Here is a 56,335-nt window from a genome sequence, read left to right as displayed (position 1 = left end):
CCAAAGGCGAGGAGGCTTCCGATTTCGCGGGCCCGGGTCCTCGTTTCTTTATCTACGGTTCAGAGCGATTCGAGATAAATGAACGTCTGGATATTACCCTAACCCAACTAATATAAAAAGCCAGATCCATTGAGGATCAGGCGAAGGACATGTGTGTTTAGTTACAGCTCATACACGAGCAAGAGGAATCTATCAAACTATCTCTCTTTTTCTCTATTTTCTTTTTCTTCTCTTTCCCTATCAACACATCCACTCTTACGAGCACTTGCTATACCCGCAGTTGCCGCAAGTCTTGCAGCCCTCGATGTTGATCAGCGCCGCAGCCCCGCAGGACGGACACAGGTCCACCGACGCCTTCGGCGCATCATGGCTGTGCGAGTGTGTGCCGCCATGGTCCGCCGTCTCCGGTGCCAGCGTAGCCGCCACAGGAGCAGGCTCTGGGTGATCATCGTCGATGCCGCTCTGCACATGCGCTTCCAGCGCCTTGGCGACCGCGTCGGCGATCGATTCCACGCGGTTGACGCCAAAGCCGATCGCGCCGGACCCGCCGATGCCCTTCAGGTGCTTGATCAGCAGCTCTACTTTGTGGCCATGGTCGCCGTAGCGGAGGAACAAGGAGCAGACGCGGCCCAGCGCTTCCGCCATGGCGAACACATCGGAGCCTGCCTTGCCGACGTTCAGGAAGATCTCGCTCGGAATGCCGTCGAGGTCGTTGATCGTAATGTACGCCATGCCGAACGGCGTATTGATTTTATAGGTTGCGCCGCGCAGCACCTGCGGCCGGCGCTTGTACTGCTTATCCACTACGGAGCTCTGGCTGCTTGCCACGGCAGCGGCTACCTGGGCACCCGCCTGCTCTGCGGCAGCCTCGGGGGCAGCTGTTTCCTCAGCCGGAGCGGCCTTCGCTTCGCTTTTGTCTTCCTTCTTCTCCGTTTGCAGCACCTGCACGTCGCGGCTGCCGTCACGGTAGATCGTCACGCCCTTGCAGCCAAGGTCGAACGCCAGCTCATACAGCCGCTTCGTTTCTTCGACCGTGAAGTCGGCCGGGCAGTTCGCGGTCTTCGAGATGGAACTGTCCACCCAGCGCTGAATGGCGGCCTGAGCGCGGATATGGTCTTCCGCCGTCAGATCCATCGCCGTCACGAAGTAATCCGGCAGTTCTTCGCCCGGATGGGCGTCCAGCCAGTCCTGGGCGATCGGCACGAACTGTTCGTCGAAGCCGAGTCTGCTCTGGCGGAAGTATTTAAACGCGAAGTACGGCTCGATGCCTGTAGACGTGCCGACCATCGTTCCCGTGCTGCCGGTCGGCGCCTGGGTGATGACGGTCACGTTGCGCATGCCCTTCTCACGGATGGCCGTGCCGACTTCCGGGAACGCCTCGGTCATATTTTTCATAAATCCGCTCTGCAAATACGGATCCGCGTCAAACGCCAGGAACGAGCCTTTCTCTTCCGCAATGTCGGCCGATGCCAGGTACGCTTCGCGGGCGATAAACCCGTACAGCTTGTCGAGGAACTCAAGCGATTCCGGACTGCCGTACCGGATGTTCAGCTTGATCATCAGCTCCGCAAGACCCATCGAACCGAGGCCGATCCGGCGCTCCTTCTTCTGGTTTTTCTCGTTTTCTTCAAAATGGTACGGCGTCGTGTCGATAACGTTATCCAGGAAACGCACGGAGTAGCGCGTCACCGTCGCCAGTTCGTCCCAATCCACATCATGCTTCTCTTCATCGTAGAACTTGGAGAGGTTCATCGCGGACAGGTTGCAGACGCCCCATGCCGGGAGCCCCTGCTCGCCGCACGGATTCGTGCAGATGATCGGGTTGAAGTACCAGCTGTTGGACATCTGGTTGTAGTATTCCATAAAGACGACGCCCGGCTCGGCCGATTTCCACGCCGATTCGATAATCGTATGCCAGATTTCGCTCGCTTTCACCGTCCGGTACGGAATGACGGCATGGCCGCCCTGCTTCCATTTCTCAAGGTCGCCGTCCCACAGCTCGTCGTAATCCGGATCTGTCGTATCCGGGAATACCAGCTCCCAGTCCAGGTCCTCCTTGACTGCCTTCATGAAATCATTGCTGACACAGACGGAAAGGTTGGCGTTCGTCACTTGTCCCATCGTCTGCTTGACCGTAATAAAATCGAGCACGTCCGGGTGCCAGTCGTTGATCATGAGCATCAGCGCGCCGCGCCGACTGCCGCCCTGTTCGATCAGGCCGGTCGTGTAGCTGAACAGTCCGCCCCAGGATACCGCACCGCTCGAGGATCCGTTCACGCCCTTGACCACGGCTCTGCGCGGACGGAGCGAGGACAGATTGATGCCGACCCCGCCGCCCCGCGCCATAATTTCGGTCATCTCGGACAGCGTCGCCATGATACCGCCGCGGCTGTCCTTCGGCGAAGGAATGACGTAACAGTTAAACAGCGTCAGCTCGTCACTGGCACCCGCTCCGGCGGCGATCCGCCCGCCCGGAACGAGCTTCCAGTCTTCCAGAATGTAGCGGAACTTCTCTTTCCACTCGGCCTGCAGCTCCGGCATCGGCTCCGCCGATGCCATGGCTCCGGCCAGCCGGTCCCACATTTCCTCCGGCGTCTTCTCGATATTCAGCGTCAGCTTCTCGACGTCCGTCTCCACCAGCTCGCCGCGGCGTGTTTTTACCGTCGCCCGTTTCCCCTCACGCGATACGATCTCGCCGACTTCCTTTGTCGGAAACTTCGGATCGTCCTTGGTCAGTACAAGTACGACGTCTCCAACTTTGGCGTGATTCGGGTCCGGGTCCTTCCATGCATACCGGTCCAAAAAGATTTTTTCGCTTAACCCCTCAAGCTTCTGTTTGCTTTGAACTTGATTCACTGTTACATTCTCCTCCCATGACTGGTTCTGCCGAACGAATCGGCTCCGGTTCGATCAGCGGATGGTGTCGGTCTGCCGACTGCGCTAAAAGTGCCGGTTCACTTCCGGGAAAGGCCTGTATGTAGCCGAGTTCCTTCCATTCAATAAACGAAATATCCCCATTTAAAACGCAAATCCGCTCGTCATGTACCATATATTGTGTGCATTGATGATTATACTATACCACATATTGTTACTCCACGCCTTAATCCTGAAATTTAGACCATGAAAGCTCTTCACTCTGGGACAACCTTTGCTTTTCTCCGCCAATCTCACTTTTTTGCTTCGGTTCCTTTGAAAAAAATTGTGAAAATCAGCGGATGCCTTCATCCATACGGAGGTTATGAACTCACCGGTTTACGTGCATACTACTGTTACGCGAGATTACGAACCTATGAAGGAGGTACAAGGCTTGAAAACTTCTCATCTCGGTAGCGGGGCGCAGGCCGGGGACCTTCCCGTTCCCCTGAATATTGACCGCAGCTGGCTGGATAACCTCGAATCCCGCCTGGATAAAGGCGGCCCCTGGGGTGACTTCCGGCTGTTTCAGCTGGCCGTTCAAGGCGAAGAGGCGCGGCTTGTGACGAGCTTTGACGAGCTGCAGTGTGTGAAGCATTTGCAGGGCCTGTCCCCCCTTCCCCATCAGATCGACACGGCGCGGAGGGTGCTGTTTGAGATGTCCGGCAGAGCTATTCTGGCCGATGAGGTCGGACTGGGCAAGACGATCGAAGCAGGACTCATTTTAAAAGAATACATGGTGCGCGGGCTGGTATCCAAAGTGCTGATTCTGGTACCCGCCTCCCTGGTGCTTCAGTGGGTACGCGAGCTGAACAGCAAATTCGGCATCCCGGCGGTCGCGCAGAAAAAGGCTTATTCCTGGCATTCCGACGTCGTCGTCGCCTCCATGGATACTGCTAAGCGCGAGCCCCACAAGGACATGCTGATGGAGCAGGAATACGACATGCTCATTATCGACGAGGCGCACAAGCTGAAGAACAAAAAAACGACGAACTATCAATTTATCCAGAAGCTGCGGAAAAAGTACTGCCTGCTGCTGACCGCGACGCCGGTTCAAAACGATATGAGCGAGCTCTTCAACCTCATTACGCTGCTGAAGCCCGGCCAGCTCGGACGGCAGGGGGATTTTGCGGCCAACTTCGTCGTCGGCAAACGGCAGGCGAAGAACGAGGACCAGCTCCGGGACGAGCTGGCCAAGGTGATGATCCGCAACCGGCGCGGCGAAGGCCCGGTGCAGTTCACCAAGCGGACCGTACGCAACGTCAGCCTGCAGCTCTCTCCTGAGGAGCAGGCGCTGTATGACGGTGTGACCTCCTTCGTCAAGAACCAGTACAAAGCGTCCGGGGGCAACCTCAGCAGCATGCTGTCCCTGGTCACGCTGCAGCGCGAGGTGTGCAGCAGCCGGGACGCGGTGTTCCTGACCCTCGTGAACCTGTCCAAGAAGATTCCGGACGACTCCCCGCTCACCGCCGTAGTGTGGGAGCTGGTGAACGCAATCCGGAACATCAAAGCGAACACGAAGGCCGAAAAGACGATCGAGCTGATCAAGGACATGAACGAAAAGGTCATCGTGTTTACGGAATACCGGGCCACCCAGGAATACCTGCTGCAGTATTTTCAAAAGCACGGCTTGTCCTGTGTACCGTACCGCGGCGGAATGAACCGGGGTAAAAAGGACTGGATGATGGACCTGTTCCGCGGCCGGGCCCAGGTCATGATCGCCACCGAAGCCGGCGGCGAGGGCATCAACCTGCAGTTCTGCCACCATATGATCAATTTTGACCTGCCGTGGAACCCGATGCGGGTCGAGCAGCGGATCGGCCGCGTCCACCGGCTCGGGCAGCAGAACGACGTGAAGATCTACAACCTGTCCACCACTGGAACGATCGAGGAGCATATCCTGAACCTGTTGCACGAAAAAATCAATATGTTCGAGACGGTCATCGGCGGCCTGGATGTCATTCTGGAGCGTTTCGAGAAAAAGGAATCGTTCGAGAAAAGCCTGTACAAGCTGTTCCTCGAGTCCGAGTCGGATGAGGAAATCCGCAGCAAGGTCAGCTCGCTCGGACAGTCGCTTGACCAGATCAAGCGCGAGATCGAATACGAAGATGCGGAAACCGTCATTGAGGAGGAAGCTTGATGAGCCTGTCCCCGCAGGAAGTTCAGAAGCAAGTGCTAACTTATCTGGAGACGACCGAATGCACCATTATCGAGAAGTCTCCTTATCACGTGACCGTCAAACTGTCACCGCAGGCGGACAAACAGCTGACCAACCGCCCCTACTACTGGGGCTTTATTGAACGGACTGGGGCGGAGCCGGAGACACTCTCCTACACCTTCGTCTTTGACCCGGACCAATATAACGAACAGGCGGCCAAAACCCCGCCGGCTTCAGCGCAGCCTCAGCCGCAGGACAGCATTCTGTCGAGGTATTTCGGGGTGAATCCGGCAGGGCCGCGGATCGGCCCGGGGCGGATTCCCCGCGAAGACGTCACATACGGCAGCAGCCGGCTGCAGCAAATTTGGTCCGTAGCCCGGCAGGAGGGCTCCTGCGTGTACCTGTTCGAGCAGCCGGGCCCTTTGCAGCGGGAGACGCTGTTCTCCGCCCCCTACGAGCCGTGGCTGGGCGTCTGCTTCAAGGTCGAGATGACCTGCGACGTGAAGAAAGAAGCGCTCCACTTCATTGGCATCTCGCTGGTGACGGGGCAGATCGACCAACAGTTTGCCCGGCGTCTGGAGACGCTTCAGCTCGGGCCCCGGCTGCCCGAAAATATCCATATCCAGCCGGGAAGCCTCTCGCTCGCTGGCGCAGCCAATCTGCTGGAGAAGCATATGAAGGATCTGCTGGCAGGCGAGGATTACAGCTGGGCGGAATCCGCCAGGGAGCGCCTTAGGGATGAGCTTGCGGTGATCGACATGTATTACGAAGACCTTCTCAAGGAAACCGAGGAGGAGAAGCTTACGGCCATCCGGGAGCAATACGACAACCGGCGCAGCGAAATGACATGGCAGTATGAACCCAAGGTGAACCTGTCCGCCATAACCTGCGGTCTGTTTCACTTAAGATCCATCCGTCCATGAGCATTTGACCTCCCTCGCTAAAAGAAGGCAAAAAAAGACCCGTGCCCGCGCCCCAAAGCCCGACACCTTGCAACAGCCTTTTTACGGCTTGTCCGATACAATGATGTCAATAAAGCTCTGAAATCGAGGAGGGTGAATGTGGTGAGGATGGTATCTCTCGCTTTAAAAGTGACGGCGTTGACCTGTGCCGTCAGCTGCGTCTGGCCGGCCTGGGGTCCTGCGGTCCCGCAATCGGCCGCAGCGGCCGGCATCGCTGCCGCCAAGGCGGCAAGCCCCGCGCGGGCTGCCTTGCTTCGGATCGCATCAGGATCGGACATGCAGGTGGTGCCCGCGCCGCTGGAGAGCTTTGCCGGCTCCGTCGTCCGCGAGCTGTCCGCGCAGTCCGAGTTTCAGCAGTGGGACGGCGCCGCCATCGACTATTACCCGCTAGGGCCCGGCACTCACAGCTGGCTTGCGATCGTTTCAAAGGATAGCAAGCAGCTGGGATATTTAATATTCACCGCCAGGGAGGAAGGCGGATATATGCTCAGCGAGTACGGCAGCGGTCCAGCCATCCCTTACAGCAGCGATGCGCTCCATGACCGGCTGGCTGAGAATGGCCTTATTCCCGATCACCCCGGCCTCCCCGCAAACGTTCAAATCCAAGCTCAATATTCGGCAATGCTGCCGGTTTGGAAAGTGACCCTGCCCGGCAAGCCGGCAATGTACATTAATGCGCTAACTTTGGAGCTTCTGCCGGCAAATGCCGTTTCCGCCAGCACCGCCTCCGTTTCTAAGACGGCGGTCGTTACCAATCAGAACGGTCTCCGGCTCGAGGCGTCGTCACCTGCTGCGAAGATAGATGGCAACGATCCTTATGACGACCTGCTCTGGATGACCTCCCCCCGGCTGAACATCCGCCGCGGAGACGATCTGCTGAAAGCAGTCGCATCCGGCGGCAGCCTGATCTTCATCGCTCCCGGCCGTAACGCGTCCTATGGGGCGCCCTTTGCGGTAAGCGGGATTCAGACATGGTCTCCAGCCGCAAGCGCTCCTGCGGTTAGCTACGCGGCCACAGGACGTGCCGGAACCCGGTACCTCCCTGTCTCCATGCTGATGGCTGCCGGAGAATTTCATGCACGCCCCTAGATCCGCTGCATAATTAGCTGTTCCTGCCCTTATCGCGTTTCATTCCCAAAAAGAAGCGGACCTCCTATCCACACGAGGTCCGCTTCTTTGATTTTCGTTCAGTCTTGAAGATTCCGCATCTTGATTTTTCGCCGCTTGGGATGGCGTTTGTCAGCCGTCCGCCCACCCCATTGGGACAATCCGAACGGGATCATGCCGAACCATTTGACCGTCCACGGCTCTTTATATTTTTGCTTCCTTCGTTCTTCCTTGGGTGTTTCCATGTAGCTGACGACGCGCTCTGTAATGTATTTTACAAGTTCATCTCCACTGGCCATTTCCATTCCCCCCATAATGCCAAATTACAACTCTGCTATGCTCTTAGTTTGCACAGAGATACTGTAATCTAAACGGAGGAATGCTGACGGTGCATTTTTTACCGTTTATTGCACATTCTAACTTCGACATCAATTTTTCGCTCCAATCCCGTTTAACGAAAGGAGGGCCATCCTTTATGCCTATCAAAAGCTTGATCGCCGCCATCCTACTGATCCCGGCAATTTTGTGCGCAGGCAGCTCGTCCTCTTGGGCCGCTGGCCCCGGTGACCAAAGTACGAACGCCTATCCGGAGCATCCGGCTTTTCCGCATGAAGTTATTATCGTGGATGCAGGACATGGCGGTGTCGACGGAGGGACTTCATTTCAGAGCATTCTGGAAAAGGACATTAACCTCGCCATCGCCCAGAAGCTGTTTATGCTGCTGCGCAGCCAGGGGTACGACGCGGTCTTGAACCGGACGGCCGACTACGCCCTCAGCGATGACAATCACTGGCTCCGCAGCTCCTCCCGCCATAAACGCGATCTCGCGCAGCGCAAGGAGCTAAGCCATCAGCTGCCGACCCTGATCGTCGTGAGTCTTCACGTCAATTGGGGCCGCAATCCTTCAAAGAACGGGGCGCTTGTGCTTCACCAGAACGAAGGGCGCAGCGTCCTGCTTGCGGACAGCATTCAGCAGCAGCTTAACCCGCTGTACCAGACGAAGGGAAGCATCCGGCTGGGAAGCCCGTTTTACCTGCTGAACCAGGTCAAAGATCCTGCGGTTATCGTAGAGACCGGATTTCTCAGCAATGCCGCAGACCGGGCGATGCTGTGCAATCGGCGCGGGCAGCTCAAGATCGCGCAGGCCATCGCGAACGGAATCAACTATTATTTGACGGCAATATAGGCGCCGGCTTCCAATCCCAGATATCCCTGACAAGATCGCTGATTCCTACAAAAGATACGGAATTCTGCATACCGGTGATGCTTTGGCGAATGGCCTCAGCCGTCTTTTTCCCCTGCACGCCGACATGCCCGATCGTTACACAGTTCTGATGTTCGCTCGCCCAGGTTTCAACGGCTTTCATTTGTTTGCTGACATGACTGACGGTGTGCCGGTCGTCCAGAAATATGTTATTGGCCACCGGAGGCATTCCCATCTGAACGGCCAGCTTGCCGACAACGGAATGGTAGTTGGTCTTGCTGTCCACGAAGAACAACCCGCGTTCGCGGCAGACCTCCAGCACGATGGACATGATCCGTTCGTCTCCGGTAATCTTCGATCCCATATGATTGTTCATGCCGACCGCATACGGCACGTTGTCGATGGCCTCCTCCACCCGTTTGCGAATCTCCTCATTGCTCATATTGGAGGTAATGGCGCCGGGACCTAGCCACTTGGGATTGCCCTGCTTGGGCTCCATCGGCATATGGACAATGACGTCATGCCCCTGTTTATGAGCCAGCTCCGCGTCGGTTTTACTGGTAGGAAGAAACGGCATGATGGCCACGGTCAATTTAATCGGCAGGGACAGCATTTCTTCGGTTCCCCCTTGCCCGTTCCCGAAGTCGTCGATGATGATCGCAACCTTTTTATCCGGCTTCATGTCACTTTGCCGCTTGTCTGCCGCGGGCTGCTCCGCTTGCTCGTTGAAGACCCGCTCCGCCGCCAGTGATCGTTCCCCATCCGCGAGGGCGGTTTGACCAGAAAGCGCAACCGTAAGCGCCAGTCCCGCTGCCGCAATATTCCGACAGCCGTGATGCAGCTTATTGAAAGATGATGTACTCAAGCAACTTCCTCCTTTACTCGGTATCTCCACGATGTGGTTTCATTGTTTGAGGAAGTTGGAGGAATTATGTATAGCAAAAATCCCCGCTACTCCCCTCTCAGGAAAGTTACGAGAAATAACAAATAACACAAAAAGGCGTCCCCGCTGTTCAAAACGGGAACGCCTTATGTATGTATGCGGTCGAGAGGACTCGAACCTCCACGGGGGGTTAGCCCACACGGACCTGAACCGTGCGCGTCTGCCAATTCCGCCACGACCGCAAATCGGTCGGTCACTCTTTGAAAGAATCAATCTTTCGCGGCGACAAGATAGATCATACCATGCTGGACAGGTATAGTCAACACTTTTTCAAAAAAGTTTAATCTCCTCTTCATTCTAAACAATTTCCAGTTCCTATCTATTGAATAATCCAAGCATTTGCGGGTAAAATAAGAACATAAGTTCGTACAGGTGGTGATATGTATGGCAGCACCCGGCATGACGTCGGAAGAGGCATCGCTGATTAAGAGTTATCTGCTCCTGATTTTTATTCATAAAGTTTTCGAACGGGACATTCGGATTATGGAGGAGAGCGGCGTATTCAAGACACCCCAGTTGTATTCGGAACTGATTGTGAACGGCGACCGGCAGGCCGGCACGCTGCTCGCTGAAGTCAAGCGGGAAATGAGAAGACGCAAGATCCGGATCCTTCGAATCTTACAAGATGATACCGGGGTCAGGGCGGAATATTCCTGCAGAGGCTATACCGACGAAATGAATATTCTTTGGCCGGCTTTTCGTAACGAGATGCTCGTTCGGATGAGAGTTTATCTCGGGCTGGATCCTTTCTCTCCCGAAGACCGTTCTCTCCTACCCGTCTCTTCTTTTACTCACCATATGGACCACCCCGCTGCTCCCTATTTTCAGGAGGGCTCCAAACCATAAGAGCCGCCTGGAGTCCCCCCGATATGAACCAAGGGGAACCGAACCAGACGGCTCTGCTATTATTCCAGAGGGCTTTGACGCGGAGCGCTCGCAGGCTGGAAGAAGTAGTTCCGGTCCAGCTTGACCACTTTGCGGTTGCGGCGGCGGATCAGCACCTGGCTGCCGTCCCAAGCCACAACAATTCCGGTTACATCATTGCTTTCGATGCCGTCGCGAACCACCCGAACCTGCTCTCCGGATTGGCGGTACGCATCCAATTCCTCATCGCTGATCATCTCCAATCCTCCTTTGCTTTTGAAGCAATCTCTTCATGTAATGAACATGGATAAGTATATGCTTTTCCCGCATATCTTACAATGAAATCGGTGTGTACCGACCTTTATTATACACAAGACTGAGCGGGTTCCATGGCATTTTTCGTTAAAGTCATCCGGCATTATTAAGAAAAACGTCTATCGACGTACCTTCAAAGAAGACAGACCGCGTTTAAAGGTAATTTTTCTTGCAATATCAGGAAGCAATGCTCTGGCGTTTATACTTTTCTGATATTATAAGAAAGGACCAGCAGCCTATAGGCCGCTGATCCTGAATGTGTTGGTATAAAGGTGTGTATATTAATCAACTGAGTCTCTCGGTGACGCTCAGCCATTAACGTTGTGCGTGTTCTTTACTGTCGTTCTTCTCGTACCAATAATCGAGCACCGTCGACGACATCACCCGTTTTTCCAGATATTCAACTTGATGAGGGGTAAACAATTCCTTCCAGGAGAAGTCTAGCTCATCACACATGCCCACGATGGTCAGCAGTTCTGACCAGGCCACGTAGCGTTTATACCAAAAAAACTGAGGATGCTCTATAATATAGGGATAGAGGTCATCGAATTCGGTATGCTTGCAATCAAGCGCTCTTTCAAAGTGATCCTTTGCTTTGGCCAATTTATCAATGAAATACTGTTCGGTTACCGGTTCTTTCCCCATTGTGCTGCCTCCCCTCATGATCATCTAATACATATTATAAGCCAAAAGACGGCCGGTTGAAAGAAATTGTTTCGATTTATCCGCGGAAAATGCGGCGAAACGGGCTTTCATCCCGGGCTTAATCGGCAAAAGTGATGACGCCGCCTTCGAGCGACTGGATACGGACGAGCGGTTCAATACTTATGCCCTGCTCCCGGATGGTCCGGGCCCCTGCCTGAAAGCACTTCTCTATGACGACACCAAGGCCAACCAATTCCGCGCCGGAGCGTTCGATAATTTTGATAAGCCCCCGCGCAGCATCTCCGTTTGCAATGATGTCATCGATAAAGAGCACTTTATCCTGTTCGCTGATATAATGACGCGACAGCATAATATCCGTCACGATCCCTTTGGTAAACGAAGGAACCCGTTCGCAAAGAGCGTCCGGATCGGCCAGCAGCGTCTTCTTGCGGCGGGCGAACACCAGCGGCACGCCAAGCTCGTAAGCCGTCGCAAAGGCCACCGCAATCCCGGACGATTCCACGGTAACGACCCGGGTCACACCGGCTTCGGCAAACCGGGATGCAAACTCTTTCCCCATCTCCATCGTCAACTGCGGATCCACCTGGTGATTAAGCAGACCGTCCAAGTTCAGCACCTGATCCGAAACGATGACGCCTTCTTGTAAAATTCGTTCTTTTAACTTATCCATTTCAATAGCCCCCCACGCCGTTCCTTTGACGTAAAAGTAACATATCTTGGGCTCCCACTTCAAGGGGAAACTCCATACATAACTTCAAATGTCAGCGTTTCTTCCACCGAAGCAAACCAATGGCCGCTCCGAGTGCAAGAAGAGCCGCAAGCAGCCCGATCCGGATCGCGGTGTGCGTCATCCTCCCGGCAATTTCGTTCCAATGATATCCAACGGCATGTCCGATCAGCATAAAGATGGTGCACCACAAGGCGGCACCTGCTCCCGCATACACCACATAAGCCCTGACAGGAAGTTTCGTCGTCCCCGCGATATACGAAGATAAATGCCGGAGTCCCGGCACGAAGTAGCCGACGATAATGCTTAGTGATCCATAACGCCTGAACCACTTCTCCGCCCCAGCCAGCCGCTCCGGAGTCATTCTTACCCATTTTCCATACCGGTGAAGCAGGGGTTCCCCGACCAGGCGTCCAAGAGAATAGCTGATCATCATCCCGGTCATGCTTCCCAGAAAAGTGATGGCCAGCGCGCCGGCAAAGTTGAACTCACCCCTCGCGGCCATCCCCCCGAAAGCAACAATCAGCGTTTCGTCAGGCACCGGAATACCCAGAATGCCCAGGGCCAGCAAAAAGTACATGGCGGCATACCCGTAATGGGCAATGTAAAAGGTAATCCCTGCCATACCAAAGCCTCTCTTTCCTATCGGTATGTCTATTAGTCCATTCGAACGCAGCCGCTCACGGGAAACGCCTTATGGACTGCCTTCATGAGACATGGACAGGTTCCAGTCATGTCCTACCTCTAATCATCATAACCTGTAGTACAGGCAGGACACAAACCGGACTGCCTGGAGCAGGGAGGAAAACGATGAAGAACGGGATCAGGGTGCTTCAAATTGCTTTTACATATATCGGAACCATTGTGGGTGCAGGCTTTGCGACCGGACAGGAGATCCTGCAGTTTTTTACCCAATACGGCAAATGGGCGACGCTGACGATTCTGCTGTCCACCGCCCTGTTTATTTGGCTTGGGACCAAGATTATGATCATTTCACGGCGGATATCGGCCAGATCCTATGAGGATTTCAACAAGCATTTGTTCGGGGACCGGGCCGGGGGAGTGATCAGCATCGTGATGATGTTCGTGCTCATCTGCGTAAACAGCGTCATGTTGGCGGGAGCCGGCTCCGTTTTCGTCGAGCATTTAAACCTTCATTATCAGACAGGCCTGATCATCACTCTGGTCGGATCCTATATCTTGCTCAATCGGGGAATGAACGCCATCGTGCAGATGAACAGCATTGTCGTCCCCTTGATGCTGACATTGTCTTTGGCCATTATTTTCAATACGATCCGTATGCCGGGGGCAGACAGCTTCCTGCGGATTACGACCGATCATCATTTTACGGCGGTATGGACCTCTCCGCTGCTGTATACAGCCTTCAATCTCGTTATGGCCCAAGCGGTGCTGGTCCCCCTTGGAGGCAAGACGGACAGCCATACGGTGATCAAATGGGGAGGCATTCTAGGGGGCGTTGGCGTCGGGTTCATGCTGCTGGCAGCGCATGTTGCCATGTCCGCCCACATGCCGGGCATCCGGCAGTATGAAATCCCGATGGGCAGCATCGCCAGCAACCTGGGAACCGTGATCCAGCTGATTTATGTGATGCTGATCTTTCTGGAGATCTTCAGCACCTTCGTCGCCGATATTTACGGGGTCACCCTTCAGCTGCAGCAGCACATTCCTTTGCCGCCAAAGCTTCTGATCGCCTGCGTCATGTTCATCTGCTTTCTGCTGAGCCAGATCGGATTCAGCTCCCTGCTGTCTGTGCTGTACCCGATTATCGGCGCGCTGTGCCTGATATTGGTGCTGAAGCTGATGTTCAAATCCAAATGACAGAGCCCTGAAATAGCAAAAAGGCGGGAGCTGAATTTCTCAGCACCTGCCTCTTTGAGTTGAACGGCCTGCACGCTACACCTTTTGATAAGATAAATAAATTTTCTTCAGTTCATTCACCGCATGCGTCAGGGAATATTGGCTCTTCGCCTTATCCCAGGCCGTCCGGGCGAGATCGTAGCGGTACATCGGGTCGGTGATGACCTTCTCAAGCGCTTCGCAGAGCGCGATCGGGTCCTCCGGTGGCACCAGCAGGCCGTTCACTCCGTCTTCGATCTGCTCCGGAATTCCGCCCACGTCGGTTCCTACCAGAGCCAGGCAGCTGAGCGCCGCTTCCGCAAAGACTGAACCAAAGGCTTCCGCTCTGGAAGGGAGCACGAAAATATCAAAAAACGGCATAAACTCTTCCGGATGCAGCGTGTATCCATAGAAAATGGTTTCGTTATAGATGCCAAGCTCTTTGGCAAGGCTCTCCAGCTCCGTGCGGAATGGTCCGTCTCCGATGATGTGCAGCACGTAGTCATGACCCTTCTTCTTAAGCTCGGCGCAGGCCTTCAGCAAAATATCCAGCCCTTTGGCGGGTACCAGGCGGCAGACCGTAATCAGCTGCGGCACCTCGTTCTCATGGGGAACCGGCTTGAACCGCTTTTCGTCAAAACCGTTTGGAATGACCCCAATCTTATCCGGATAGTCCACATAGTCCGATAAATAGCCGGCGAACGACCGGGAAACCGTCAGCATGCGCTGGCTCTTCTGCTCCAGTTCGCGGTACAGCGATACGAGAAAACGGTGCTCCGGCCCCCCGCTCTTAATGCGTCCGTTCAATATTAATTCCCGTTCATAACTGGAGTGAATGGTCTGAATTAACGGCGTATCGGGAAAAACCTGCTTGGCGGCCAGCCCGGCGATGGGATGGTGCGCGTGGATCAGGTCATACGGCTTCTGGATCCGCAGACGGGTCCACCACAAGTAATCCTTGTACGTCTGAATGTATTTTTGAACGACAGGGGAGTCCTTGAACTCGGTCCAATCGAAGGTGTCGAACACGACCTCCTCATGCCCCTTGTTGCGGATCCGTTTAGGAAGCCAAAACAGCTCCATATCCCATCTTGATGATTGGAATCGCTCCTGCATATACGGAATCATGGAGGATACTCCGCCCGGCTGCTCGGGTGGGAAAAAGAGGGCCTGTAACAATCTCATAATGGGAAAACCACCCCTTTCTGTAGGTCTCTTAGCATTTCGGCATCTTGTAAATTATGATATATTAGAACATATGTTTCAGTAAAGTAAAACCGCTGATCCAAAGAATATTCAAGAGAGCAGGAGAACGATCCATGCCCTACTCTTCATTCTTATCCCCCATTGTTCCGGGGATTGCCGCCGCATCAGGTTTATATATCATACTCATCATGCTGCTGATTTGTCTCACGATGTACAGCAGGCAGCGCAAAAAAGCCTATCTCTACATGGTGGCGGCCTTTCTGTTCATTATGGCATACGAAGGGGTGAACATCCATTTCGCCTTCTCCGGATCGCCTAGGCAAGTGAGATATCCGGAAGGTGCCGATTGGCTGCAGGCCTTCTCCTTCCTCCTCCTTAATTTCGCTGTGTACCAGCTGTACCACCGGATGAACCGCAGGCTGCGGGCGCTCCTGATCGTCATGGCGCTTCTGTATGTCGTTCCGCTCCTGTCTCCAGGGTTTCTGGAAGGGACCGGAAGCTGGCAGGCGGGTTATATAGACCTGTGCCAATTGGGCACCGTAATGATAGGGCTATTCGGCATGGCGCCTCGGGTTGGCCAGTGCAAGAAATATATCGCCGGATTGGCCGTCTATTTCGTCTACATTTCGGTCCATCTGCTGAACAACCTCATCCCCCTGGAAGAGACTTGGATTCCGGCTATCTGGATCTGGCTGCCGCTCTTGTTTTACACGCTCCTCTTTTTTATTTTGTTTACACGGATCGTGGAGCAAATGCAGTCGATCTACCGCTCGTCCATTACCGACGGCTTGACCAATTTATATAACCGCCGCTTCTTTACGAGGCAGCTGAACCGTTACGTGGATCAGGGGCTGAAGGTCTCGCTGATCTTCTGCGACATCGATAATTTCAAGAAGCTGAACGATACCGAAGGCCATGCCAGAGCAGATCAGGTGCTGAAGCAGGTGGCCGCCATTATCGAGGAGGAAGTCGACGAGACGGGCCTGGCCGGGCGGTACGGGGGCGAGGAGCTGGTAGCCCTCATCGTCGACAAAAGGGCCAAAGTCAGCCGGATCGCCGAGCAAATCCGGGCCCGGGTCGAAGCCGAAACAATCGTGACCCTAAGCGTCGGATACAGCGTCCTTCGCGCCGGCATAAACGCCGGTACGCTCATTTCGCAGGCGGATCAGGCAATGTACCGCTCGAAGACGACAGGCAAAAATAAAGTGACCGCATACCGGTCTTCAAATCCGCCAGCAGCCGTCGGGACCTCCCCTTCGGCGGAAAGCGCGAATACATAGAAACCGCATCCATGATGATGTTGAATAAAGGAGTATGTAACGAATGAGTAAACAGGAACTCCCCGCAGCTTTTGTCAGACAGATGGAATCCCTGCTGGGAAGCGATACCGAAGCATTTCTTGACAGCTACGAGCGGCCGAGAACGCATGGGCTCAGGTTCAACGGCTTGAAGCTTGCGGACGTGCCGCAGCTGAAGGAGGCCGTCATCCGGGAGTTTGGCTTGACCCCGGTTCCTTGGTGCAGCACCGGCTATTATTACGGGGAGAACGTCCGGCCCGGCAAGCATCCGTACCACACGGCCGGTTTATATTACATCCAGGAACCGTCGGCCATGTCGGCTGTGGAGCTGCTAGATCCGCAGCCCGGCGAGACGATCCTGGACCTGGCCGCGGCGCCAGGCGGCAAGAGCACCCATATCGCCTCGAAAATGAAGGGCGAAGGGCTGCTCGTCTCGAACGAAATCCACCCGGAACGGGCGAAAATTTTGGCCGAGAACATCGAGCGTATGGGCGTTACTAACGCTGTGGTTACATGCGCGGCGCCGGACGAGCTGTCGCGCCGTTTCCCGCAGGCTTTTGACCGGATCATGCTGGACGCCCCATGCTCGGGCGAAGGCATGTTCCGCAAGGACTCCGGGGCGATCGCGGAATGGACGCCGCAGCTGGTCGAGCTGTGTGCTGCTCGGCAGTGGGATATTTTGCAGGAGGCCTACGCCATGCTGAAACCCGGCGGTACGATGGCTTATTCAACCTGCACGTTTAACCGCAGCGAAAATGAAGACATGATGGAGCGCTTTACGGCTACTTATGCCGATATGGAAATCATCGCCATGAAGCGGCTGTGGCCGCATCGCGAGGCGGGGGAAGGGCATTTTGTCGCCCTCCTCCAGAAGCAGGGAGAAGCCAGCGGCGGCGGGCACACCCTGGAGGCCTCGCCAAGCGAGCGGCAGCGGCCGCGAAGAAAAGGCCGCAGCGGAAGCGGCAAGCCGGGAGCCGGCCTCCAGGACGCCCAGTCTGCGCTGAAGGCGTTCCAGGCTTGGGCGGATGAGGAGCTGCCGGACTTCGCGCTGCCGGCGGGTACGCCGATTCTGTTCGGCGAATCGCTGTACCTGCTTCCAGGCGGGGAGCTGCTGCAGGAACAGCAGCTCCAGGGCCTGAAAGTGCCGCGGGCGGGCCTCCACCTGGCCCACCTCAAGAAAAACCGGATCGAGCCGGCGCATGCGCTCGCCATGGCTCTCTCCCCGCAGCAGGCGGCCAAGCGCATCACGCTGGCCGCGGAGGACCCGCAGGTCTTCGCCTACCTGCGGGGCGAGACCCTTCAGGTCGATGCTTCCCTGAAGGGCTGGGTGCTCGCGGCCGTAGACGGCCTGCCGCTCGGCTGGGGCAAAGCCAGCAGCGGGCAGCTCAAGAACCACCTGCCCAAAGGCCTGCGGCAGCACTAGCCGCCACGTAACCGGCCATCAACAGCAAAGAGCCTCCCTACGCCAGCGTGTACCAAGCTGAAGCCGTAGGAAGGCTCTTTTTAATTATTATGACAAACAGTATTTCAGCAGCGCCGCGTGCACGCCGTCCTCATTGTTCGAAGCCGTCACCTCATTAGCTGCGGCCTTAACCTCCAGCGGCGAGTTATCCATCGCCACGCCAAGGCCGGCGTAGGTGAGCATCGTAATGTCGTTATAATAGTTGCCGATTGCCAGAATCTCCTCCTGCCGGTAGCCGCGCCGCTCAGCGAGCTGCTTCAGGGCGTTCCCTTTGGACGCTTCCGGATGCATCAGGTCGACGAAGTATTCTCCGCTCCGCAGGATGTTAAATTCCGGCGTCCACGCCGCGATGTCCTGATGTACCCGGTCCATCGTGTCCGGCTGCCCAAACGCGGTGACCTTGACGATCGGATCACTCAAGTCATGCAGCGGCGGCAGAACCGACGGCAGCATCAGATAGTTTTCATACATGCTGCGCACTTCCACAGCCAGTCCCTCAACGTCGTCGACAAACATCTGGAACGCCGTATTAACGTCAAAATGCACGCCTTCCTTCCGGAAGTAATCCAGGTAAGGCACGATCGCCTTGGCGTCCATCGCGTATTGGTGGACCACTTCCCGGGTGTCCACCTTCACCGTCGCTGCCCCGTTATGGCTGATGACGTAGCCGGAGAGCCCCATTTGTTCCATAAACGGAATGGAATTTTGCGGTCCTCTCCCGGTGCACAGCACGATTTCAGCGCCTTGACGCGCGGCCTCCTGAATCGTCTTCTGCGTCTGTTCGGTTACTTCATGCTCATCATTAAGCAGTGTGCCGTCGACATCCAATGCAATCAGTTTGTATTTCATGCTCCATCCATCCTTTGCCGTAATATCTCTATCTGTTCTAAAGCGAGCCGGTCTTTGGTCTATTGTAGTATGCCAATGTTATCGGGATGTTTCACCCTTCCCGAGCTGCAGCAGCTCATCCTCCGTCAGCTCACGGTAAGTCCCGATGCGCAGGCCTTCATCCAGCTTCAGTTCCCCCATCTGCACGCGCTTGAGGTAGGTGACCTTTTTCCCGACAGCCTGGAACATCCGCTTCACCTGGTGAAATTTCCCCTCATGGATCACAAGGGAGATATGGGAGACGACCTCGTCCCCCTGCTGCTCTTTGCGCAAAATGGTGAGCTCGCCGGGCAGCGTAACATAACCGTCGTCCAGCGTGACCCCGGAGGCGAACTGCTGTACATCGGCTTCGGTCACGTCGCCGGATACGACGGCCTCGTATGTTTTGGGAACATGCCGCTTGGGCGACAGCAGCTCATGCGCCAGCTTGCCGTCGTTGGTGAGCAGCAGCAGGCCTTCCGTGTCCTTATCCAGCCGCCCGACCGGAAACGGCTCGAATGCCAAATGCTCCGGTTCCAGCAGATCCAGCACGGTCCGGTCCCGTGTATCCTCGGTCGCCGATACGACGCCCGGCGGCTTGTGCAGCATAAGATAGATAAATTCCTTATACTGCACCTGTTCCCCGTCAATCCGGATGTCATCCTTATACGGGTCGACATGCATGCCGCTGTCCTTGGCCCGGGCTCCGTTGACGGTAACCCCCGCCTGTTTGATTTTCTTCTTGATATCGCTCCGGGAGCCATATCCCATATGCGTTAACACCTTGTCCAACCGCAGTGTCGTTCTGCCCTGCTTGCTCATGCGGATGTCCACCTCCAGCCTGCCGGATATTCGTTCTTCAGCATGCCCTCCTGCCACTTGCCCCATCCGGCCGAATAGCCGTCGATGCAGACCAGGGCGTAGCCCTTGGGCGAAGCTTCGCCTCCGCATTCCACGCGGTCCTCGGGAATCCTCAGCGTTTCGCCCTTCAAATAACGCACGGCTTCGCCGCTCCCGGAGTCGAGCCGGATGACCCGGATGAACTCACCGGGATGCAGCGCCGTCGCCAGCGGATGGGCGGGAACGAAGCGGCCGTTCTTGGCATCGCCCATGTACCAGCCCGGGCGGACGACCTTCAGCCCGTCGAGAAGGCTTGGCGGCAGCGGCGATTGATAAATATGGGAGCCGTAGACGACCGTATGGCCCCCCGGCACGAAGCCAAGGAGATGCTCGCGGATGAAAGCTTCATACGCGGCCGTTGGTGCGGCTTCGCCTTGGTTCCCCGCACCTTTTTTCGCCGGTTTTCCTTTCATGGGCTTGGCGTTTCGCGTCGGCCGTTCCTTGCCCTTAGGCCGGTCAGCGGACTCCGCCGGAGCCGTGCTGCTCAGCAGCGCGTCTCTGGCCCGTTCCGCTTCGGCGGCAGACTCAGGGTCCGCCTCATGCTGCAGGACAGCCAGGAAATGCCCTTCGCCTTCAATCCGGTGCGGCCACAGCCGGGCCGTGCCCCGAACCTGCTCCCAAACCTGATCCGGAATATGCCCGAATCCGGAGCCTTGTTCCTTCAGCCAATCCGTTTCCCCTGCGGCAAAAGAACCGGTCCCTCCGACCGGAAGCACGCGGAATTCAGGATGACCTGCCACGAATTCCGCTATCATCCCCTCGTTTTCTTCCGGAGAAAACGTACAGGTCGAATATACGATCCGTCCACCGGGTCTGAGCATGGTGGCGGCTGCCCTAAGAATGCCGCGCTGCATGTCCGCATACTTCAGCGGCGAATCCCCGTCCCATTCCTTGATCATCGCTTCGTCTTTGCGGAACATCCCCTCTCCAGAGCAAGGGGCGTCGATCAGAATTTTATCGAAAAAGGCCGGGAACTTCTCCGCGATCCGGTCGGGATGCTCATTCAGCACGACCGCGTTGCGGACGCCGTACAGCTCAATATTTTTGGCCAGCGCCTTGGTCCGGTCGGCATTCAAATCATTAGAGACCAGCATGCCTGTCCCCCGCAGCTTGGCCGCAATTTGTGTCGATTTGCCTCCAGGGGCGGCGCACAGGTCCAGTACGGCCTCTCCCGGCGTTACGTCCAGCAGCTCCACCGGAGCCATTGCGCTTGGCTCCTGGATATAATAAAGGCCCGCATGGTAATACGGATGCCTGCCGGGCCGTTCACCCGCTTCGGTATAGAAGCCTGTCCCGCACCAGGGAATCGGCCGCAAATCCCACGGGGCGATAGACAGCAGGTCTTCTGTGGAAATTTTCAGCGTATTGACCCGGATGCCGCTGCGCGGCACAAGGTCATACGAATCCATAAAATCGGTATACTCCTCTTTCAGCAAGGAACGCATCCGTTCCTGAAAGGCAGCCGGCAGCTTAAGTGCCATGTGCTTCATCATCCTGTCTTTAATATAAAATCGTTGGCCGGACCCCATTGTATCAGCCCTCGTCCATACAAACAACCCGCTGCGCATGATCGGCAGCGGGCTGAATCCGAATGTTATGCCTCATCGGAAGGATCGTTTTCTTTAGATCATGGCTGTAAGATTTCAGGGATACTGAAACATCCCATGATCGCAAGAAAAATTTCCGCTAATCTCGGTCTGTCTCCTGTGAGAATACGTCGATAGAATTTTTCTTATAGGCCGCCATCAGTTCCCGTACCTCGTCGAGAAGCTGTCTCATGCTCTCCATGTCATGGGGCTTGCCCGGCTCGGTCTGGGACCAGATTTGATTGAACCGTTCCTGGAACGCCATCGCCTCGTTCACCAGATGATAGAAGTAGAGCTGATGGATCATCGCCAGCACCGTAGAGGTCACGTTGGAATCGTCCTCAAACTGCTTCTGCGCCTCAAGGATATCCTCACGGATGCTCGACATTTCGTTATCCAGCACGGATGCCGCTTCGGCCGCGGTCTGCAGCCGCTTGCGGATGTTCTCCGGAAGGCTCTCCCGGTACTTATAGCTGAGCGAATGCTCGATCGTCGCCCAGAAATTCATCGCCAGCGTGCGGATTTGGATCTCCGCCAGCACCGGTTTTTGACCAAGCGCCGTCTGAACCGGGTACTCCACGATCATATGAAAACTGCGGTAGCCGCTTTCTTTATAGTTCGTAATATAATCCTTTTCATACAGCACCGTCAGATCCTTCCGCTTGCGGATGTATTCGGCCACACGGCGGATATCCTCAACGAACTGGCACATGATCCGGATGCCGGCGATATCCTCGATCCCTTGCTCCAATTGATCCATCGGAACGCTAAGCCGCTTCGCCTTGTCCAGAATGCTCGATATTTTCTTGACGCGTCCGGTCACGAACTCGATCGGGGCATATTCCTCTCTCTTCTTCAGTTCCGCACGCATCGTCTTGAATTTGACTTTCAGTTCCTCAACGGTTTGTTCATACGGTAGTAGAAACAATCCCCAATCTCTGCCGTCCATTCACATGCCTCCTGTCTGTCTCCCTCAGTGATGGTCTGCCCCCACAGCCTCGGAGATATGGGCAAAGCCGTCACGACGCAAAAGCTCTCTCAGCCCGGCGTTGATTTTCCGGTTGATTTCGGGTCCTTCATATATTAGGGCAGTATAAATTTCCACCAGGCTTGCACCTGCCCTGATCTTCTCATAAGCATCTTCAGCCGTAAAAATGCCGCCGGAACCGATGATCGGCAGCTTGCCGCCTGTCTGGCGGTATACCCGGGATACGACCTCCGTGGAACGGATTCGTAGCGGTTTGCCGCTTAGTCCCCCGGTTTCCCTGGCGTTCGGATGGCTCAGCCCTTCCCGCCCGATCGTGGTGTTCGTGGCGATAATGCCGGAGATTCCGCTCGGAGCCAGCGCATCGACCATTTCTTCCAGCTCGCCGTCGTTCACATCAGGCGCAATTTTCACCAGAATATGCTTGGACTCCCCGTGCTTGGCGGCTTGTGCCCGCATCTCTTCCATAATATGCCGGACCAATGTCGAAAGTTCGCTGCCGTACTGCAGATTGCGCAAATCCGGCGTGTTCGGCGAGCTGATGTTAACCACAAAAAAATCCCCGTACGGATACAGGGTACGCAGGCATTCCTGATAATCCTTATAGGCTTCCTCGTTCGGAGTTACTTTATTTTTGCCGATGTTCACGGCGACCGGGATTCTGCGGTTCTTGATGGCCGACAGCCGCTTGGCCATGGCCTCCGCTCCCTCGTTGTTGAATCCCATCCGGTTCACAAGCGCCTCGTCGGGCGGAAGGCGAAACAGGCGGGGCTGCTCGTTGCCCGGCTGTCCCTTCGGCGTCACCGTGCCAACCTCCATAAAACCAAAGCCGATGGAAGAAAAACCGTCGACCGCTACCGCATTCTTGTCCAATCCTGCTGCAAGTCCAACCGGTGTCGGAAAATGTATGCCGAACAGATCCACTGCGAGGTCTGCCGTCTCGTTCACGCCGTACATGCTTCGCAGTAGGCCCGTTCCTCCCGGAAACGCGCCCGCGGAATGAAGTCCGCCGATGACCAAATGGTGAGCTTTCTCCGGATCCATTTTAAAAAATATCGGTTTTGCCAAATTTCGGTACAGCACCAGCCAATCTTCCTCTCCATGCACATTGTTGTCTCTATCCTTCAGTTTATCCTTTATCGGTATAAAAATAAAGTTTTTTGCCTGATCGAACCGGCTGGCTCCAAGCCCTTTCCCTGCTGGTATTTTACATTGAAAGCCATTACAATGAGGGTAAGATTGAATCTGATTAGGAAAGAAGGTAGAACGTCATGGCAACCAAGCGCAAACCGCCGACGCTTCAGCAGAAGAAGGACGAAGTCAACCGGAGGGCGTTGCTTTGGGTCGGGATCGGCCTGCTTTTGCTCATTCTGCTCATTTCGGTTCTGATTATTTTCAACGTGTAATAAAAGACGTCTATCGACGTAGATGGGAAGAAGACTGACCGCGTTTAACGGAAGTTTCGCTTGCGACACGCACTTTCACCTGGGACAAGCTTTTTTGCCAGGGCTGCGGTTCACAGCCAGTGATACGTCTGATGGGGGTTCGTCTGATCCTGCTTCGGCTTCGTAAGGAATCTTTCCTTCGGCACGAGCGGCAGATCAGGCAGAACCCCCTTGCTTATGAGTACAGGGGTGCCTAACGGTACGAGATCAAAAAGCTCCTCGATATCCGCCCTGCTCATGCGGATGCAGCCCTTGGATTCGTCTTTGCCCACGCTGTCCGGTTCGTCCGTGCCGTGAATCGCGTAATTGGTGTCCGACAGCTGCATGCCCCTGCTTCCAAATTCGCCGTCATCCCGGCCGTTCGGATTCATCACCTTGATCGAAATTTTGTATTTCCCCTCCGGCGTACGCTCTCCCCCCAGTCCAACCTTATAACTGCGGATGAGCTTATCCCCGCTGACTACGGCCAGACGGTGCGCCGCTTTATCAACGATAATTTCGAGCCGCTCCTGCAAAAAGGGCTCCTGCTCCCATGTCGAAGCAAACGGAGACGACGGCGTATTGGCACCGGATGCCGTTTCACCGCTCCCGCCTTCTTGTCCCTTAGAGGAACTTCCGCCGGATTGCATCCATTCGGCCATCGGGGCAAACGCCTCCTGCATGCGCGGCGTCCGCCCCGAAACCCAATTTTCCGGAAACGGCCGCGTCAGATCGTTCACGGACTTCGGCAGGGCTCCGTTCTTGTCCCGGTAGGCAGCCATGGCGCTGTACAGCAAAGCCAGCTCTTCCTGCTCCAGGGTCCATTTCGCGGCAGCGGACTGCAATGCTTCCTGATCCTCTGGTTTGCATGCGCAGTCTTTGGCATTATAAGACTGATAGGTCATCTTTCCTTTCCCGCCGGAAAGCATCGTATAAGAGACTGGCAGATCGCGCGACCACAGCTGCCATTTTCCCTGCCGTTTCATGGTCAGGACCGCCAAGCGGTTCCTGGATTTCTGTGCGATTGACATTTCATCCGCTAGCAGGTGCGCCTTGCCGTCCCCATCGTCCTCGCCCAGTGCGGTAAACACCGTGCCAGATGCAGGCTGTCCGGCTTCTGCAGCAGCCCCCTCGCCTTTACCCGTATCCTTTTTCTCCGGCATATCACCTGCTCCTGCAGCCGCCTGCACTTCTTCCCCGGGGCTCGCCGGTTCTTCGACAAGGCTCTGCCGCTGCGGCGATCCCACCGAAGGAATCAGCACCAGAATGAGAATCATCAAGGCAACCGCCGCCCGGCGGATCCGCCGCCGGTTCCGCTCCGCGTCCTCGGCCTGCTTCAGCAGCTTCTGTTCGTATTCCAGCCAAATATCCGAAGGCACCCGGCTCGTTTCAAAAGCTTCATAAATTCCGCCCGACTGGTTAAAGCAGTAGTTGGCTTTCCCCTGCTGCCCGCTTTTTTCATATTCCTTCCCCAGCAAATACCATCCCATTTTATTGTCCGGATGCATCTGAACGTATTTTTTGAGATAGAGCGAATTCTTCAAAGGTAACCTCCATGCGCAAATGTTCTTTCTATTTATATCGGCACGCGGAAAACAAAAAAACATCCCCCTCGAGGCCTATTCGGCCGGGGGATGCTTTCAGACATAGGCGAAAGCATGAAGCGTTGCTTCAGCCTTCTTTATGAAAAGGGCAGTCCGCGATCTTAATGGAATCGGTCGGGCAGCCGTCAACGGCATCCTGCAGGTCATCGTACATCTCTTCAGGAATTTCGGTGTTGCCTGTGTTGTCGTCGCCGCCGTACACGACCCCGGCCAGCCCCTCGTCGTCGTAATCGTAAATATCCGGAGCGGTTGCGCCGCAGGCGCCGCACGCGATGCAGGTATCTTTCTCAACCCAAGTATATTTGGCCATGGCTCTCCTCTACCTTTCTATTTATCTATATCAATGATCTATCCAAAAAAAACGAAATGTTCTCCACTATAGCAGCAAAACCATATTTATATGGTAACGCAAATTTCGCCGTCTCTTCAATGACAAAAATCACATATTTTCGTTTCGTGACTTTCGCCCTAGCCGCCTACGGAAGATCCTCGTCGCGCTTACCGGCAAAATCCATCTGCAGCGACGTTCCCCGCACCCGGTGGTTGCGCAGCAGCGCTGACGGATCGTCGCCGAGCATCCCCGCGGTAACGACGGCGTTCTCCCCGAACTTGTTCCGCAGCTCGTCCATGATCTTCGTCAGGTTCTCCTTCTTCGGCTGCTTCTCATAGCTGAACAGATCGAGCTGGATCGCCGACTCCTCTTTCGGCACCAAATGCTGCAGCGTCACGCCGAGCAGCCTGACCGGCTTGTCCCAGCTCCAATGCTCCGCATACAGCTTGCGTGCCGCCTCGTAGATGTCCTCGGCATTTTCGGTCGGGGCAGACAGCACGCGGGCACGCGTGATCGTCTTCATGTCCGGCGTCCGGATCGTGATCTGCACCCCGCCTGCGACCAGTTCCTTCCTTCTTAAGCGCCGGGCTACCTGATCGCTTAAATTGAGCAGCACCCGGTTGACATCTTCCTTGGCGCTGATGTCGTGAGGCAGCGTCGTCGTATGCCCGACCGATTTGCTCTGCTCCCGATCCTCCACCACCGGAGAATGGTCAATACCGTTCGCCGCCTGCTTCATCCAGGCCCCCACGACTCCGAACACGCGGATCAGCGCTTCTTCGTCCGTACGCGCCAGCTGGCCGATCGTATGGATGCCGATTTTGCGCAGCTTCTCCGCCGTTTTGCCGCCGATCCCGAACAACTCGCCGCAGGGCTTGTTCCACAGCACGTTCGGCACATCGCGGATGCGAAGGACCGAGATGCCGTTCGGCTTTTTCATATCGGAGCCCATCTTGGCCAGCAGCTTGTTCGGGGCGATCCCGATGGAGCACGGCAGCCCGAGTTCCTCATAGATCCGCCGCTGGATTTCCTCGGCGATGTGCTGGGGCGTCCCGAATTGCTTCGATCCGGTAATATCGAGATAGCATTCGTCAATCGAAGTCGCCTGCATCAGCGGCGTATAGGAATAGGCAATTTTCATAAAAGCCTTGGAGTATTTGCGGTATAAATCAAAATCAGGCTTGATGACGATCAGCTCCGGGCACAGCTTCAGCGCCCGGGTGACCAGCATGCCTGTCGAAATGCCCCGTTTCCGCGCAGCATAGGAACAGGTGACGATAATTCCCTTACGCAGCTCCATGCTCCCTGCAACTGCGGTGGGCATGCCCCGGTATTTCACCGGCTCCTCCGCCTCATGGACGGAGCAATAAAACGCGTTCATATCGACATGCAGAATGACCCTTCCATTCTGCGGATAATAGGCATCAACGCTTGGCTTGTCCATCCTTCTCACCCTTACCAAATTCATAAATCCAGCATACCCCTCGCCAGAAACGAGGTCAAGAACCCTGGGAACCTACTTGCACGAGGAATTCTTTGTTACATTCCCGCGTAAAAATGATATAATAATGAATTATACAAATGACGTAGTGATCATTCCAAGACTTCCAAAGGAGGACTCCCATGTCTAAGTCCATTTCCATCTTCGATACGACCCTGCGGGACGGCACCCAAGGCGAAGGTGTCAGCTTGTCCGCCGACGATAAACTGAAGATTGCCAAGAAGCTCGATGAGCTTGGCGTACAATACATTGAAGGTGGCATTCCGGGAAGCAACAGCAAGGACATCGAGTTTTTTAAAAGGGTTCAGCAGCTGGGCCTGAGCGCCAAAATTACCGCTTTCGGCAGCACGCGCCGTAAAGACAGCAAAGCTGAGCAGGACGGAAACTTAAAGCGCATTCTAGAATCCGGTGTACAGGCCGCCACGCTCGTCGGAAAATCTTGGGACTTCCATGTCCATACAGCGCTGCAGACCACGCTGGATGAGAACCTGGCCATGATTTACGACTCGATCGCCTTTTTGAAGCAGCAGGGGCTTGAAGTCATTTTTGACGCCGAGCACTTCTTCGACGGCTATAAGAACAATGCGGACTATGCCGTGTCCGTGCTGAAGAAGGCCAAGGAAGCCGGCGCCGATTGGCTGGTGATGTGCGACACGAACGGCGGAACCCTCCCGCATGAAATTCACGGGATCGTTACCAGCCTGACTTCGCTTATCCCTCAGGCCCAATTCGGCATCCATACGCATAATGACTGCGAGCTCGCCGTGGCCAACACGCTCAGCGCGGTGGAAGCTGGCGCCCGCCAGGTTCAGGGAACGATCAACGGCTACGGCGAACGCTGCGGCAACGCGAATCTCTGCTCCATCATTCCGAACCTGGAGCTCAAGCTCGGTTACGAGTGCATCGGCGAAGATCGCCTGAAGCAGCTGACCAACACCGCCCGCTTCGTCAGCGAAATCGCCAACGTTAACATGCCGGTGAACCAGCCGTATGTCGGCAACGCGGCATTCGCCCACAAAGGCGGAATCCACGTCTCCGCCATTCTTCGCGACTCGCGCACGTACGAGCACATCGTGCCCGAGCTCGTCGGCAATAAGCAGCGCGTGCTGGTGTCGGAGCTGGCCGGCCAGAGCAATATCGTGTCAAAGGCGCAGGATATGGGCCTGGACTTCGACTCCACGAGCGAGCATTCGCGCAAAGTGATCGAGAAGATCAAGGATCTCGAGCACCAGGGCTATCAGTTCGAAGCTGCCGACGCGTCCCTGGAGCTGCTCCTGCGCGAAGCCGGCGGCGAAATGAAGGAGCTGTTCACCTTTGAATCCTTCAAAATGCTGGTAGAGAAAACCGCCGGCAGAGCCGTCGTTTCCGAGGCGTTCGTCAAGCTGAACGTCGCCGGCAACAACGTCTATACTGCGGCCGAGGGCAACGGTCCGGTCAATGCGCTTGACAATGCGCTGCGGAAGGCGCTTGTGCAGTACTTCCCGGCAATCAAGGAAATGCACCTGTCCGACTATAAGGTCCGCGTGCTCGATGAGAAGGATGCGACCGCGGCCAAGGTTCGCGTACTGATCGAATCCCGCAACATCAACCAGTCCTGGAACACCGTCGGCGTGTCCGAGAACGTCATCGAGGCGAGCTGGGAGGCGCTGGTCGACAGTATGCGCTACGCCCTGCTGGGACAGATCCTTCAGGCATCGGAACCTGAAGCGGCTTCACCGTCGCAAGGGCTGGTCAATCACTAAACCATTCATATCAGCTTAACTGAAGCAGACCGTCCGGGAGCTATCCTGGACGGTCTTTTATTTTCTACAACAAATTCACAAAAAAAAGAAGACCTCCGTTCACGCGGCGGGTCTTCCATTCAACCTAAACTAGGACTCGATCAGATGCTTGATCTTCTTCTCCAGATCCTTGGACGGCAGAATGCCCAGGATCACATCCTGCACGACGCCGTTCTTGTCGATCAGCACGTTCGTCGGGAACACGGCTCCTTTGTACTGGTCGTAAATGGTTCCTTTCAGGTCCAGCATGACCGGAAAGTTCACGTCGTATTTCTCGACGAAGCTTTTGGCGTTTTTCTTGTTGTCGTATTTGGTGACATTGATGCCGTAAATATTCAGGTCATCCTTGTATTTCTCCGCCAAGGCATGCAGCTCGGGCGCTTCCTGCTGGCACGGATCGCACCAGGAGGCCCAAAAATTCACCAGAATAGCCTTGTCCTGCGCCCCGCCGACACGGTATTCCTTCCCGTCGAGCCCCGTGGCCGTGAAAGCCGGTGCCAGATATCCCGCTTGCGGCTTCGTTTCGGTCGGCATCGGCTTCTCCTGCTGAAAGGCAGCCTGAATTTTGTCGCCTGCACTTTGGTAAACTACAACACCCGCCAGCACCAAAAAGGCGAGCAGAATGTACAAATTACGTTTCATGGATGTCGTCCCTTTTTCTTAAAGTGGTATCCCTTATATTTTACCCTCTTTTCACGGGAACTTACAAATGAACTGCAAAATTTTTCCCAACGACCTATTTGGCTTGCCCACAGTGCATTTGCCGAACATGTCCCTTGCGATTGTACAGGCATCCCGCTACACTTGACATGATATGAATGCACAAAAAAAAGAGCCCCTGCCAAATGCAGAGGCCAAAGTGAGAGGGGAGAATACGGTTGACAGAGCTTCACGTACACGACGAAGAAATATGGCTGGATGCTGCTTGCGCCCACGGATTGGCGGAGCAGCTATTTCTTCATCGGCCTTATGAAGCCTGCGGTGTACTGCGGGGTAATGCTGCAGCGGGCGGCATGCGAATCGAGACGTTGATCCCGATCCGCAACGTAGCGCCTGACCCGCTGCACCGCTTCACCCTAGATCCCCATGAGTGGGTCCAGCAGTGTCTGAACCCTTCGGGACTGCTCGGAATCTTTCATACGCATCCACACACCGTTCCCGCTCCGTCCGAGGAGGATTTGCGTCAGCTCCCGCTTTTCGGGGATTTGCTTCGTATCTACTTGATCAGCTCCCCCGACCAATCGGGATCTTCCATCCTGACTCAGGCTTACTTCATTGAACGATCAGCGGCAGGCGATTTTCATCTCCGCCCAGCCCGGTTACGCATGGCTTAAATAGGCGTACAGGTCGCCCAGCGTCTCTACCTGTCTCCTGCGCGATATGTCCCGTAGGTACATAACCCACAGCTTTGCGGTCATCTTGGCATCCTCCAAAGCGTGATGCCTTCCCTCGATCGGAATATTTTTCGCCATCAGCAGGTCGTCCAGCGCAAAGCTCGCGCGCTGCGGCTCCAGCCAGCGGGCAATCATCATCGTGTCGATCACCCGGTGGCTGAGGTTCACCTTCGAGGTTTTCCACAGTGCCGCATTCAAAAAGGATTTGTCATGGGCGCTCGCATGGGCGACTAGCACCCTTCCCCCAACAAAATTCATGAAACCGTGCAGACCGTCCATCAGCGGCGGCGCTTCGTTGATCATCGCCTGCGTAATCCCCGTCAATCCGGTAATGTGGGACGGCACCGGGCGTTTGCATTGAACGAGGCTGTAGAACGACTCATCCTCTTTGATATCGCCGCCTTTGACCCGAAGCGCCCCGATCGACAAAATTTCATCGCCCTGCTGAACGTTAAATCCCGTCGTCTCCAGATCAAACACGACGGTTTCCAGCTCGCTGAGCGGAGTATGCAGAACCTCCGGCCGCCGTTGTTCTCTCATCAGCGAGCGGATAAACGCCATCTGCTGTGCGGAGGATCCTCCCATCACTGAAGCAATCGCCGAGGGCATGCCTCCCTGCCGAAGCAGGCTCCAGAACCCGCTGTTCCCCCGCTCCGGCGTCTTCATGGTCTTCTCCTCTCCGCGAAACGGAGCTGACGCTGCAGCGCCCGGTGAGTCCGCCTGACGACGGTCAGGCTTTCGCGAAGCTCATACATCAGCGACCTTTTCTTGAGCTCCTTCTGCGGAATGTAGCCGCTGCTCATGAAGATGCCCCTTTCTTCGCGGTGGGGGGCGGTCGACCTCAGCATCAAGGCGGTAAGAAAGGCGCGCTGCACGTTCTCCAGCAGCATGTTGCCCCCGTCCAGCACCATCAGTCTCTCCAGCCGTTTCAGCGTGGATGATTCCTTAACTCCCTGCTGGAGGGCCATATATCGGACGCTGTTGACGATCGGGATGTACACCCCGTATTTCACGTCAAAATCTCCGGCATGTTCTCCAAACCGTTCGGTAACGACCTGGCCGAGCAGATTTAGCGTTGCTTTATGTCTGACCGTATTCCGCAGAATCGCGATCGCCAGCTCCGGCGTTTCATCGAGACACTTTCCGAAAAAAGCCTTCCACGACTCAGAAAGTGTGCGATCACCAGAAATATAGCGCATATCTGTAGCGATAATCAGGTAGCGAACCGGTTCCCAGCTGAAGTCATTGCGCCAGCGGGAGAGCTGCGTTTTCCAACCCTCCAGCGTTTTGCGCCACAGCGGCTCGGAGCACATGACTTTCCCCTTGCATTTTTCATAGCCCAAATATTCAAACAGGTCCGACAGCCGTTGACCGAAGATTTGAAAGTAAGCTTCCTTATATGCATCCGGCTCGTCGCTGATAATAAGGCCGTTATCCTGATCGCTCCACAGCGTCGACTCCCTACGGCCCGCACTGCCGAATACGACGAAGGCGTAGGAGACGGGAGGCAGGCCGTAACCGGCCTCCTCCAGTTCCCGCTCGCAGATGTCGACGGCTCTGGCCGCGATCAAATCATGCATTTCATTGACGAGTGCAGACCAGGCCCCGATCGGCATGTCAGCGAACATTTCCTGAAGCTGTTCCTGGCAGTCCAGCCGCCGACTCCGAAGCTCTTCACGCGAGTTCGCATAAGCGATCGTACCGAGGTCCAGATCACATGATTCCGACTTCAGCGGTTCCATACGGTTCACCCCCTCCATGGTGAATTATATTCATTCATATTTCTTTAGACTTAGGTAAAGGACTCGTTGGTTCCCGCAGACGGCTTAGGAGCAGATGCGGAAGACGCCGATGGTCTGATCTCGGAATCAACGAGCAGCCTCATTTGCTCCGGATAGCCGTAAGTGCCGTGTTCGCTGATGTCCAGACCCATCATTTCTTCTTCTTCGGTAACGCGAATTCCCATCGTTGCTTTCATAATAGCGATGACGATAAAGGAGATCACGAGAACGAATACGAACGCCCCGAGGACACCCAGCACTTGAACGCCCAGCTGCGAGAATCCACCGCCATAGAACAGTCCGGGTTTTCCGACGCCAGTAATCTCAACAAGCTTTGGCGTTGCAAACAACCCTGTGGAAACGGCACCCCAAATCCCGGCAATACCGTGTACGGAAAAAGCGTAAATCGGATCGTCAAGTCCCGCTCTCTCAAACCATTGAGCCGTGAAGAAGGTAATGATACCGGCAACCGCACCGATCACGATCGCTGCCCACGCATCTACGAATGCACAAGAACCGGTAATAGCAACGAGAGCGGCCAAAACGCCGTTCAGCATGCTAGGGATATCTGCTTTGCCGAATATTGCCCAGGAAATCAGCAAGGCGGCAACAGCACCGGCAGCTACAGCCAGGTTGGTGGTCAAGGCCACATATCCGAAAAATCCGTCCATCAGCGGTGTCAGCGCACTGCCGGGGTTAAAACCGAACCAGCCGATCCACAGAATAAACACGCCAAGTACCGATAATACCTGATTATGACCCGGAATGCTGTTAGGCTTGCCGTCCTTGTTGTATTTGCCAAGGCGCGGCTTCAGCATGTAAGTGATGACCAGGGCTGCGGTCGCACCTGTCAGATGTACGACGGTCGATCCGGCGTAGTCCTGCATACCCAATTGGCCCAACCAGCCTCCGCCCCATACCCAGTGGGCAACAACCGGATAAATCACGATCATAAAAATGGTTCCAAATACGATATATACGCTTAATTTTGCGCGTTCCGCCATACCGCCGCAGGCAATGGCCAGCGATACGGCCGCAAAGGACAGCTGGAACAAAAACTTAACCGTCAGCGACGCATCCGATGCGGATAAAGAATCAAAGGACGCTGCCATGGAATCGCCGGTCAGGAAAAATCCCGTCGTTCCGAATAAACTGTTCCCATTGCCGAATCCAAGGCCAAAACCAACTGCCCAGAAGACGACGATGGCAATTCCGAGTGTCAGTACGGTCTTCCCTGCGATATGACCCGCGTTCTTCATCCGTACCGTACCGGCTTCCAAAAGCGCGAAACCCGCCTGCATAAAAAACACGAGCATAGCAGCCATAAATACGAAGAAGGTGTTCAACCCAGCCTGTAGTTGAACGTTGGTCGCCCCGTCATCGGCTGCAAAAACCGTTACGGGAAACGTCAACAATGTAAGCATTAATAACATAATTCCTAACCATTTCCTTTTCATGTACCCCATTCCCCCAATGTCAATATTTCTAACACAAAGTGAAATTCTTAATGACATTATAAGCCGATGGTCCTGAAATTGACAAGATATTTTTTGAAAATACTGAAAAATTGTTTCTGATGTAATATTAACTTACAATGTCAGCTTTACAGGAAAAGCATGACGTTTGACTGTACGGTTCGGATTCATGTATCATAATTTAAGTAATATAATATGGAAACGAGCATTCGTTTAATTTCCTGCGAGGTGATATAGGATGGGGATATGATACTGTATCGGATCGGTGAATTAGCTAAGGCTGGTGGTGTCAGCGAGCGTACAATTGATTATTACACCAAGCTGGGATTGATTTTTCCAGAGAAGCGCACGCTTAAGAATTACCGTTTATACAGCCATGAAACCTTGGTCCGGCTTAAACGTATTAATGAATTGAAACAAGAGAAATATAGTTTGGATGAGATTAAAGAGATGCTTGAGAAGTGGGATTCGGTTCCGGAAGAGAAGCAGGTGTCCGACAAGCTGTCTCACCTCGAGCTTCATATGCAGCAGCTGCAGCGCGAAGTGAAGGAGCTCGAACCGCTGATTAAGCAAATGAAGCCAAGCCATGCGCGGCTGGTGCTGCTGAATCTCCTCCCGCAAGGTGCGGCGTGCATCGAGGCCATTCGCCTCTTCCTTGAACAGCACGGCCCAACCCTCTAGTTTCCCGCAAAATAAAGCAGGAGGTATGGAAATGTATTTCGACGGAATGTATATACTTATCATTATTGCATTTCTGTTTTCGCTCTGGGCACAGTTTCGAGTTCAGGGTACCTTCAAGAAGTGGTCCACGGTTCAGGCGAACAGCGGCATGACCGGATATGACGCGGCCCGGCACATGCTGGATATCCACGGGCTGCATGACGTGCCGATCGAACCGGTAAGGGGAGCCCTCTCCGACCACTACGACCCGATTAACCGCGTCGTCCGCCTGTCGGAACCGGTGTATTACGAGAGCTCCATCTCGGCGATTTCCGTTGCTTGTCACGAGATCGGCCACGCCATTCAGCATAAGGAGCACTATCCGATGCTGGTACTGCGCCACCGGATTTTCCCGATCGTCAACTTTGCATCTGGACTTGCTCCGATCCTTCTGATTGCCGGTTTCCTTTTCCAATGGCTTGGACTGATCGGACTCGGCATTATTTTCTTCTCCGTTGCGGTTGCTTTCCAGCTGATCACGCTGCCGGTTGAATTTAACGCAAGTAACCGGGCCCGCGAGATTATGGTTTCGGAAGGATACATCACGAACGAAGAAGAACGCGGCGTGGCCAAGGTGCTGAACTCCGCAGCCCTGACCTATGTTGCAGCGGCGCTGGTTTCCCTGCTCGAACTGCTCCGGTACATTTTGATCTTTACGAACAGCAACAACCGTGACTAATACAAACAGGTATGTAAATATCCGACTTCAATATAAAAATACCCCGCGTCGTTTAACCGACCGGGGTATTTTTATTGTTCTGGTGTAAGCCGAAATATTTAAGCAGAAAGGTGCGGAAAGACTGGGCCACCAGAGGAAGCTTATCGTCCGAACGATGAATCAGCCCGATCGTGCGGGTGACTTTCGGTTCCGAAATTTTAACGCGTGCCGGCTGCAGCGGATTGGTCTGGAACAAGGCCAGCTCCGGCAGGATGCTGACACCCATGCCAGCCGCCACCAGTCCGCGGATCGTGTCGGTCTCCTCACCTTCGAAGGCGATCTTCGGCGTAAAGCCCGCCTCGAGGCAAGCATGCCAGACAATCGGCCGCAAAGAATAGCCTTTGCTGAAGAGAACGAATTTCTCATCCTTCAGCTCGACGAGCTTGATGCTCTCCTTCTCGGCCAACGGATGGTTCGGCGGCAGAATCGCATACAGCTCTTCGGTCAGGATCACTTCGCCTTCCACATGTTCATGCTTTTCCGGGAAAGGTGAAATGAAAGCCAAATCGACTTCCGCCGAGATCACATCACGGATCAAGGACGGGAACATCCCCTGCTTGAAACGGAATTTCACGTTCGGATACCGGCGTTTAAATTCGGCCACCACGGAAGGGATCAAATGAATCCCCAGGCTGTGCGGAAATCCGATACGAATTTCTCCCTGCTCCGGATCCAGAAATTCATGAACCTCCATGACCGCCTTATCCAAATCCTTCAGGATGCCCTCCACTCGTTTGCAGAACAGCTGCCCTACGGGGGTTAACTGCAGGTTTCTTCCTTTCTGCATAAATAAGTGGACTCCGAGTTCCTCCTCCAGCTGATGAATCTGCCGGCTCACCGCTGACTGGGCGACATGCAGCTCCTCTGCAGCCTGCGTGACATGCTCCTTCTGTGCTACCTTCAAAAAGTATTGCAACTGTCTTAATTCCACTACTTTCGCTCCATTCTGCTTATACGATACCTGTTCATCCGAGCTTGGCTAGCGGCGCCTTCTCAGCACCCTGGCCATCAGTCCATAAATAAAGAAACCGCCGATCAAACCGCCCATATGGGCTACCCAGTTAATGTTGGATTGCGAAACCCAAGTTACGATAATGCCAACGATCAAAATGCCGTACACGGTTTTCCGGGAGGCGTCGTCCATCCACTGCCGCTGAAATAAGGCGATATACAGATAGGCGCCGTATATGCCGTAAATCGCGCCTGACGCGCCTATGGAAATCAGGATCTCTCCGGTACGGTTGTAATGTGCCACTGTCATCAAATTGCCCAAAATACCGCTTAACAAGTACAGCAGCCCGTATCGCCAAGGACCTAGCAGCCTCTCCAGAGGCGGGGCAAAGACGAGCAGCGCGAAGCTGTTAAACAGCAAGTGAGAAAAACCCGCATGCAAAAACATGGAGCTGACAAATCTCCACCACTCATTATATTGATCGATGTTCGTCAGTGCTCCAAACCGGATCAGCGTTTCATTGTTGGTGGAGCCCCCGTTAAAGGCCATAATGAGAAACATCACCAGGTTGATTACAAAGAGCAGCGTCGTGATCGGGTAGTACTTCAAATAACTTTTCAGATTCTCATAACGTACAAATAACATGTTATCCTTCCTTCTATAACCGAGTAAACCGCCGACGAAATTGGACAATGCCTTTTTAAAAAGATTATAATGGACTTTGTCACGAATCACCAATTTTTGATAACCAGGAAGGAGATTTCATATGGCACAAGAACGTACCAATTCAGCTACATTCAAAGGCAATCCGATTACCCTCATTGGCCCGGAACTTCATGTGGGCGACGCCGCTCCGGATTTCAAGGTCAGCAAAAATTTGCTTGAAGAGGCTACTCTTAAGGATTATGCCGGCAAAATCAAATTAATTAGTGTCGTTCCTTCTCTTGATACGGGAGTATGTGACGCCCAAACGCGCCGTTTCAACGAAGAAGCCGCCGGCCTTGGCGACGACGTGATCGTGCTGACCATCAGCGCCGACCTTCCATTCGCCCAGGAACGCTGGTGTGCCGCTGCCGGAATCGACCGTGTCGTGACCCTTTCCGATCACAAGGAGATGTCGTTCGGCGACGCATACGGTGTTCATATCAAGGAATTCCGTCTGGACATGCGCTCCATTTTCGTCGTGGACAAAAACGACAAGATTACATATGTCGAGTACCTGAAGGAAATGGCCGAGCATCCGAACTACGAAAATGCCGTAGCAGCCGTTAAAGAACTGCTGTAATTCGGCTCAAGCCGCCATGTTCCCATAAAAAGCGGGAGAAAGAGCTGATCTTTCTCCCGCTTTTTCCTTACTCATTGTGTTATTTTGTATTTAGCCAATTTCTTATCCAATATGCCGAACAAGTTTAAAATAATCCGGTAATTATACCCCAGATCCCCCAGCGAGCCCCTGGAGGCGGAATACATATCAACAGCGGTGCGGACTGGACCAACCGATAGCACCGAAATGGTAATATCCACGGTACGGCCAAGCGAGGTTCTCTTCTCCAGCGTGATCTCCCCGACGGAAGACACCTCGTGCAGCACTTTGTAGCCAGGAATTTTTTTAAGTGTCGAGGAGATTTCCTCCCATGCCTTGTCTTTCGATAAATTGTAATAGCGCGTTTTCATTTTAGGATCCTTCGCGCGGTCGCTTGTTCCTTCTTGACTGCGAATGACCCCCACTAGAACTCTCTTTAGCGACAAGACCTTTCCTCCTTTATAGTAAACATCATCAATACTTAACAGTTTATCATTGTTACGGTCAGAACAAAAGAGTAAGTACGGAATGATGCCGGAGATTCAACAAAAAAAACACCCCAATCCGGAAATAGAACCGGCTGGGATGTTCTCTATTCTGCACCATAATGGTCGCAATGGGTTCATCGACAAAATAAAAACCCGCCTATGCCGTCCGGTTAAATTGTCTTCTGAACCTGCTCTAGCAGGTGGGTGATCGCATCAGCGGTTTTGAAGTCCCCATGTCATATAGACAGGGCGTTTCAGCTGCGCTTCATATAGATCTCCCTCAGACATTATCATTGGTTCAAAACAACGATTAACCGTGGCGAACATCGCAGGATGTAGTCTTATTATAGACCGAAATCGTCAGCATGTAAACGAAATGGTAAAAATTTAGAAGAAAATATCGCTTGCTGGCTTAGTTTCTTTTACCCGGCTCATCGCCATTTGAAACGCTTTCCTCGTACCATTCATCTCTCTTGTCCGGATCGCCCTGCAAACTTACGGAATCATCTGCGTCAGCGGCTTCCTGCTGCGCCTCTTCTTCCTTCTGTTTGAGCCGCTCCGCTTGCTCCTGCATCTTCATGTAGGTGCCGTAGAAGTTGAAAAACGCCCACAATGCGATGACGCTTCCGCCAAAGAAGAAGATCAGCGCTGGATACTTGGACCCGATAAACAGGACGACCGCACTCCCGAGCACGGTAGCAAGCACCCGGAAAGGCCGGATGATCGTAATCAGAACCGCGTTCTTCAAAATCTGTCCGATGGACATATGGTAATGAACGATCATCGAGAAAAAGTTGAACATCGACAGGAACAGAACGATCAGCAGGATCAGCATCACAATCCCGATCAGCTGCATATTGCGGAACTGGGTCATATAGACCGTATAATCCACCATCATAATAACCAGCAGCAGCACGTAGAAAATACCGCCGACCATACTTTGTTTGTAGTTTTCCTTGTACGCTCTGAAATAGGTGCTGAAAATTTTAATATCGGTATCGCCCATCACCCATTTGCGCACCACTGCAAACAGCGCCGCCGTTGCAGGGAACAATGTAAACGGTGCCACGATTCCCATGGCCCAGTTCATCTGCAGCGACTCGTTAGCCCCTGTTACCAGCAGCTTCGTCACCAGAAAAAAGAAGAATGGGATCGAACACAGCATCCACAAGATATTGCTGTAAGCTATCCGGGTAATCCACTCTGTAATTTTGTAAATTCCACCCATTGCACCTTTGAATTCCAAGTAAAAGTCTCCTCCTCCACTAACATGCCTGTACCTTAATAATACCGCATTAGGGACATACATTGCCAGAGCCTAATTTCCGGCATCTGGGTGTTGGTCTATACATGCGGGCGAAAACCGTCATAAGATACACCGTAATCCAAAAGAGTTCAACTTTTTGAAGGAGGAAATGATCCATGTCTTATCCTGTTGGTGGAGTTGGTTACGGCTGTCATGGCATGTTCAGTAATGCAGGAGCCATCCTAGTGCTGTTCATCCTGCTCGTTATCATCACTCGCGCATTTATCTGGTAATTTGATGATATGAAAAAAGAGGCGAAGTGCACGCGGCACTTCGCCTCTTTGTTATGTTCTTACTTCTCGAAAGAGTCTTCGCGTTTCGTAGTACGGCGTCCCTCACTGCTGCTGGTCCGCGGTTTGCGGTCGCCGCGGTACGAATCCCCGCGTCCGCTGTAGCTCTTGCTGTAGCCGCCGCGTCCGTCGCCGCGGTCACGGTTGTACCCTCCGCCGCTGCGGCTGCCGCCGCTGCCGCCGCGATAGCCGCCGGACGGTTTGCGTCCGCTGCGCAGGTCCGGTTTGCCGCTGTGACGGCGCTTGACGCGGATCGGGTCTTCCGGCGTCAGCTGGATATCCGAATCCTTTTTCTCGCCTGTCAGCATCTTCAATGCCGCAGACAGCAGCTGCACGGAGTCATACTGCTCCAGCAGTTGGATGGCTAGTCCTTTGTATTCGTTCAATTCGCCCTTCTCCACGGTTTCAAGCAATCTTTCCGCCGTCACGCGCTGTTTGCCTTCGATGGCTTCGGCCAGCGTAGGGAGCGGCTTGCGCGGAATACGGTGGCGGGTTACGCGTTCGATCAGGTGAAGATGATCCATTTCGCGCGGAGTAACGAAGGTCCACGCGGTTCCTTCTTTCCCGGCACGGCCGGTACGTCCGATCCGGTGCACGTAGCTTTCCGGATCCTGAGGGAGGTCAAAGTTCACGACGTGGGTAACGCCGGATACGTCAAGGCCGCGGGCCGCAACGTCCGTAGCTACCAGCACGTCGATGCTTCCGTCACGGAATTTGCGCATCACGGTGTCGCGCTGGTTCTGGGACAGGTCCCCGTGCAGTCCGTCCGCGGAATATCCGCGCTTCTGCAGGGCTTCGGCCAGCTCGTCGACACGGCGCTTCGTGCGTCCGAAAACGATGGCAAGCTCCGGAGATTCCATATCGATCAAACGGCTGAGCGCTTCAAACTTCTGGCGTTCCGGCACTTCGATATAAGCCTGGTCGATCAGAGGTGCGCTGACTTGTTTCGGAATAACGGAAACATGCTCCGGATTTTTCAAAAATTGCTGAGCCAGCTTCTGAATGTTCGGCGGCATCGTCGCGGAGAACAGCATCGTTTGGCGTTCTTCCGGTACCAGCTTCAGGATCGTTTGGATGTCTTCCATGAAGCCCATATCCAGCATTTCGTCGGCTTCGTCCAAAATGACGGTTTCGACGTCGTCCAGGCGGATCGTTTTGCGGTTAATGTGGTCAAGCAAACGGCCTGGCGTACCGATAATAATTTGTGGCTTCTTCTTCAGCGCACGGATCTGGCGTCCGATGTCTTGACCGCCGTAAATCGGCAGCGAGCCAATTCCCTTGAAACGGGTCAATTTTCCGATTTCCTCTGCGACCTGAATCGCAAGCTCCCGGGTAGGTGTCATAATGAGGGCGACGATTTTATCCGTATCTTTGGAAATTTTATTAATCAGCGGAATACCAAAGGCAGCGGTTTTGCCTGTACCCGTCTGTGCTTGGCCAATCATGTCCCGTCCGCTCATTGCGATCGGAATGGATTGTGCCTGAATCGGTGTCGCTTCCTCAAATCCAAGCTCCGTAATGGCCTGCAATACCTTTGGTTCGAGGCCTAATTCTGCGAAATTTTTCAAATTTTTCATACTCCTTCTATAAAGTGGACATACCACAATCTTGTCTGTATTCTTAAGTAGCGGTAAACATTATATAGGGTAGCCAAACTTCGATCAAATGTTTCATGGCTTCGATTCTCTATAGCGTTTATCCGGGCAAACAAAACAGCCTACAGAATTTAGTAAACGGTAATTATTCTCCTGAAACAATGCAAAATAATACTATTGTACAACCGTACTCAAGAACATCTAATACATTATATCACAAACCAAATTACAAACACCAGTCAAGCTGAAACAACTTTCACTCGTCTTGCAGAAAATTACATAATGAGGTGATGAGCTTGGAGCTCAAAAATATTTGGAAGTATGTGGTTGTGGTCCTTGGGGCGGCTTTTATTGCCTGCGGGTTCAATCTATTCCTCGTTCCGCTTCACTTGCTTAGCGGGGGCGTATCGGGCCTGTCCATGCTCGTGAATTATTTTACACCGATCAGTCTCAGCGTTCTTTATTTCGTGTTTAACATACCGATGCTTGTCGCCGGCTGGTTTCAGCTCGGCAAACGTTTCATTGTTCTGAGTATTCTTTCGGTCGTCGCCACGACGTGGCTGATCGCGGTAGTTCCCGAAACGTCCCTCGTGTCCGATACGCTGCTGGCTGCGGTATTTGGCGGCGTCCTCGTCGGGATCGGGGCAGGCATTTCTTTCCGGGCAGGCGGCTCCTCTGGCGGGTTCGATATTATCGGGTCCATCGTTACGCGTTACCGCGACTTCCCGATCGGAAACATACTGGTGGCCATGAACGGGGTCGTCATCCTCGCAGCCGGTTACTTACAGGACAATTGGAACCTGGCGCTCGCCTCCATCGTTTCCATTTTCGTCACGGGCAAGGTCGTGGACATGATCCACGTCAGCCATTTCAAGGTCACCGTGTACATCATCACGAACGAGACGGATGCCCTTCTTCATCAACTGCTAGAGCGGCCGCGCGGCGTAACCAAGATTAAGACGCAGGGCGCTTTTTCCAATGTGGAAAAGGATATGCTGATGACCGTTACCACACGGTACGAATTGGCCGAGCTGAAGCGCATCATCAAGCAGACCGACCCCAAGGCGTTCGTCAACATTGTCGAGACCGTCGGGGTCATGGGTTCCTTCCGCAGAAGCTGATTTTTGTATGCGCTGTGTAAAAAAAACACCAAATGTGGTATATTAATAGTGCGCGCTTCCTACAATAGTTCCATGAGATTAGGATATACCCGAATTTCCCAAAGCACCAAAACGCTTTTCCGTTCGCCTTGCGTTGGATCATCTGACTGTGAAGATTCGAAGGAGGAAAGGGTGATTTTTGTGGAAATGGAAATGGAAACGGTAAAGTTGTCCCAAATCGTCATGAAATGGTTCCCGGATATGATGCCATTCTTGAAGCAAAATGAACTGAATTCCCTCATTGTGCTGCGGGACGGACTTAGCATTCTGGAACAAGAAGATGCCATGGAGATCATCCAGTACAGCATCTGTGAACATCAGAGCTCCGCGCTGCTTCACTGATTTATAGCAAGTAGCAAGTGCTTGAATAACATGCCATTCGCGAATGGCCGCTTTCAGCGGCAGCGCGGGTGGCATTTTTATTTGGCCTGAAGCGGCCACCGGGCACGGGAACTACAATTTTGTCAAAATGTTGGAAGTCGCTTTTCCCGCAAGTATTTAAGCATCCCGGTGGCAACCCTACGGAAGAGGGAAGCCGTTTGATTCCAAGCTGATTCGTTTAAGAAAAGGAAAGGTGCCCAGATTCCAGCCGCGCAGCCTTCGCCAAATGATTACAAAGCTGTTGCACCAAACAGGAGGTCGTTCCGATATAATTGACATGTAAAGCCATTCAAGGGGAGAGAGTATTATGAATATTATTTGGGCGCTGCTGCTGTTGCTCGGCAGCAGTGCCGGTCATCCGCAGCAGGACAGCAATCATCCGTTAAGCCAATTGTTTCAGGCAACCGTTCATTCCGCAATGATCGCATCCCAACAAGACGTTCCGGTCAGCGCAGACCACCCGCCCGTCAATGTAGATCCGCAGGTCACCGCCCCCAAAGTCAAAGGGATTTACGTTACCGCATACAGCGCCGGCGGTTCACGCATGAATCAGCTGCTGGATCTCATCGACAAAACCGATTTGAACGCCATGGTGGTCGACATCAAAGACGATGCAGGATACATAACCTATAAGACGGACAATGCCACGTTGAAGCAGATGGGCAAACCGCAGCCGTTCATTCCCGACATCAACCAGCTGATGCAGCGCCTGAACAAGCATAAGGTGTACCCTATCGCCAGGGTGGTCGTATTCAAAGATACGGTCCTTGCCAAGAAGCGGCCGGATCTGTCGTTCAAAAATCCGGACGGAACCCTCTGGGAGAACGGCAAAGGCGACAGCTTCGTCAACCCGTACAGCAAGGAAGTATGGGATTACAACATTGCGATTGCCAAGGAAGCGGCCAAGCTTGGCTTTAAAGAAATTCAGTTCGATTATGTACGGTTCCCGGAAGGATTCGAGAAGCGGGCCAATACGCTGAAATACGTCAAGAACGATAAATCCCGCGTGGATACGGTCGCAGAGTTCGTCCAGTATGCCCGCAAGCAGCTGGCCCCTCTCGGCATTCGCGTGTCGGTGGACATCTTCGGTTATGCGGCGTCCGTTCCGGCGGCCGAAGGGATCGGTCAGGATTTCGGTAAAATCTCCGAAAACGTGGACGTCATCAGTCCGATGGTGTATCCGAGCCATTACACGACGGGCTGGTTCGGCGCCCAGGATCCGGACAAGGAGCCTTACAAGACGATCAAGGGCTCTATGGCCGATACGCACAAAAAGCTGGATCCGCTCAAAGACCGCAAGCCGATCATCCGCCCGTGGATTCAGGATTTTACCGCAAGCTGGCTCGGCAGCGGCCATTACGAGAAGTACGGCAAGCAGCAGGTAGAGGATCAGATCCGTGCCTTAAAAGACGCTGGCGTGGACGAATACTTGCTGTGGAACGCTTCGAACCGGTATTCCCAAGGCGTGGCCTACAAATAGCACTTTTTTATCCCGGCGTGTTTTCGCCGGGTTTTATTTATTTGAACAGAGCCCTGTTCAAACCGGTGTGCCATAGTTTACAATAATAGTCTTGTCACCTTTATGTCAGAATTCAAGATATCTGTGAGGCTCATTTTATTATGAAAACAACAATGTCGCTCAAGCAAAAAACGATGCAGTTTCTCGTCATCCTGCTGCCGATTCTGGTCACGCAAATCGCGCTGTCCGCGATTACGTTTTTCGATACCAACATGTCTGGCCGGGCCAGCTCGACCGATCTCGCCGGTGTAGCGATCGGCACAAGCCTGTGGATCCCGCTTCAGACCGGTCTGAGCGGTATCCTGATGGGCATGACCCCGATCGTATCGCATCTGGTCGGCGGCGGCAGCCGTAATAAAGTAGCGTATCACGTCGTGCAGGGCCTGTATCTCGCCATATTGCTGGCCCTTGTGATCCTTGGAATCGGCTCGCTGCTGCTTCCCGTTATTTTGGACGGGATGAACCTGGAAGGGAATGTCCGGGACATCGCTTTCCGCTTTTTGAGCTACCTGTCCATCGGCATCGTCCCGATGTTCGGTTATACCGTGCTGCGAAGCTATATCGACGCCCTGGGCCAGACCCGGATTTCCATGCTGATCACGCTAATCTCGCTGCCGATTAACGTCGGCTGCAATTACCTGCTGATCTTCGGCAACTGGGGGTTCCCCCGCTTGGGAGGCGCAGGCGCGGGAATCTCATCCGCCATCACTTACTGGTGCGTGTTCCTGATCGCGATCCTGTTCATCCACCGGCTTCATCCGTTCACCGATTACGGCATTTTCCGGAAGCTGTACGGTGTATCGTTTTCCGTGTGGAAGGAGCTGCTGAAGATCGGGGTGCCGATCGGCTTCTCCATCTTTTTTGAAACCGGAGTATTCTCCGCCGTCACCCTGCTGATGAGCCGCTTCGATACGGTGACGATCGCGGCCCATCAGGCGGCGATGAATTTTGCGTCCACGCTCTATATGATTCCCCTCAGCATCAGCATGGCGCTCACCATTCTGGTCGGATATGAAAACGGGGCGGGCCGGCTGCGGGACGCCAGACAATACAGCAGGCTCGGGATTTCCACCGCGGTGGGCCTTTCGCTGATTACCGCCGTCGTCCTGCTCGTAGCCGGACGTTATGTCGCCGGATTTTATTCAGAGGAGAGCCATGTGATTGAACTGATTCAGCATTTTCTGATCTATGCGATTTTCTTCCAAATCTCCGATGCCGTAGCCACCCCCGTTCAGGGCGTACTGCGCGGATATAAAGACGTCAATCCGGCATTCATCATTACGTTTATTTCGTATTGGGTCATCGGATTGCCCGTGGGCTACCTTCTGGCCGAGTTCACCCCGCTTCAGGCCTATGGCTATTGGGTCGGCCTAATTACGGGACTCGCGGTCGGCGCGGCGCTTCTGCTCGGACGGCTCGTTAAGGTCCAGCGGCGGTTCGCTGCCCTAAGCCGAGCGTAACCGCCCGGGTTCCCCGAGCAGTTGCTTAGACTTGGCTGCAAGCGGAACCAGCATACCGCTCCCCACTTTCGGCTCACTACAAAAAGGCGCTGCAGGGTTAAAACCCGCAGCGCCTTGTCTGTGTTACCTTTATGTTTATTGCGAAAGCCGTGAAGCGAGCTCATACAGCTCCCGGTTAAATTCCTTCTTCGTGTTGACGACCTTATCGATGTCCGTCAGCACGAGCTCGCCCTTAATGATGCCGCAGGCCTTGTCGGATTCTCCCGCGATCAGCATACGCACCGCAAAATCGCCCAGACGGCTCGCCAGATTCCGGTCCGCCGGAGTCGGCGTTCCGCCCCGCTGGATATGTCCAAGCACCGTTACCCGCGGTTCCAGAGTAGGGCAGCGGTCGGTCAGGGCTTTGGCAACCTCTTCCCCGCTTCCCACACCTTCAGCCACGAGCACGATACTGTGCCGTTTGCCATGCGCAAAGTTCTGCTTCATCCGCTCCGTAATTTCATCCATGTCATGCGGCATTTCCGGCACGAGGATCGTCTCCGCACCCGAAGCGAGGCCCGCATGCAAAGCGATATCGCCGCAGTGTCTTCCCATAACTTCCACAATCGAGGACCGCTCGTGCGAGGACATGGTGTCGCGCAGCTTGTTCACCGCATCAACGACGATGCTGACGGCGGTATCGAATCCAATGGTGTAATCCGTAAACGCGATATCGTTATCGATCGTTCCGGGCAGCGCCATCGTATTGATGCCGAGCTTGCTGAGCTTATTGGCACCCTGGTATGAGCCATCGCCGCCGATGACGACAAGGCCGTCGATTCCGTGCTTGCGGAGGATTTCCGCACCCTTCTGCTGGCCTTCCGGCGTCATAAATTCCTTACAGCGTGCCGATTGGAGAATGGTGCCGCCGCGCTGGATAATATCGCCCACGCTGCGCAGATCCATCGAGAAGATGTCGTCGTTCAGCAGGCCGTGATACCCGCGCTGAATGCCGTAAACCTCAAGTCCGTGATACAAGCCGCTGCGTACGACGGCGCGTACGGCTGCGTTCATCCCTTGCGAATCTCCGCCACTGGTTAATATTGCGATTTTTTTGACTGCCATGTTATTTCCTCCTCTTATCACTCGTACAAATGCTTGCGGATCCACCGGCTGTTGAAGAAGAAGAATAAGCGGGTAAGCGGGCTTCCCTTCATCAAACGTTTGGATACGGAGCGAACTTCCTGCTGCTCGCTGACTTTGGGATCGGATAAATAGATTGCCAGCAGCCCCTCAATGATCATCCGATGGAACGGGGGCACCGGGATGGCTGCAACATCCTTCCGGGCCGATTCCACAATAAAGGCAATCCGGTCCAGCATGACTTCGGGGCTCTCATAGTAATTGCAAAAATTGAGGTCTCCGCCAAGCCGATCCTCTTCCTGATCAATCAGGTAATCCAGCATAATATGCAGACAGCAAACATGTGGAAAATATGACGCATGAATGGAGGCGGCGGCAGTGCTGCTCAAATGGCGGTCGCTTGCGGCCAGAAAGAGCATGAACACGCCCAAGGTCGAACCAGTTGCCGCGGCGAACTCGTTCCATTGAAGCTGGGGAGTCCGTTCACGATGAAGCTCCCACCACGCAAGCAGCGCCGGTTCTCTTAACTCCGGTTTGATGTGCTTGTAAACCTGCAGGTCGGTATACAGGCCCGCTAAATCCCGGATAAAGGGCATCGCGGCAGCGTAGCCGGGCAGCTGGCGTATGCAGCTTTGGCAGGTTGTCACCAACCCATGCAAATAACCTCCGTCATTTTGCTCCTGACGAAGTGCATAGTAATTGACAGGTTCAGCCGCCGGGTCGATCGCATCCAGCATCGATTGGTGAAGCAGGCGGAAATCTTCGGCTTCCATGGATGTGCTGCGGTCACACAGGTTATCCAGATAGTCGCTGATCGTCTGATAGGCCACGATGAGCTTGGTAAGTATAAGCCGCTCCGGCAGCGGAACGGCGGCGTAGACGCCTCCGCCCTCACAGTGAAACTGCTTCGTCTCTATACTCGCCAAGGCTTGCTTTCTCAGCTCGGGATCAGGGATGTTCCCTGCCTTCCTCCGCCATCCGTCCAGTTCTTTTCGCACTTCCGGCAATATATGCTTGTACACCCGGCTCATTAAACTGACAGGATTCCGGGGAACTTGATATCGAGTTTGCCTATTTTCATTCAAGACGGTGCCTCCACATTGTTGTCTACTTGTATCGATCCTAATGTCTTTTATTATAATATGGTCCTGGAATTTGCACAAATAAACCGTACATGAATCCTCCCTTTTTTTACAACAATATGTGTCCAATTAAAGGAGTGTGCCCAGATCTCCTCGAAAAGGTAAGCTGAAAGATTCCACCGCAGCATCATATGCTCATCTATAGTATAGCGGGCGGCATCGTGCTGCAGGGTGACTTTTTGCACAAAAATCACAAAAACATCGGGGTATTTGATCATGAAACTAGAACAATCGACGCCAGACGTCAATTGGCAAAGGGCATTCACCTTTACCATCTATGGGACCAGCGTCCTGGTCGCCTCCTACTTCCAGCTTTACTTCAGCCACTTGGGCTTCAGCAGCTCGCAGGTCGGCTATCTGTACGCCGTCGGGCCCTTCATCTCCATCTTCTCCAACATGTTTTGGAGCATGGCCAGCGACCGCTACCGGACGACCAAAAAGATGATGCTCCTGCTGTTTGCCGGACAGCTGGGTATGGGGCTACTCCTGTCGGCCACTTCTTCCTTTTATGCGGTATTCGCTTTGATTACGGTCTTCTACTTTTTCTACTATCCGGTATTTCCGCTGTCGGATACGATGTCGATCCAAACCGCCCAGAGGCACGGGAAAAACTTTATCGTCATCCGGGTCTTCGGTTCGATTGGCTATGCCTTCTTCGCCCTGTCCATCGGCTATGTCCTTGGCAACGTCGGTATTTCCCGAACGCTGCTTCTGGCCATAATCATTGCTGGAGCCTGCCTCCTGCTCGCCACAAGGCTCAGAGACGGCGTCAAAACGAACGGTCAGAAGATGGAATGGAAAGGCTTGTGGAACGTGCTTCGGAAAAAAGAAGTGCTGTGGTTTTTCGCAGGTGTATTCTGTCTCGCCCTCCCCTACCGGATGAATGAAGCGTTCCTGACCCTGACGCTCAAAAGCATGGGTGCTAGCGAGGGGCTGATCGGCTGGTCCCTGCTCGCGGCAGCCCTAAGCGAAATTCCGGTCTTCTTCCTGCTCAGCCGCTTCGGAGAGCGTTTCAAGGAGCTGCCGCTCCTCGCCCTGGCCGCGCTGATGTTCGCACTGCGCTTCTTCTTGATGTCGATCGCCGATCACCCCGGAACGGTCATCGCGGTCCAGACTTTACACAGCGTAACCTTCGGCATCTACTATGTGACGGCGGTCCGCTATATCACCCGGATCATTCCGGATGAATTCCGGGCGACGGGACTTGCGCTGTTTACGATCGTATGGTCGAGCGCAGCCGGGCTCGTCAGCGGAACGTTCGGCGGCGTGCTGTATGAGCAGACCGGGCGCACCACCTTCTATTTCATCGCCGCAGGGCTGGCTTTGGTCGCCTGCGCCGGCTTTTTGGTGAGGCACCTGCTGGGAAATACCAAGGTTCCGGGTGCTTCAATGGACAGCCGCAAGATGTAACCTCCACAAAAAGCCCGTTTTCTTACCGCGGAGAACGGAAGAAAACGGGCCACTCTTTTTTCACAAAAATATATAAAGACAAAAAAGCACAGTCCCCGCATGAGAACTGTGCACAATAAGCAATTTTTTTAACCAAAACTTATAAGAAATCCGTTACCGGAGTCAATCTTATAATTTGATTACGTTAGCAGCTTGAGGGCCACGGTTGCCTTCAGTGATTTCGAATTCAACTTCTTGACCTTCGTCCAAAGTTTTGAAGCCGTCTCCTTGGATTGCGGAGAAATGTACGAATACGTCCTCGCCGCCTTCAACTTGGATAAAGCCATAGCCTTTTTCTGCGTTAAACCATTTAACTGTACCTTTCAAATGAACAACCTCCTAAAAATACCGCCATCTGTGGCGAATAAGTACATTATACTTCATGAACTTTGACAATGCAATCGCTCTTTTTCGTCCGAAGCTTCTTTTTCAAGGAAAGGCATTTGTAAATCTCATCCAGGCTGAACCATCCCTTATCGCAAGAAAAACTTCCGCTAAATGCGGTCTGTCTTCAATAAATATGCATGGATGACGTTTTTCTTATTTGCTTTTACACAAGCCTCTGCGGTATCATTTTACCAAAAGACCAAACGGAGAATGCGACATGATCAAAAAACATGAAATATACAAAAAAGACAAATGGAACATGATGACTGTCGAGGTCCAGGGCCGCTACATCGTCCTGCGGGAAATTTCCGATCAGTGGGGCGAAGAGACCCACACCTTTATGAGCCGTCCGGCCATGATGCAGTGGGTGAACAACCGCTTTCCGAAGGAAGATTACCAGGGCAACGAGGATGAATGGCGTCAAATCATGAATGCGTTTAAAGAGGTATAATTCAGGATGGAATACGGCAGCGTCCTGGTCTTTGTTATTTTGGCCTTCTGTTTAGGCGCAGTCTTGATCATGAAGAAGGATACGATTCCGCCGAAGCTGAAGCGCGGTATGGCCATCTTCGCTCTCATCATGATCCTGGTTGCCTTTTTCCTTATTGTATACAATTTGCTTACCATGGGTTCCAGCCCTAATGGAGGATAAATAATCTTTTTCGGGTAAGGTCATACTAAGGGGTATATTTCTTCAAGACAGACCGTCAGAGGAGGCCCCCTTTCGTGAAATACTCGAAGACCCTGAAGCTTGCCGTCGCCATCAGCATGCTCTCGGTCCTATTTGTTCCTCCTGCGGCTTCTTCACACGGAGCCCGATTCATATTAACCCAACAGTCAAGGAGGATTCCGATGGAACAATTACCGAAACGTTCAGAAGTACCCGCCGAGCACAAATGGAAGATTGAGGACCTTTTCGCCAGCCAGCAAGCTTGGGACGAAACGTATGCCGAGCTTCAGCAGGAAGTGAAAAAGGCCGCCGATTTCCAAGGCAAACTGGATAATGCGGCAGCGGTGAAGGACTGCTTCGCCCTGGAGGATGAAATCTCGCTGAAGACGGAACGTTTATACGTGTACGCTCACCTGCATCACGACGAAGATACAGCCAACCCTACATACCAGGCCCTTTCGGCCAAAGCCAAAAAAATGAGCGTACAGGTGGGCGAAGCCCTCTCCTTCATCACGCCGGAAATTTTGTCGCTGCCGGACAGCAAGCTGGACGAATTTATTGCCGATCCACAGCTTGCCGAATACAAATTTACGCTGACCGAAATGAAGCGCGAGAAAGCGCATGTTCTGTCCAAAGCGGAAGAAGCGCTGCTGGCCCAGGTCGGCAACCTGTCCCAGGCACCGCAGACGATCTACGGCATGCTGAACAACGCCGATCTGAAATTTCCGAAAATCAAGGACGAGAACGGCAAGGAAGTCGAGCTGACTCACGGCAGCTACATCCAGTTCCTGGAGAGCCCGAACCGCGAAGTCCGCGAGCGGGCGTTCAAAGCGGTCTACGAAACGTACGCCAAACAAAAGAACACGATCGCGTCCACGCTGAGCGCCAACGTCAACAAGAACATGTTCTACGCCAACGTGCGCAAATACCCTTCCGTGCTGGAGATGTCCCTGTATGGCGACAACATTCCGAAGGACGTGTATACCAACCTGATCGACACCATCCATGAAAGCCTGCCTCTGCTGCACCGTTACATGAACCTGCGCAAGAAGCTGCTGGGCGTGGATGAGCTGCATATGTACGATCTGTTTGCTCCGCTCGTCGACGAGTACAAAATGGACATTACGTATGAAGAGGCGAAAAAGACCGTATCCGAAGGCTTGAAGCCGCTCGGCAAGGACTATCTGGCTTCCCTGCAGGAAGGCTTTGACAACGGATGGATCGACGTTTATGAAAATGAGAACAAGCGCACTGGCGCTTACAGCTGGGGCGCCTACGGCACGCACCCTTATGTGCTGCTGAACCACAAGGAAAACCTGAACAGCATGTTTACCTTGGCGCACGAGATGGGTCATGCGCTGCATTCCTATTATTCGGACAACGCGCTGAAATATCGCGACGCGCAGTATACGATCTTCCTGGCGGAAGTGGCCTCCACCACTAACGAAGCGCTGCTGATGGATTATCTGCTCAAGAAATCGACCAATCCGAAGGAAAAAATGTACCTGCTGACTTATTATGCAGACCAGTTCCGGACAACGGTATTCCGTCAAACGATGTTCGCCGAGTTCGAGAAACTCGTTCACGAACGCGCGGAGCAGGGCGAAGCGTTGACGCCGCAGGCGCTGTCGGAGATCTACTACGACCTGAACGTGAAATACCACGGCAAGGATATGGTCGTCGACAAGGATATCGAGATGGAATGGGCTCGCATTCCCCATTTCTACACCAGCTTCTATGTGTACAAATACGCCACCGGCTTCTCGGCGGCGACCAGCTTCTCGAAGCAGATTCTGGAAGAAGGCCAGCCGGCCGTCGACCGTTACCTCGGCTTCCTGAAGAGCGGGGGCAGCGACTTCTCGATCAATATTCTGAAGAAGGCCGGGGTCGACATGTCTTCGCCGCAGCCGGTCCGCGAAGCGATGAGCGTCTTCGAGAGCGTCATCGAGCAAATGGAACAGCTGACAAAATAAGTTGAACGGCCAGGCTTATGGAAATCCCTTGCCCGCGGGGGCGGGGGATTTTTCTACTGTCTGCCGGAGAGGGTGTTTTCAAAAGTGAAAATGCAGTGGTCACTCATATTCGGGCTTCTGTTTGCGCTGCTCACCGCGATTTTTGCCGTGATCAACGTCGATCCCGTGAAGGTCAACTTTATGTTTGCCGAGGTGAACATTCCGCTGATTCTGCTCATTCTCGGATGTACGCTGATCGGCGGGATCATCGTCGGATCCTACGGAATTTTCAGGCAGTACAAACTTCAGAAAACAGTCAAACATCTGTCGGCCCAACTGGCTCAGGTCCAGGCCGAAACGGGGTATACCTTCCCGGATCCTGCCGCGAACAAGGCGGGCTCTGAGGAAGATGCCGGCGGCTTGAAGCCGTCGTAAATGAGGAATGCAATTCTAACGGAGGAGAACCGTGAACATGTCGATACAACCCAATGAACAATACGTTTTAACCTTTTTGAAAAAGCTGCTCGACACACCGAGCCCCACAGGATTTACGGGACACATTATGAAATTCATCGAGGAGGAAGCTGCTAGCCTGGGCATTCCGGTGACCCGGAATCATAAAGGCGGGGCGATTCTGGAGGTGCAGGGCGAGAATACTTCCCGCACGGTCGCACTGAGCGCCCACGTGGATACCCTCGGGGCGATGGTCAGAGCGGTCAAGCCTTCAGGCACGCTGCGGCTGACGTCCGTCGGCGGCTTCATGATGCACAGCATCGAGAACGAATACTGCGTCATCCATACGCGTAGCGGCAAAACCTATACCGGCACGATCCTCAGCACCCATCCGTCGGTGCATGTCTACAGCGACGCACGCGATTTTAAACGCCAGGAGGACCATATGGAGGTCCGCATCGACGAGCTGGTGGAATCCAAGGAAGACGTGCTGAAGCTGGGCATCGGGGTCGGCGACTTCGTCTCCTTCGATGCGAGAGCGACGATTACGGACAGCGGTTATATCAAGTCCCGTCATATCGATGACAAAGCCAGCGTCGCGGCGCTGTTCGGCCTGCTGGAGTCGATGAAACGGGAAAATTGGAAACCGTCCACCAATGTCAAGCTGCTGATCTCCAATTACGAGGAAGTCGGACACGGCACCGCCTATATTCCTTCGGATATTGATGAGATGATCGCTGTGGATATGGGCTGCATCGGCGATGACCTCAGCTGCAAGGAGACCGACGTCTCGATCTGCGCGAAGGATTCTTCCGGTCCGTACGACTATGAGATGACAAGCCGGCTCATCGAGCTGGCCAAAGCCGAAGGCATTCCTTACGCCGTGGACGTGTATCCGCACTACGGCTCGGACGCTTCCGCCGCCCTGTCCGGCGGGAATAACATTCGTGCCGCGCTGATCGGGCCGGGCGTTCACGCTTCCCACGCGATGGAGCGCACCCATAAGCAGGCGGTGCTGAATACGGTCAAGCTGCTTGCGGCTTATATCCGCGGGTAACGCCACAGCCATTTTCATAAGCCATATGCCGGGCTCACGCCCATCAAAGCCAAACCGGCTGTCCATCTCGGACAGCCGGTTTGTTTCTGTATGGTGCTGAATCACGATATCAGCAGCGTATATACATTGATTTCGTACACTATGCGAAATCTCGATCCGCACGCCTGGCTCACGCCTGTATCAGCGTCCTCCGCCGGAAGGTACGGCTGCCTGCAGGGGGCCGGATTCTGCGACCGGGCTATTGCCGGGTGCTGCCTGCTCGGTGGGCGCCGAAGCGTTTTCTACTTTCTCAACCGGGACAGCAGCAACTTGAGCATTGGCCTGCGCTTGCGTGGAGATTGGTGCCGTCTCACGAGGGGCCTGCGCCCCGGCCCGTACCGAAGCGGCGTTTTCGCTTGCGCCGGATTGCGCAGTCGCATCGCCGCCCATGGTGGAGCGGGCCGCTTTCGGCGAATAGACCGAAATGTGATCCAGGCGCTTTGTGGCATGCGGCCCGACGAATTTCAGGTCGTAATCGCCCTCTTTATAGGTAAGCACATCATCCGATCCGCTTGTCTTGACGGAGCTTGGTTTGCCTAAGGTATCCTCGATTTCCTGGAAGCTGATTTTGCTTAGATCGGTGCTCTTATCCGTACCCGATCCGAAATAACGGATGTCGTACACCACCTTCGCCCTGCCCGATTCCAAAAGCGTAGCTGCCCCGTCCCGCTCCCGGCGAGTAGGAATCATAGGCGTAACGGTCGGTCGGCTGCCATGGCCGGTCCGGCTCACCCCAAGCGGCATGCACGTCCTCAATCGTTGTTTTGCCGGATACAAAGTCAGCGCCCTTTACCCTGCCCTTCTTGGCTAAAGTGGCGATATCCTTGATCTGCTGCTGGTGTCCGCTTGTTGCACTGCCGGTCCCGGATGTGCCCGAGCCGCTTCCCGCAGAACCGGTGCTGTTACCGGTAGTGGAGCCTGTGCCTGTGCCTGCGCCATTGCCGGCATTGTCAGATCCGGAATCCGTCTGGCCGCCGGGCTCGTTCTGTCCATCCCCGTTTTGGGTCTGCCCATTCGATCCGTTACCGTCATCCGATGGGGTCGTGCCCGAATCCGTATTGGTGCTTCCGGCTGGCGGAGACGCCTGATCCTGTGTGGATTTTCCGTCGGTCAATGCACATCCGCCCAAGGCGAGCACAAGCACCAGACCGATCACCGTCCAGCGGATAGAAGCCGGTTTAAACGTTTTAATCATGAGTATCCTCCTTCTCAGCTGCCTGCGTGAAGCAGATAGTCTTGCGGTTCCCGGAACATAGGCATCCGTCCGGTATTGTTCCAAAAGCGTCAGAATCGTATGCCCGTACTGGGCGATTTGGTTCGGATCCATCCGTCTCAATGCCAGCGCATCGGCGGACAGCTCCTGATCCTCCCGCATCCGGTAGAACCCGTACCACAGCAGCGGATTATACCAATGAAAGGCGAGGAGGATCTGCGCAACCCAATTCAGCAAAATATCCCATCTTTTCGCATGCGCCAATTCGTGCAAAAAAATATGCTTTTGCTGCGCCTCGTCAAGCTCCGCAATGCCCAGCGGCATGATCATCCGCGGACGCAGCACCCCAAACAGCGTGGGCGAGGAAACGGCGGGCGATATCTTCAGCCCGATGCTTCGCCTCACACCCATGCTGGCTTTAGCCTCTTCAAGCATTTGAACCATTCCCGGGTCTGCCGCTTGGGAATGTCTGCCGAGCAGCCGTGCGTAACGGGTATTCGCGATGGCAAGCCGGATCAGCAGGAGCGCCGCTCCGGTCAGCCAGACCGTCATCAGGATCGATCGGACGGATAACCGACTTTCCTTTTGCGTCGGAACTAAAGTTCCGGAGGATTCATGGCCTTCCGAGAGTTCGCCAGGGAATAAATCGGCCTTGTCCCCCACCTTCACCGGTGGCTGCGTTTGGCCGGAAGAAGGGGATTCTGGCGCCTGCTGCACAAACAAGGCGTTTCCCTGACCTGCCATGGAAAAAAGGTTCCCCATGCTGAATGAACTTTCAGGCCCGGCCGGGATGATCAATCGGAGAATTAACAGCAGCCACAAGGCGTAATGCCACTCGGGCTTCAGCCATCTGCCGAACACCCGCTTCATCAGCAAAATGAGGACCACCATCATACCGGCCAGCAGCGTCGTATGGATCATCCAGTCAAACAAATCGTTCAGCAGGAGGTTCAGGTTTCCCGGCATGCTTATCCCCTCCCTTCCGGTCTGCTCGTCTCATCCAGCAGTTTGCGCAGCTCGGCGATTTCCTCCTGCGACAGTTTCTCCTCTTTGAGAAAATTCACGAGCAGCGGCTTGAAGGATCCGCTGTAAATGCGCTGTAAAAAGCTCTTCGTCTCCGCCCGCTGGCATTCTTCCTCCGAGACTAGCGGGAAGTATCGGTATGGGCGGCTGTCCGGATCGAATGAAGCGGCTTCCTTCGCGACGAGACGGTTCAGCAGCGTTCTGACCGTCTTCGGGCTCCAGTCCATGCGGCCGGCCAGAACGTCAATGACCTCACCAGCCGTCAGCGGGGAGCCGGCCCACAGCACTTTCATGACCTCCCATTCGGCCTCGGAAATGACGGGAAGTGGTTTCACGGTTTACTCTCCTTTCTAGTGATCACATTTGTAATCATCATATGCATCCAATATTACACATGTAGTCCAGGATGTCAATCCGTTCTTTGTCCGGAAAATGCCGCTTGCTGAAAATACGCAGAAAAAGGGCGTTCCCATAAACTTTTATGGGAACGCCCTAATGTACTAACCTTCAGCTCCTTGAGCCGCTTCAATCTAAGCCTTGCTCTGTTCAATTTTCTCCGCCAACTCGTTCAGATACGTCCAGCGGTCCATCAAATGCTCCAGCTCCTGCTCGGCTTCCTGCTGTG

58 protein-coding genes, 1 tRNA gene and 1 other RNA gene (2 of these 60 cut by a window edge) are annotated in these 56,335 nt (G+C 54.1%); 26 read left to right on the top strand and 34 right to left on the bottom strand.

Annotated features, from left to right (window positions below):
* Window positions 1-78: the 3' portion of a hypothetical protein gene (locus tag ABIE48_RS06145; protein ID WP_260869388.1), read on the top strand. 327 nt of this gene lie to the left of the window's left edge; the window shows 78 of its 405 coding nt (coding positions 328-405); the start codon falls outside the window, past its left edge; its stop codon occupies window positions 76-78.
* Between the two features lie 177 nt (window positions 79-255).
* Here ABIE48_RS06145 and ABIE48_RS06140 read toward each other — a convergent pair whose 3' ends face one another.
* A complete protein-coding gene (locus tag ABIE48_RS06140) occupies window positions 256-2,856 on the bottom strand; it encodes an adenosylcobalamin-dependent ribonucleoside-diphosphate reductase (RefSeq protein ID WP_192715061.1) in 2,601 nt (866 codons plus the stop codon).
* A 451-nt stretch (window positions 2,857-3,307) separates the two neighbouring features.
* Between ABIE48_RS06140 and ABIE48_RS06135 the strand changes: the two genes are divergently transcribed.
* The 3 genes from ABIE48_RS06135 to ABIE48_RS06125 all read left to right on the top strand — a co-directional run bounded on the left by ABIE48_RS06135 (window position 3,308) and on the right by ABIE48_RS06125 (window position 7,122).
* On the top strand, window positions 3,308-5,053 hold the full coding sequence (locus tag ABIE48_RS06135; protein ID WP_483312647.1) for a DEAD/DEAH box helicase: 1,746 nt from the start codon (window positions 3,308-3,310) through the stop codon (window positions 5,051-5,053).
* Window positions 5,053-5,994: a YqhG family protein gene (locus tag ABIE48_RS06130; RefSeq protein ID WP_192715063.1), complete on the top strand. Its 942-nt coding sequence runs from the start codon at window positions 5,053-5,055 to the stop codon at window positions 5,992-5,994. The genes ABIE48_RS06135 and ABIE48_RS06130 overlap by 1 nt, the downstream gene beginning before the upstream one ends.
* Window positions 5,995-6,135: 141 nt before the next feature.
* Window positions 6,136-7,122: a hypothetical protein gene (locus ABIE48_RS06125; protein WP_192715064.1), complete on the top strand. Its 987-nt coding sequence runs from the start codon at window positions 6,136-6,138 to the stop codon at window positions 7,120-7,122.
* Window positions 7,123-7,220: 98 nt separating this feature from the next.
* Here ABIE48_RS06125 and ABIE48_RS06120 read toward each other — a convergent pair whose 3' ends face one another.
* A complete protein-coding gene (locus tag ABIE48_RS06120) occupies window positions 7,221-7,439 on the bottom strand; it encodes a YqzE family protein (RefSeq protein WP_192715065.1) in 219 nt (72 codons plus the stop codon).
* A 176-nt stretch (window positions 7,440-7,615) separates the two neighbouring features.
* Between ABIE48_RS06120 and ABIE48_RS06115 the strand changes: the two genes are divergently transcribed.
* Window positions 7,616-8,326, top strand: coding sequence for an N-acetylmuramoyl-L-alanine amidase (locus ABIE48_RS06115; RefSeq protein WP_145024873.1), 711 nt, complete (start codon window positions 7,616-7,618; stop codon window positions 8,324-8,326).
* On the opposite strand, the gene ABIE48_RS06110 is transcribed toward ABIE48_RS06115, so the two are convergent.
* Window positions 8,301-9,209: a divergent polysaccharide deacetylase family protein gene (locus ABIE48_RS06110; protein ID WP_260869389.1), complete on the bottom strand. Its 909-nt coding sequence runs from the start codon at window positions 9,207-9,209 to the stop codon at window positions 8,301-8,303. The genes ABIE48_RS06115 and ABIE48_RS06110 overlap by 26 nt on opposite strands.
* A gap of 175 nt (window positions 9,210-9,384) precedes the next feature.
* Window positions 9,385-9,469: transfer RNA gene (locus ABIE48_RS06105), tRNA-Leu, on the bottom strand.
* A 202-nt stretch (window positions 9,470-9,671) separates the two neighbouring features.
* On the opposite strand from ABIE48_RS06105, the gene ABIE48_RS06100 reads away from it, so the two are divergent.
* Window positions 9,672-10,133: a YhjD family protein gene (locus tag ABIE48_RS06100; protein WP_076170211.1), complete on the top strand. Its 462-nt coding sequence runs from the start codon at window positions 9,672-9,674 to the stop codon at window positions 10,131-10,133.
* Window positions 10,134-10,192: 59 nt separating this feature from the next.
* Here ABIE48_RS06100 and ABIE48_RS06095 read toward each other — a convergent pair whose 3' ends face one another.
* The 4 genes from ABIE48_RS06095 to ABIE48_RS06080 form a co-directional block, all read right to left on the bottom strand.
* The gene (locus ABIE48_RS06095; protein ID WP_145024875.1) at window positions 10,193-10,408 is read right to left on the bottom strand and encodes a hypothetical protein; all 216 of its coding nucleotides are present in this window, start codon (window positions 10,406-10,408) and stop codon (window positions 10,193-10,195) included.
* 373 nt (window positions 10,409-10,781) lie between these two features.
* Window positions 10,782-11,111 carry a hypothetical protein gene (locus ABIE48_RS06090; protein ID WP_076170213.1) on the bottom strand — a complete coding sequence of 110 codons (330 nt, stop codon included), beginning with the start codon at window positions 11,109-11,111 and terminating at the stop codon, window positions 10,782-10,784.
* 118 nt (window positions 11,112-11,229) lie between these two features.
* On the bottom strand, window positions 11,230-11,802 hold the full coding sequence (locus tag ABIE48_RS06085; protein ID WP_076170214.1) for a xanthine phosphoribosyltransferase: 573 nt from the start codon (window positions 11,800-11,802) through the stop codon (window positions 11,230-11,232).
* Window positions 11,803-11,893: 91 nt separating this feature from the next.
* A complete protein-coding gene (locus ABIE48_RS06080; RefSeq protein ID WP_145024877.1) occupies window positions 11,894-12,484 on the bottom strand; it encodes a DedA family protein in 591 nt (196 codons plus the stop codon).
* Between the two features lie 185 nt (window positions 12,485-12,669).
* Between ABIE48_RS06080 and ABIE48_RS06075 the strand changes: the two genes are divergently transcribed.
* Window positions 12,670-13,698 (top strand): YkvI family membrane protein, encoded by a 1,029-nt coding sequence (locus ABIE48_RS06075; RefSeq protein WP_145024879.1) that lies wholly within the window; start codon window positions 12,670-12,672, stop codon window positions 13,696-13,698.
* Between the two features lie 75 nt (window positions 13,699-13,773).
* Here the strand turns inward: ABIE48_RS06075 and ABIE48_RS06070 are convergent, their stop codons facing one another.
* Window positions 13,774-14,901, bottom strand: coding sequence for a glycosyltransferase family 4 protein (locus ABIE48_RS06070; RefSeq protein WP_116232472.1), 1,128 nt, complete (start codon window positions 14,899-14,901; stop codon window positions 13,774-13,776).
* Window positions 14,902-15,035: 134 nt separating this feature from the next.
* On the opposite strand from ABIE48_RS06070, the gene ABIE48_RS06065 reads away from it, so the two are divergent.
* Complete coding sequence (locus ABIE48_RS06065) at window positions 15,036-16,202, top strand: GGDEF domain-containing protein (RefSeq protein WP_192715066.1); 1,167 nt, start codon at window positions 15,036-15,038, stop codon at window positions 16,200-16,202.
* Between the two features lie 43 nt (window positions 16,203-16,245).
* Window positions 16,246-17,643: an RsmB/NOP family class I SAM-dependent RNA methyltransferase gene (locus tag ABIE48_RS06060; protein ID WP_145024883.1), complete on the top strand. Its 1,398-nt coding sequence runs from the start codon at window positions 16,246-16,248 to the stop codon at window positions 17,641-17,643.
* Window positions 17,644-17,730: 87 nt separating this feature from the next.
* Here the strand turns inward: ABIE48_RS06060 and ABIE48_RS06055 are convergent, their stop codons facing one another.
* The 5 genes from ABIE48_RS06055 to ABIE48_RS06035 all read right to left on the bottom strand — a co-directional run bounded on the left by ABIE48_RS06055 (window position 17,731) and on the right by ABIE48_RS06035 (window position 23,103).
* Window positions 17,731-18,531: a Cof-type HAD-IIB family hydrolase gene (locus tag ABIE48_RS06055; RefSeq protein ID WP_105441560.1), complete on the bottom strand. Its 801-nt coding sequence runs from the start codon at window positions 18,529-18,531 to the stop codon at window positions 17,731-17,733.
* Window positions 18,532-18,609: 78 nt separating this feature from the next.
* Window positions 18,610-19,371 carry a pseudouridine synthase gene (locus ABIE48_RS06050; RefSeq protein WP_192715067.1) on the bottom strand — a complete coding sequence of 254 codons (762 nt, stop codon included), beginning with the start codon at window positions 19,369-19,371 and terminating at the stop codon, window positions 18,610-18,612.
* Entirely contained in the window at window positions 19,368-20,930 is a 1,563-nt protein-coding gene (locus tag ABIE48_RS06045; protein WP_192715068.1) for an RsmB/NOP family class I SAM-dependent RNA methyltransferase, read from the bottom strand. The genes ABIE48_RS06050 and ABIE48_RS06045 overlap by 4 nt, the downstream gene beginning before the upstream one ends.
* A gap of 205 nt (window positions 20,931-21,135) precedes the next feature.
* On the bottom strand, window positions 21,136-21,984 hold the full coding sequence (gene yjbM / locus ABIE48_RS06040) for a GTP diphosphokinase (RefSeq protein WP_076170223.1): 849 nt from the start codon (window positions 21,982-21,984) through the stop codon (window positions 21,136-21,138).
* Between the two features lie 24 nt (window positions 21,985-22,008).
* On the bottom strand, window positions 22,009-23,103 hold the full coding sequence (locus tag ABIE48_RS06035; protein WP_192715368.1) for a quinone-dependent dihydroorotate dehydrogenase: 1,095 nt from the start codon (window positions 23,101-23,103) through the stop codon (window positions 22,009-22,011).
* A gap of 188 nt (window positions 23,104-23,291) precedes the next feature.
* Between ABIE48_RS06035 and ABIE48_RS06030 the strand changes: the two genes are divergently transcribed.
* Entirely contained in the window at window positions 23,292-23,426 is a 135-nt protein-coding gene (locus tag ABIE48_RS06030) for a hypothetical protein (RefSeq protein ID WP_258167940.1), read from the top strand.
* Between the two features lie 110 nt (window positions 23,427-23,536).
* Here ABIE48_RS06030 and ABIE48_RS06025 read toward each other — a convergent pair whose 3' ends face one another.
* The 3 genes from ABIE48_RS06025 to ABIE48_RS06015 form a co-directional block, all read right to left on the bottom strand.
* On the bottom strand, window positions 23,537-24,988 hold the full coding sequence (locus tag ABIE48_RS06025) for a L,D-transpeptidase (protein WP_192715069.1): 1,452 nt from the start codon (window positions 24,986-24,988) through the stop codon (window positions 23,537-23,539).
* 127 nt (window positions 24,989-25,115) lie between these two features.
* Window positions 25,116-25,358 (bottom strand): ferredoxin, encoded by a 243-nt coding sequence (locus ABIE48_RS06020; RefSeq protein WP_089546064.1) that lies wholly within the window; start codon window positions 25,356-25,358, stop codon window positions 25,116-25,118.
* Window positions 25,359-25,524: 166 nt separating this feature from the next.
* The gene (locus ABIE48_RS06015; protein WP_354518502.1) at window positions 25,525-26,847 is read right to left on the bottom strand and encodes a DNA polymerase IV; all 1,323 of its coding nucleotides are present in this window, start codon (window positions 26,845-26,847) and stop codon (window positions 25,525-25,527) included.
* A gap of 155 nt (window positions 26,848-27,002) precedes the next feature.
* On the opposite strand from ABIE48_RS06015, the gene cimA reads away from it, so the two are divergent.
* Entirely contained in the window at window positions 27,003-28,622 is a 1,620-nt protein-coding gene (gene cimA / locus ABIE48_RS06010) for a citramalate synthase (RefSeq protein WP_145024890.1), read from the top strand.
* 129 nt (window positions 28,623-28,751) lie between these two features.
* Here cimA and ABIE48_RS06005 read toward each other — a convergent pair whose 3' ends face one another.
* Entirely contained in the window at window positions 28,752-29,303 is a 552-nt protein-coding gene (locus ABIE48_RS06005) for a TlpA family protein disulfide reductase (RefSeq protein ID WP_076170227.1), read from the bottom strand.
* 236 nt (window positions 29,304-29,539) lie between these two features.
* Here ABIE48_RS06005 and ABIE48_RS06000 point away from each other — a divergent pair, with 236 nt between their 5' ends.
* Window positions 29,540-29,995: a Mov34/MPN/PAD-1 family protein gene (locus ABIE48_RS06000; protein ID WP_186326003.1), complete on the top strand. Its 456-nt coding sequence runs from the start codon at window positions 29,540-29,542 to the stop codon at window positions 29,993-29,995.
* On the opposite strand, the gene ABIE48_RS05995 is transcribed toward ABIE48_RS06000, so the two are convergent.
* From ABIE48_RS05995 to ABIE48_RS05985, 3 genes are read right to left on the bottom strand one after another with little or no spacing between them, the layout of a single operon-like run.
* Window positions 29,981-30,721 carry an exonuclease domain-containing protein gene (locus tag ABIE48_RS05995; protein WP_192715070.1) on the bottom strand — a complete coding sequence of 247 codons (741 nt, stop codon included), beginning with the start codon at window positions 30,719-30,721 and terminating at the stop codon, window positions 29,981-29,983. The genes ABIE48_RS06000 and ABIE48_RS05995 overlap by 15 nt on opposite strands.
* Window positions 30,718-31,797, bottom strand: a complete 1,080-nt coding sequence (locus ABIE48_RS05990; RefSeq protein ID WP_192715071.1) for a DUF294 nucleotidyltransferase-like domain-containing protein — start codon at window positions 31,795-31,797, stop codon at window positions 30,718-30,720. Before ABIE48_RS05990 ends, ABIE48_RS05995 begins: the two co-directional genes overlap by 4 nt.
* Before the next feature lie 50 nt (window positions 31,798-31,847).
* Window positions 31,848-33,293, bottom strand: a complete 1,446-nt coding sequence (locus tag ABIE48_RS05985; RefSeq protein ID WP_076170231.1) for an ammonium transporter — start codon at window positions 33,291-33,293, stop codon at window positions 31,848-31,850.
* Between the two features lie 264 nt (window positions 33,294-33,557).
* Between ABIE48_RS05985 and ABIE48_RS05980 the strand changes: the two genes are divergently transcribed.
* Both ABIE48_RS05980 and ABIE48_RS05975 read left to right on the top strand, forming a co-directional pair.
* Window positions 33,558-33,992 (top strand): MerR family transcriptional regulator, encoded by a 435-nt coding sequence (locus tag ABIE48_RS05980; RefSeq protein WP_076170232.1) that lies wholly within the window; start codon window positions 33,558-33,560, stop codon window positions 33,990-33,992.
* Window positions 33,993-34,023: 31 nt separating this feature from the next.
* Window positions 34,024-34,710, top strand: a complete 687-nt coding sequence (locus ABIE48_RS05975; RefSeq protein WP_192715072.1) for a zinc metallopeptidase — start codon at window positions 34,024-34,026, stop codon at window positions 34,708-34,710.
* 52 nt (window positions 34,711-34,762) lie between these two features.
* Here the strand turns inward: ABIE48_RS05975 and gltC are convergent, their stop codons facing one another.
* Complete coding sequence (gene gltC / locus ABIE48_RS05970) at window positions 34,763-35,680, bottom strand: glutamate biosynthesis transcriptional regulator GltC (RefSeq protein WP_076170234.1); 918 nt, start codon at window positions 35,678-35,680, stop codon at window positions 34,763-34,765.
* Between the two features lie 48 nt (window positions 35,681-35,728).
* Window positions 35,729-36,346, bottom strand: coding sequence for a rhomboid family intramembrane serine protease (locus tag ABIE48_RS05965; protein WP_192715073.1), 618 nt, complete (start codon window positions 36,344-36,346; stop codon window positions 35,729-35,731).
* A 121-nt stretch (window positions 36,347-36,467) separates the two neighbouring features.
* Between ABIE48_RS05965 and tpx the strand changes: the two genes are divergently transcribed.
* Window positions 36,468-36,986 carry a thiol peroxidase gene (gene tpx, locus ABIE48_RS05960; protein WP_145024898.1) on the top strand — a complete coding sequence of 173 codons (519 nt, stop codon included), beginning with the start codon at window positions 36,468-36,470 and terminating at the stop codon, window positions 36,984-36,986.
* 71 nt (window positions 36,987-37,057) lie between these two features.
* On the opposite strand, the gene ABIE48_RS05955 is transcribed toward tpx, so the two are convergent.
* From ABIE48_RS05955 to ABIE48_RS05945, 3 genes are all read right to left on the bottom strand, one after another.
* On the bottom strand, window positions 37,058-37,450 hold the full coding sequence (locus ABIE48_RS05955) for a DUF1499 domain-containing protein (RefSeq protein ID WP_076170237.1): 393 nt from the start codon (window positions 37,448-37,450) through the stop codon (window positions 37,058-37,060).
* A gap of 188 nt (window positions 37,451-37,638) precedes the next feature.
* A non-coding RNA gene (ssrS, locus tag ABIE48_RS05950) (6S RNA) lies at window positions 37,639-37,830 on the bottom strand.
* Window positions 37,831-37,904: 74 nt separating this feature from the next.
* A complete protein-coding gene (locus ABIE48_RS05945; RefSeq protein ID WP_105441574.1) occupies window positions 37,905-38,738 on the bottom strand; it encodes a YesL family protein in 834 nt (277 codons plus the stop codon).
* Window positions 38,739-38,914: 176 nt separating this feature from the next.
* On the opposite strand from ABIE48_RS05945, the gene ABIE48_RS05940 reads away from it, so the two are divergent.
* Entirely contained in the window at window positions 38,915-39,031 is a 117-nt protein-coding gene (locus tag ABIE48_RS05940) for a sporulation protein YjcZ (protein WP_145024902.1), read from the top strand.
* 59 nt (window positions 39,032-39,090) lie between these two features.
* On the opposite strand, the gene cshA is transcribed toward ABIE48_RS05940, so the two are convergent.
* The gene (gene cshA, locus ABIE48_RS05935; RefSeq protein ID WP_145024904.1) at window positions 39,091-40,656 is read right to left on the bottom strand and encodes a degradosome RNA helicase CshA; all 1,566 of its coding nucleotides are present in this window, start codon (window positions 40,654-40,656) and stop codon (window positions 39,091-39,093) included.
* 323 nt (window positions 40,657-40,979) lie between these two features.
* On the opposite strand from cshA, the gene ABIE48_RS05930 reads away from it, so the two are divergent.
* The 4 genes from ABIE48_RS05930 (at window position 40,980) to ABIE48_RS05915 (ending at window position 45,203) form a co-directional block, all read left to right on the top strand.
* Window positions 40,980-41,804, top strand: coding sequence for a YitT family protein (locus ABIE48_RS05930; protein WP_483312646.1), 825 nt, complete (start codon window positions 40,980-40,982; stop codon window positions 41,802-41,804).
* A gap of 186 nt (window positions 41,805-41,990) precedes the next feature.
* Entirely contained in the window at window positions 41,991-42,185 is a 195-nt protein-coding gene (locus tag ABIE48_RS05925; protein ID WP_076170738.1) for a hypothetical protein, read from the top strand.
* A 346-nt stretch (window positions 42,186-42,531) separates the two neighbouring features.
* The gene (locus tag ABIE48_RS05920; RefSeq protein ID WP_192715075.1) at window positions 42,532-43,704 is read left to right on the top strand and encodes a putative glycoside hydrolase; all 1,173 of its coding nucleotides are present in this window, start codon (window positions 42,532-42,534) and stop codon (window positions 43,702-43,704) included.
* 140 nt (window positions 43,705-43,844) lie between these two features.
* Entirely contained in the window at window positions 43,845-45,203 is a 1,359-nt protein-coding gene (locus ABIE48_RS05915; protein WP_192715076.1) for an MATE family efflux transporter, read from the top strand.
* Window positions 45,204-45,338: 135 nt separating this feature from the next.
* Here ABIE48_RS05915 and pfkA read toward each other — a convergent pair whose 3' ends face one another.
* A complete protein-coding gene (gene pfkA / locus ABIE48_RS05910) occupies window positions 45,339-46,307 on the bottom strand; it encodes a 6-phosphofructokinase (RefSeq protein ID WP_076170243.1) in 969 nt (322 codons plus the stop codon).
* A gap of 17 nt (window positions 46,308-46,324) precedes the next feature.
* Window positions 46,325-47,356 (bottom strand): tetraprenyl-beta-curcumene synthase family protein, encoded by a 1,032-nt coding sequence (locus tag ABIE48_RS05905; RefSeq protein ID WP_105441578.1) that lies wholly within the window; start codon window positions 47,354-47,356, stop codon window positions 46,325-46,327.
* A 327-nt stretch (window positions 47,357-47,683) separates the two neighbouring features.
* Between ABIE48_RS05905 and ABIE48_RS05900 the strand changes: the two genes are divergently transcribed.
* Window positions 47,684-48,877, top strand: a complete 1,194-nt coding sequence (locus ABIE48_RS05900) for an MFS transporter (RefSeq protein ID WP_192715077.1) — start codon at window positions 47,684-47,686, stop codon at window positions 48,875-48,877.
* A 168-nt stretch (window positions 48,878-49,045) separates the two neighbouring features.
* On the opposite strand, the gene ABIE48_RS05895 is transcribed toward ABIE48_RS05900, so the two are convergent.
* Window positions 49,046-49,243: a cold shock domain-containing protein gene (locus ABIE48_RS05895; protein ID WP_068694440.1), complete on the bottom strand. Its 198-nt coding sequence runs from the start codon at window positions 49,241-49,243 to the stop codon at window positions 49,046-49,048.
* 277 nt (window positions 49,244-49,520) lie between these two features.
* Between ABIE48_RS05895 and ABIE48_RS05890 the strand changes: the two genes are divergently transcribed.
* The 5 genes from ABIE48_RS05890 (at window position 49,521) to ABIE48_RS05870 (ending at window position 53,435) form a co-directional block, all read left to right on the top strand.
* A complete protein-coding gene (locus ABIE48_RS05890) occupies window positions 49,521-49,754 on the top strand; it encodes a hypothetical protein (protein WP_076170246.1) in 234 nt (77 codons plus the stop codon).
* Window positions 49,755-49,760: 6 nt separating this feature from the next.
* On the top strand, window positions 49,761-49,955 hold the full coding sequence (locus ABIE48_RS05885; RefSeq protein WP_145024914.1) for a hypothetical protein: 195 nt from the start codon (window positions 49,761-49,763) through the stop codon (window positions 49,953-49,955).
* Between the two features lie 200 nt (window positions 49,956-50,155).
* A complete protein-coding gene (gene pepF, locus ABIE48_RS05880; protein ID WP_192715078.1) occupies window positions 50,156-51,946 on the top strand; it encodes an oligoendopeptidase F in 1,791 nt (596 codons plus the stop codon).
* Window positions 51,947-52,030: 84 nt separating this feature from the next.
* Window positions 52,031-52,360, top strand: a complete 330-nt coding sequence (locus ABIE48_RS05875) for a LapA family protein (protein WP_076170249.1) — start codon at window positions 52,031-52,033, stop codon at window positions 52,358-52,360.
* Window positions 52,361-52,397: 37 nt separating this feature from the next.
* Window positions 52,398-53,435, top strand: coding sequence for a M42 family metallopeptidase (locus ABIE48_RS05870; RefSeq protein ID WP_192715079.1), 1,038 nt, complete (start codon window positions 52,398-52,400; stop codon window positions 53,433-53,435).
* A 180-nt stretch (window positions 53,436-53,615) separates the two neighbouring features.
* Here ABIE48_RS05870 and ABIE48_RS05865 read toward each other — a convergent pair whose 3' ends face one another.
* The 4 genes from ABIE48_RS05865 to ABIE48_RS05850 all read right to left on the bottom strand — a co-directional run.
* Entirely contained in the window at window positions 53,616-54,122 is a 507-nt protein-coding gene (locus tag ABIE48_RS05865) for a DUF4309 domain-containing protein (RefSeq protein ID WP_354518494.1), read from the bottom strand.
* Entirely contained in the window at window positions 54,061-55,653 is a 1,593-nt protein-coding gene (locus ABIE48_RS05860) for a M56 family metallopeptidase (protein WP_354518492.1), read from the bottom strand. The genes ABIE48_RS05865 and ABIE48_RS05860 overlap by 62 nt, the downstream gene beginning before the upstream one ends.
* Window positions 55,654-55,655: 2 nt before the next feature.
* A complete protein-coding gene (locus tag ABIE48_RS05855) occupies window positions 55,656-56,045 on the bottom strand; it encodes a BlaI/MecI/CopY family transcriptional regulator (protein WP_145024920.1) in 390 nt (129 codons plus the stop codon).
* A gap of 195 nt (window positions 56,046-56,240) precedes the next feature.
* Window positions 56,241-56,335 carry the 3' portion of an ABC-F family ATP-binding cassette domain-containing protein gene (locus tag ABIE48_RS05850; protein ID WP_192715081.1) on the bottom strand. 1,849 nt of this gene lie beyond the right edge of the window, so the window shows 95 of its 1,944 coding nt (coding positions 1,850-1,944); the start codon falls outside the window, past its right edge; it ends in the stop codon at window positions 56,241-56,243.

Source organism: Paenibacillus sp. OAE614 (genome assembly GCF_040546645.1).
Taxonomy (GTDB): Bacteria; Bacillota; Bacilli; order Paenibacillales; family Paenibacillaceae; genus Paenibacillus_AQ; species Paenibacillus_AQ favisporus.
Note: the sequence above shows the minus strand (reverse complement) of the source record. Positions and strands in the feature narration are given on the sequence as shown.

Excerpts from the sequence above, each read along its gene's own strand:
- ABIE48_RS05860 (WP_354518492.1), bottom strand. The coding sequence starts at position 55,653 with ATGCCGGGAAACCTGAACCTCCTGCTGAACGATTTGTTTGACTGGATG.
- yjbM (WP_076170223.1), bottom strand. The coding sequence starts at position 21,984 with ATGGACGGCAGAGATTGGGGATTGTTTCTACTACCGTATGAACAAACC.
- ABIE48_RS06115 (WP_145024873.1), top strand. The coding sequence starts at position 7,616 with ATGCCTATCAAAAGCTTGATCGCCGCCATCCTACTGATCCCGGCAATT.
- ABIE48_RS05925 (WP_076170738.1), top strand. The coding sequence starts at position 41,991 with ATGGAAATGGAAACGGTAAAGTTGTCCCAAATCGTCATGAAATGGTTC.
- ABIE48_RS05885 (WP_145024914.1), top strand. The coding sequence starts at position 49,761 with ATGGAATACGGCAGCGTCCTGGTCTTTGTTATTTTGGCCTTCTGTTTA.
- ABIE48_RS06005 (WP_076170227.1), bottom strand. The coding sequence starts at position 29,303 with ATGAAACGTAATTTGTACATTCTGCTCGCCTTTTTGGTGCTGGCGGGT.
- ABIE48_RS05940 (WP_145024902.1), top strand. The coding sequence starts at position 38,915 with ATGTCTTATCCTGTTGGTGGAGTTGGTTACGGCTGTCATGGCATGTTC.
- ABIE48_RS05980 (WP_076170232.1), top strand. The coding sequence starts at position 33,558 with ATGATACTGTATCGGATCGGTGAATTAGCTAAGGCTGGTGGTGTCAGC.
- ABIE48_RS06050 (WP_192715067.1), bottom strand. The coding sequence starts at position 19,371 with ATGAGCAAGCAGGGCAGAACGACACTGCGGTTGGACAAGGTGTTAACG.
- ABIE48_RS05965 (WP_192715073.1), bottom strand. The coding sequence starts at position 36,346 with ATGTTATTTGTACGTTATGAGAATCTGAAAAGTTATTTGAAGTACTAC.
- ABIE48_RS05975 (WP_192715072.1), top strand. The coding sequence starts at position 34,024 with ATGTATTTCGACGGAATGTATATACTTATCATTATTGCATTTCTGTTT.
- ABIE48_RS06015 (WP_354518502.1), bottom strand. The coding sequence starts at position 26,847 with ATGAATTTGGTAAGGGTGAGAAGGATGGACAAGCCAAGCGTTGATGCC.
- pepF (WP_192715078.1), top strand. The coding sequence starts at position 50,156 with ATGGAACAATTACCGAAACGTTCAGAAGTACCCGCCGAGCACAAATGG.
- ABIE48_RS06080 (WP_145024877.1), bottom strand. The coding sequence starts at position 12,484 with ATGGCAGGGATTACCTTTTACATTGCCCATTACGGGTATGCCGCCATG.
- ABIE48_RS05915 (WP_192715076.1), top strand. The coding sequence starts at position 43,845 with ATGAAAACAACAATGTCGCTCAAGCAAAAAACGATGCAGTTTCTCGTC.
- ABIE48_RS06100 (WP_076170211.1), top strand. The coding sequence starts at position 9,672 with ATGGCAGCACCCGGCATGACGTCGGAAGAGGCATCGCTGATTAAGAGT.
- ABIE48_RS06130 (WP_192715063.1), top strand. The coding sequence starts at position 5,053 with ATGAGCCTGTCCCCGCAGGAAGTTCAGAAGCAAGTGCTAACTTATCTG.
- ABIE48_RS05870 (WP_192715079.1), top strand. The coding sequence starts at position 52,398 with ATGTCGATACAACCCAATGAACAATACGTTTTAACCTTTTTGAAAAAG.
- ABIE48_RS06060 (WP_145024883.1), top strand. The coding sequence starts at position 16,246 with ATGAGTAAACAGGAACTCCCCGCAGCTTTTGTCAGACAGATGGAATCC.
- ABIE48_RS06120 (WP_192715065.1), bottom strand. The coding sequence starts at position 7,439 with ATGGCCAGTGGAGATGAACTTGTAAAATACATTACAGAGCGCGTCGTC.
- ABIE48_RS05920 (WP_192715075.1), top strand. The coding sequence starts at position 42,532 with ATGAATATTATTTGGGCGCTGCTGCTGTTGCTCGGCAGCAGTGCCGGT.
- ABIE48_RS05890 (WP_076170246.1), top strand. The coding sequence starts at position 49,521 with ATGATCAAAAAACATGAAATATACAAAAAAGACAAATGGAACATGATG.
- pfkA (WP_076170243.1), bottom strand. The coding sequence starts at position 46,307 with ATGGCAGTCAAAAAAATCGCAATATTAACCAGTGGCGGAGATTCGCAA.
- ABIE48_RS06075 (WP_145024879.1), top strand. The coding sequence starts at position 12,670 with ATGAAGAACGGGATCAGGGTGCTTCAAATTGCTTTTACATATATCGGA.
- ABIE48_RS05900 (WP_192715077.1), top strand. The coding sequence starts at position 47,684 with ATGAAACTAGAACAATCGACGCCAGACGTCAATTGGCAAAGGGCATTC.
- ABIE48_RS06045 (WP_192715068.1), bottom strand. The coding sequence starts at position 20,930 with ATGGCACTTAAGCTGCCGGCTGCCTTTCAGGAACGGATGCGTTCCTTG.
- ABIE48_RS05995 (WP_192715070.1), bottom strand. The coding sequence starts at position 30,721 with ATGAAGACGCCGGAGCGGGGGAACAGCGGGTTCTGGAGCCTGCTTCGG.
- ABIE48_RS05905 (WP_105441578.1), bottom strand. The coding sequence starts at position 47,356 with ATGAGCCGGGTGTACAAGCATATATTGCCGGAAGTGCGAAAAGAACTG.
- ABIE48_RS06030 (WP_258167940.1), top strand. The coding sequence starts at position 23,292 with ATGGCAACCAAGCGCAAACCGCCGACGCTTCAGCAGAAGAAGGACGAA.
- tpx (WP_145024898.1), top strand. The coding sequence starts at position 36,468 with ATGGCACAAGAACGTACCAATTCAGCTACATTCAAAGGCAATCCGATT.
- ABIE48_RS05990 (WP_192715071.1), bottom strand. The coding sequence starts at position 31,797 with ATGGAACCGCTGAAGTCGGAATCATGTGATCTGGACCTCGGTACGATC.
- ABIE48_RS06070 (WP_116232472.1), bottom strand. The coding sequence starts at position 14,901 with ATGAGATTGTTACAGGCCCTCTTTTTCCCACCCGAGCAGCCGGGCGGA.
- ABIE48_RS06055 (WP_105441560.1), bottom strand. The coding sequence starts at position 18,531 with ATGAAATACAAACTGATTGCATTGGATGTCGACGGCACACTGCTTAAT.
- ABIE48_RS06095 (WP_145024875.1), bottom strand. The coding sequence starts at position 10,408 with ATGATCAGCGATGAGGAATTGGATGCGTACCGCCAATCCGGAGAGCAG.
- ABIE48_RS06085 (WP_076170214.1), bottom strand. The coding sequence starts at position 11,802 with ATGGATAAGTTAAAAGAACGAATTTTACAAGAAGGCGTCATCGTTTCG.
- ABIE48_RS06020 (WP_089546064.1), bottom strand. The coding sequence starts at position 25,358 with ATGGCCAAATATACTTGGGTTGAGAAAGATACCTGCATCGCGTGCGGC.
- ABIE48_RS05985 (WP_076170231.1), bottom strand. The coding sequence starts at position 33,293 with ATGAAAAGGAAATGGTTAGGAATTATGTTATTAATGCTTACATTGTTG.
- ABIE48_RS06065 (WP_192715066.1), top strand. The coding sequence starts at position 15,036 with ATGCCCTACTCTTCATTCTTATCCCCCATTGTTCCGGGGATTGCCGCC.
- ABIE48_RS06090 (WP_076170213.1), bottom strand. The coding sequence starts at position 11,111 with ATGGGGAAAGAACCGGTAACCGAACAGTATTTCATTGATAAATTGGCC.
- cimA (WP_145024890.1), top strand. The coding sequence starts at position 27,003 with ATGTCTAAGTCCATTTCCATCTTCGATACGACCCTGCGGGACGGCACC.